The organism is Sphingopyxis sp. NJF-3 (assembly GCF_053514865.1).
This window is the reverse complement of sequence record NZ_CM130726.1, coordinates 3,894,129-3,949,535: the sequence shown is the minus strand read 5'-3', so window position 1 is coordinate 3,949,535 and position 55,407 is coordinate 3,894,129. Positions and strand designations below refer to the sequence as shown.

Genomic DNA, 55,407 nt, shown 5'->3' with positions numbered 1-55,407 from the left:
GACGCCCTGCCCCCCGTCGGCTTCGATCGCATCCGGCAGGAGATCGAGGCGACCTTCGAAGCGCCGCTCGAAAGCCTCTATGCCGAATTCGACCCCGAACCGGTGGGATCGGCCTCGATCGCGCAGGTTCACCGCGCGGTGACGGTCGACGGCCGCAAGGTCGCGGTGAAGGTCCGCCGCCCGGGCATCGACAAGCAGTTCGCGCGCGACATCGAAACCTATGAATGGGCGGCCGCGCATCTCGAGGCGCTGGGCGGCGAGGCGAGCCGGCTGCGTCCGCGGCAGGTGATCGCCAATTTCCGCCGCTGGACGCTGCGCGAACTCGACCTCCGGCGCGAAGCCGCATCGGCGTCCGAACTTGCCGACGCGATGACCGGCGTGCCGACCTATGACGTGCCCGCGATCGACTGGGACCGCACCGCGAGCCGCGTGATGACGCTGGGCTGGATCGACGGCATCAAGATCTCCCACCGCGACCAGCTGATCGCGGCGGGGCACGACATGAAGACGCTGGCGGCGAACCTCGTCCACGCCTTCCTGCGCCAGGCGATCGCCGAAGGTTTCTTCCACGCCGACATGCACCAGGGCAATTTGTTCGTGAAGGCCGACGGGACGATCGCCGCGGTCGATTTCGGGATCATGGGGCGGATCAACCGGCAGGCGCGCTACTGGCTCGCCGAGATCCTCTATGGGCTGACCACGGGCAATTACCGCCGCGTCGCCGAGATTCATTTCGAGGCGCAATATGTCCCCGACTATCACAGCGTCGAGGAGTTCGCGACGGCGCTGCGCGCGGTCGGCGAGCCGATGCGCGGCAAGCCGGTGAGCGAGCTCAGCGTCGGGCAGATGCTCGACGGGCTGTTCGCGATCACGCGCGATTTCGACATGCAGACCCAGCCGCACCTGCTGCTGCTCCAGAAGACGATGGTGATGGTCGAAGGGGTCGCGACGATGCTCGACCCGAAGATCAACATGTGGGACGTCTCCGGCCCCTTCGTCAGCGCATGGATCCGCGACGAGCTCGGTCCCGAGGCCGCGCTCGCCGACGGTATCCGCCAGCAGGGGAAGACGCTGGCGCTGATCCCCGACATCATCCGCCGCCTCGACGAGCAATTGCCCAGGAAAGGCGCTGCGCCCCCTGCACCGCCACTGCCCGACATTCCGCTGATGTGGGAACCGGGCGAGAAGCGCGTCTGGTGGCGCTATGCGCTGACCGTGCTGGTGGGCGCCGCGGCAGGCGCGGGGCTGCTGCACTGGCTGGGTTGAAGCGCGGCCGAAATGCGCATATCTTATGCGCAAGGAGAATGGCGATGAACCGTCCGGCGCGATTCGAAGGCCCCAAGAAGGCGACCAATGTGTCGTTGAGCGCCGAACTGGTCGAAGAGGCCAAGAAGCTCGGCATCAACGTCAGCGAAGCGTGCCAGACCGGGCTCGCCGCCGAGGTCAAGAAGGCACGCGAAACAGCTTGGCAAGAAGAGAATCGCGCCGCGATCGAAAGCTGGAACGACTACACGCGCAAGCATGGACTGCCGCTTGCCAAATACCGGCTGTTTTGATGCCGCAGTTCGACGTTTACAAAAGCCGCGACGGGAACGAATTGTTGCTCGATTGCCAGAGCGACCTGCTCGGCCATTTCGATACACGTCTCGTCGTGCCGTTGGTCCCGGCGCAAACCGCACAGAAATTGTCGCGCCTGCATCCGCTTTTCGAGATCGAAGGCGAGCCCCGCATCATGGCGACGCAATTGGCGTCGGCGGTCGACATGCGGGAATTGGGCACCCGCGTCGCGTCGCTGGCCGAGCGGCGCTATGACATATTGAACGCAGTCGACATGCTGCTGACGGGGGTTTGACGATGGCGGCGAAACGCATCCTGCTCATCATCGGCGGCGGCATCGCGGCCTACAAGAGCGTCGAACTCGTCCGGCTGCTCCGCAAGGCCGGCATGACCGTGCGCTGCGTGCTGACGCGCGCGGGGGAGCAGTTCGTGACCCCGCTGACGCTCGCGGCGCTTTCGGAGAACAAGGTCTACACCAGCCTCTTCGACCTCAAGGACGAGGTCGAGATGGGGCACATCCAGCTCTCCCGCGAGGCCGACCTGGTCGTTGTCGCGCCCGCGACCGCCGACCTGCTCGCGAAGATGGCGGGGGGCATCGCCGACGATCTGGCGACGACGCTGCTGCTCGCGACCGACAAGCCGGTGCTCGCGGCGCCCGCGATGAACGTGCGGATGTGGCTGCATGCCGCGACGCGGCGCAATGTCAGGGCGCTGCGCGGCGACGGGGTGACGGTGATGGAGCCCGACGAGGGCGAGATGGCGTGCGGCGAATATGGCCCGGGCCGTCTTCCCGAGCCCGAGGCGATCAAGCGGGCGATCGACGAGGCGCTTTCTTCTCCCCGCCTGCCGGAGGGGAACTTTAGCGGCCAGCCCGATTTCGCGCCCGCGAACCATCGCCCGCTTTACGGCCGCCGCATTCTGGTCACCGCGGGCCCGACGCACGAGCCGATCGACCCGGTGCGCTATATCGCCAACCGGTCGAGCGGAAAGCAGGGCTTCGCGATCGCCGCCGCCGCCGCCGAAGCCGGCGCCGAGGTGCTGCTGGTCGCGGGGCCGGTGCCGCTGCCCACCCCGCCCGGCGTGGTCCGCGTCGATGTCGAGACCGCGGTCGAGATGGCCACGGAGGTGCAGGCCGGGCTGCCCGTCGATGCGGCGATCATGGTCGCCGCAGTCGCCGACTGGCGCGCGGCGGACACGCAGGCACAGAAGATCAAGAAGGACGGCAGCGGCGCGGTCCCGCCGCTCGCGCTCACCGAGAATCCCGATATCCTCGCGGGGCTCGCGAAAAGCGCCGAGCGCCCGCCGCTGCTGATCGGCTTCGCCGCCGAGACCAACGACGTGATCGACCATGCGCGCGCGAAGCTCGCGCGGAAGGGCTGCGACTGGATCGTCGCCAACGATGTCTCCGCCGACCCGATGGGCGGCGAAACCAACCGCGTCCACATCGTCAGCCAGGACGGGGTGGACAGTTGGGACCGGCTGCCCAAACAGGCGGTCGCCCGCAAATTGATGGAAAAGATCGCCGATGAGCTCGACCTCCGTTCACCCCCTGATTCCGATTGAGATCCAGCTCCAGCGCCTGCCCAACGGCGGCGGCCTGCCGCTGCCCGCCTATGCATCGGACGGCGCGGCGGGGATGGACGTCGTCGCGGCCGAGACGCTGACGCTGCGCCCCGGCACGCGACACGCGGTCGCGACCGGCTTCGCGATGGCGATCCCGCCGGGGTATGAGGTGCAGGTGCGCCCGCGTTCGGGCCTTGCCCTCAAACATGGCATCACCTGCCTCAACACGCCGGGAACGATCGACAGCGACTATCGCGGCGAAGTGAAGGTGATCCTCGCCAATCTGTCGGACGATAATTTCGAGATCCGGCGCGGCGACCGCATCGCGCAGCTCGTTCCCGCACCGGTGCAGCGCGCGGCCTTCACCGAGGTCGCGGTGCTCGACGACACCGCGCGCGGCGCGGGCGGCTTCGGATCGACCGGCATCGCGAGCGCGGCGGTGGAGACCGAGGATGCCGCCCCCGAAGGCGTCGGATCGCTGGCGGCGATGAAGATGCGGCGGCCCTGAGCCTTGCTGTCGGACGCCGAGCTCGACCGCTATGCGCGCCAGATCATCCTGCCGCAGTTCGGCGGTGCGGGGCAGGCGAGGCTGAAGGCCGCGCATGTCGCGGTGATCGGCGCGGGCGGGATCGGCTGCCCGTCGATCGCCTATCTGGCGGCAGCGGGGATGGGTCGGTTGACGATCATCGACGATGACCTTGTCGAACTGTCGAACCTCCACCGCCAGCCGCTGTTCGCCGATGACGATATCGGCGCGTCGAAGGCCGAGGTCGCGGCGAAGGCGGCGCGGCGGATCAACCCGCATGTCGAGGCGGTTCCTCTGGTCGAACGATTGGACGAAACCAATGCCGAAACGCTGTTGGCGGGCGCGGACCTGATCCTCGATGGCTGCGACAATTTCGCAACCCGGCTCGCCGCGAATCGCGCCGCGGTCGCGCTCGAAATCCCGCTGCTCTCGGCCGCGATCGGGGCGTTCGAGGGGCAGGTCGCGCTTTACGAGGGATGGCGCGCGGGCAGCCCCTGCTACGCCTGCCTGGTCGGCGACGACCCGAACCGCGAAGGGATCAACTGCGCCGAGACCGGTGTGATGGGGGCGCTCCCGGGGATGATCGGCACCACGGCCGCGCTGGAGGCGGTGCGCGCGCTCAGCGGCTGGGGGCGGTCGCTCGTCGGCCGGCTCGCGATCATCGACATGCTCGAGCGGCGCTGGCGCGAAATCGGCGTGCCCGCGGACCCGGAGTGCCCGATATGCCGGGGCTGAGCCTGATCGTCGCGAGCGCGGACGGGTCGCGTCTTTACGCGGCGCTCGAAACCGCGATGGCCTCGGCGGCGCTCGGGCAGCCGGCGCGGCTCTTCCTTCAGGGCGAGGCGGTCGCCTTGCTGCGCGCGCCGGTCGGCTTCGCCGGCGACGCTGCGCGCGTCGCGGCGGGGCAGCCCGACCTCGCCCAGATGATCGCCGAAGCGGCGGCGATGGACGTCGCGATCATCGCCTGCCAGTCGGGCATGGCGCTCGCCGGCATGACCGCCGAAGAGACGGGACCGCAGGTGCGCGCCGGGGGGTTGGTCGGCTTTCTGGCGGAAGTCGGGGAAAGTGATCGGCTGATCGTCTATTAGGGATTCTTGCAGACGCTGATCGCAGCGGGATCGGGGCGTTTGCCGCTCGGCACGAAGCGCGCGAGATAGCCGCCCGCGGTCTGCTTGTCGTCATAGGACAGCAATTTATAGCCCACCGCCTGGAACTCGCAGACGAGCAGGCGGAAGGGCGTGCCGTGCTGCGCGATCGGGCGGTCGCCGTCGACGACGATCACCTGCCCGCCTTGGCGCAGCGCGGGGCGCAGCCGCCAGAGGAAAGCGTAGGGCTCGCCGATCTCGTGATACATATGGACCATGAAGACGCGGTCGAAGCTGTTCTCCGGCAGCCGCGGATCGTCGACCGCACCGAGTTTCAGCGAGACATTGTCGAGCCGTTCGCGCGCGACGCGATCGGCGAGCCGCTCGATCACCTCGGGCAATATGTCCTGCGCGAGCACACGCCCCCCCGCCCCGACGCGGCCCGCGAGGCGGACGGTGTAATAGCCGTCGCCCGCGCCGATGTCGGCGACGGTCATGCCGGGGCGGACATCGGCCGAGTCCATGACGTCGTCGGCCTCGTTGACGCGGTCGCGCGCCTCTTCGGTCGACCATTTGGTCGAGGTGATCGGGGCGACGGGGCGGTCGGCGGGCGGGAAGTCGCGCGCGGTCTCGACGCGGTCGTCATTATCCTTCCACGGAGCATCGCAACCGCCGAGCAGCGGAAGCAGCGCCAGTGCGGCGAACAGGGCCGCGCGGCGCCTCATCAGTCGATATCCTCCACCTCGACCTTTTCGCCGGTCACTTTCTGCGACAGCGCCGCCGCCATGAAGGGATCGAGCGCGCCGTCGAGGACGTCGCCGGGCGCGGTCGAGGTGACCCCGGTGCGCAGATCCTTCACCAGCTGATAGGGCTGGAGGACATAGGAACGGATCTGATGGCCCCAGCCAATCTCGGTCTTCGCCTGATATTCGCCCGAGGCTTCGGCCTCGCGCTTCTGGAGCTCGGCCTCGTACATCCGCGCCTTCAGCATCCCCATCGCGGTCGCGCGGTTCTTGTGCTGCGAACGGTCGTTCTGGCTGGCGACGACGATGCCGGTCGGGATGTGCGTGATGCGCACCGCCGAATCGGTGGTGTTGACGTGCTGGCCGCCGGCACCCGACGCGCGATAGGTATCGATCTTGAGGTCGCCCTCGTTGATGTCGATCTGGATATCGTCGTCGATCACCGGATAGACCCAGACCGACGAGAAGCTGGTGTGGCGGCGCGCCGAGCTGTCGTAGGGCGAGATGCGGACGAGGCGATGGACGCCGCTTTCGGTCTTGGCATAGCCATAGGCGCTTTCGCCCTTCACCAGCATCGTCGCCGACTTGATGCCCGCCTGCTCGCCCGCCTGATATTCGACGAGTTCGACCTTCATCCCGCGCTTTTCGGCCCAGCGCATATACATGCGCTGCAGCATCTCGGCCCAGTCCTGGCTTTCGGTGCCGCCCGCGCCGGCGTGGATTTCGATATAGGCGTCGTTGGCGTCGGCCTCGCCCGCAAGCAGCGCCTTGACCTTGTCCTCTTCGGCGCGCTGCGCGAGCGCCGCGAGGCTGGCGACGGCATCGTCGACCAGCGCCTCATCGCCCTCCATCTCGGCGAGCTCGATCAGCTCGACCGTGTCGTCGCGTTCCGTCTCGATCGCGCGCGTCGCGGTGATCGCCTCGTCGAGGCGGCGGCGTTCGCGCATGACCTCCTGCGCCGCCTTGGGGCTGTCCCACAGCGTCGGGTCCTCGACCTTCGCGTTGAGCTCGTCGAGCCGGCGCACCGCGCGGTCCCAGTCGAGGAAACGGCGCAGCAGCGCCAGCGCGGCGTTGATCGTGTCGATATGATCCTGCGCTTCGGCGCGCATGTCCTTGCTCCTGAATTCGGTGGGCACCGGCCATAGAGGCTCGGGCGCCCGTGGCAAGCCGTCAGATGATGCCGCCGCGATCGTCGAGGAAGTCGCTGTCGCTGCGGCGCCCGCCGCTCTGTTCGACCGGCGCGTCCTGCCGCGGGGCGGGTTTCGACGGCTTGATCTCTTCCTCGCGGATCGTCCGGCGGGGTTCGCTTTCGGGCTTGAACGCTTCCCAGATGATCGCCGCCTTGGGGTCGCTGCCCGGCCAGCTGCCATAGACGCGGCGGCCCGACTGGCGGTCAATGCGGACCATGCGGATGCCCTTCGGCGCGGTGAAGGGCACCGGCTGGCGATCGGCGAGCGCATCGAGGAAAAATTGCTTGAACACCGGCGCCGCGAGGCTGCCGCCCTGCGCATAGCCGCCCATGTTGCGCGGCTGGTCGAAGCCGAGATAGAGGCCCGCGACGACGTCGGGGGTGCCGCCCATGAACCAGACGTCCTTCGGCCCCGTCGTCGTCCCGGTCTTGCCGAACAGCGGCACGCCGAGGTCGCGCAGCCGCTGCGCGGTGCCGCGCTGGACGACGCCTTCGAGCATGTGGACGACCTGATAGGCGGTCATCGGGTCCATCAGCTGCTTGCCCGAGGGCGCGAAGCGCGGCATCGGCCGGCCGTCCCAGTCCTTCTGGTTGCAACCCTCGCACGGGCGCCAGTCGCGCGGGAAGATGACCTTGCCGCGGCGGTCCTGGACATAGTCGATCAGACGCGGCTTCAGCGCGCGGCCGTGATTGGCAAGCATCGCATAAGCGTTGACCAGCTTTTCGACCGTCGTCGTGCCGGCGCCGAGCGCGGTCGACAGATAGGGTTCGTGAGTGCCGATCCCCATCGTCTTGATCGTCTCGACGATCGGTTCCATCCCGACCTGGCTCGCGGTGCGGACGGTCATCAGGTTGCGCGACTGTTCGAGGCCCCAGCGCATCGTGTGCTGGCCCGACCCGCCCGCGCCGCCATAGTTGCGGAAGCATTTGTTGCCGAGGTTCGCGCCCTGATAGACGCAGAAGGGTCCGTCGACGATCATCGTCGCGGGGGTCATGCCGTTGTCGAGCGCGGTCGCATAGACGAAGGGCTTGATCGTCGATCCCGGCTGGCGTTCGGCCTGGGTCGCGCGGTTGAACGATGAGAGGCGGACGTCGAAGCCGCCCTGCATCGCATAGACGCGCCCCGAATGCGGGCTTTCGACGACCATGCCGCCCGATACTTCGGGAATGTTGCGCAGCGCATACACGCCGGGCGAGGTCGCCTTGACCGCGATCAGGTCGCCGGGCTTCATCGCGACGAAGGCGCTCGTCCCGCGCTTGCGATAGCCCATCTGCGCGGCGCTCGCGGGCAGCCGCCCGGTCGTTCCGTCCGAAAAGCCGATGCGCGCCTCGCCGCCCGTCTTGGAAAGCACCGCGGCGACGCGCCAATTGTCGTAGCTGATGCCGATGAAGCTCGAGGCGAGCCGGCTCTGCCATTTGTCGTCGGGCTCGATCGTCGCGATCGGTCCCGACCAGCCCTTGCCCGCATCGTAGCGAATCAGCCCGGCACGCAGCGCCTTCGCCGTCGCCTGCTGCATCTTGTCGTCATAGGCGGTGCGCACCCACAGGCCGCCGGCATAGACGCTGTGCGGCCCGTCCTCGGCGGTTTCGCCGAACTGGTCGATCAGCTGGCGCCGCACCTCTTCCATATAATAGCCGCCGACCTGCGCGACCGCACGGTTGCCGGTCTCGGTCAGGCCGAGCGGCATCGCCTGCGCGGCGTCGCGCTGCGCGGTGGTGATCCAGCCGTTGCGCGCCATTTCGCCGAGCACGAAGTTGCGCCGCGCCAGCGCCTTTTCGGCGTTGCGCGCGCGGCCATAGGTTTCGGGCGCCTTGGGCAGGATCGCCAGGAAAGCCATTTCGTGCAGCGCGAGCTGGTCGACGTCCTTGTCGAAATAGGCGCGGCTCGCCGCCTGGACGCCGAAGCTGCGCCGCCCGAGCGGAATTTCGTTCAAATAGAGTTCGAGGATCTGCTCCTTGGTCAGCGCCGCCTCGATGCGCTTGGCGAGGATCGCCTCGCGAATCTTGCGGGTGTAGCTGACCTCATTGGTCAGGAGCAGATTCTTCGCCACCTGCTGGGTGATCGTCGAGGCGCCGATCGGGCGGCCGTCGTTCTTGAGATTGGTCAGGATCGCGGTCGCGATGCCCGGATAGTCGATCCCGCCATGCTCGAAGAAGGTGCGATCCTCGGCAGCGAGAAAGGCGCGGACGAGCAGCTGGGGATATTCGCTATATTCGAGCTGGACGCGGCGCTCGCGCGCATAGCTGTGCACCGGCTTGCCCTCGCCGTCGCGCACCATCGTCGGCAGCGGCGGCTCATAGTCGCGAAGCTGGTCGACCGAGGGCAGGTTGCGCGCGAAAATGACCCAGATCAGGATGATCGCGAGCAGCCCCGCGAGCGCCAGCCAGCCGAGCCAGCGGAACCAGCGGCGCGTCCACATGTCGCGCAGCCAGGCCATCGCGGCGTTGCTGTCGCGGCGCAGACGGTAGCGGAAATGGGAAGAGGTGTCGGCGACCATAGGGTTCCGCCTCTAAAGCCTGCATGGCCGAAAGGGAAGCATGGTTGCGGCAGAGCGGGTTTACCCCCCTCCCGCTTGCGGGAGGGGTCGGGGGTGGGCAGCGACGGTGCGGTGTGCCTACCCCGCTGCGGCTAGGGTCACTGCCCCTCCCGCGAGCGGGAGGGGAATGTCGCGAGATCCAGCAACGCCCCTTTGAGCATCGCCGCGACGTCGGCGAGCGCGGCGTCGGGGGCAATGCGCGTTTCCTCGTAGAGCATCTCGTCGGCGGCGAAGCCGATCTCGACCGCGAGGCGCAGCCGGCGCCACAGCCGGTCGGGCGCGACGCCGGGCAGAAAGGGCGCGCAGGCATCGGTGAGACGATCGGTGACGCTGCGGTGCGATTCGAGGCGGACATGCGCGAGCGCCGGGGTCGCGTGAAGAGCGCGCAATATCCACACCGCGCCGGGCTCGGCGCGGGTCACCGCGGCGGTGTCGGCGAGCAGCGCGCCGATATGCCCCGCCATCGCCGCGATCCCGCCCGCCGCATGGCGCAGCACCCAGGCGTCGAGCACCGCGTTCTGGCGCGCCATCAGCCGCCGCCCGAGCGCTTCGAGCACCGCATATTTGTCCGCGAAATAGCGATAGAGCGCGGGCGGGCTGACCCCCGCGCGCGCCGCGATGAGGTTCGTCGAAATGCGCTCGATCCCGACCTCGGCGAGCAATTCGCCCGCGACGTCGAGCAGCCGCTCGCGCGTCGCCGCGGCGCGCGCCTGCTTCGGCGGCGGCTTCACCGCGCGCGGCCACGCGCGCTTACCGGCCAGATCTCGACCAGCGTATCGCCCGCGACGACATGATAATGGTCGTAGAGATTGACCGTCGGGTCGCAGTGCGGAACGGTGAGCGTCACCGGGTCGCCCGGCGCCAGCAGGGTGCCGATATCGGGCGCAATCAGCGCCGCATGCTCGTCGCCCATGAAGGCGAATAAGGCGGCTTCGGGCGCGCCGCGCCGCACGACCGCGACGCCGCCGTCGGTCGACAGCGACTTGAAGCCCGCGTCGATGGTGACCAGCCCCGAATGATTCGCGCTCACCACGCGCGCATCGACGCCAAGCGCGGTCTCGAACGGCCGGGTGCCGTCGCCGATGAGGTCGCAGTCGTTGTACTGCTTGTCCATGAAGACATAGGAGCCCGCCTGCAGTTCGGTGAAGACGCCGAGGTCGAGGTCGATGCGGTGGGTGCCGGTGCCCGATCCGGTGACGATGCCGGGCGCGAAGCCCGCGTCGGTCAGCGCGGCGATCACCGATGCCAGATAATCGGTGCGCTCGACGATCGCGGCGCGGCGTTCGGCATAATCCTCTATATGCTGCTGCGAGCCGCAATAGAACTGGACGCCGCGGTAGCGGAGCGCCGGCAGCCCGGCGATTGTCCGCGCGAGTTCGACCGCCTTTTCCGCCGAGGCGACGCCGGTGCGCGCGATGCCGGGGTCGATGTCGATGACGACGTCGAGCGCAGCGCCGGTCTTGGCGAGCGCGGCGGCGATGCGTTCGGCGATCGCCGGATGATCGACCACCGCCATCAGCCCCCCGCCGCGCGCCGCGAGCGCGACGAGGCGTTCGATCGCGCGTGGCGCGGCGACCGGCGAGGTGATCAGGATGCCCGATACGCCGCCCGCCGCCAGTACCTCGGCCTCGCCGATCTTCGCGCAGCAGACGCCGAGCGCGCCCGCGGCGAGCTGGCGCTTCGCGATGTCGACGCTCTTGTGCGTCTTGGCGTGGGGGCGGAGGCCGATCCCCCTCGCCGCGGCGAGCGCCGCCATCGCGGCGATATTGCGGTCGAGCGCCTCGACGTCGAGGACGAGCACCGGCGTGTTGAGGTCGGCGCGCGAGCCCTGGCGGCCGATCAGGTGCGCGTGCAGGGTCAAATCGTCGGTCATGAAAACAGCGCCTCCAGATGGGGATTGAGGAATTTGCCCGCCGGGTCGGCGGCGCGGCGCACCGCGCGGTAGCGCTCGGCCATAGGATAGAGCGCATCGACGTCGGCGCGGGTCAGCCTGTGGCGCTTCGCCCAGTGTGGCCGCCCGCCGTGGGCGCGAAAGATCGCTTCGGCGTCCGCGAAATGGCCGGCCCACGGCATCTTCGCATATTGGTGCATCGAGATGGCGGCGACCGGCCCCGCGTTCATCGGGCTCATCCAGATATCGTCCGCCGCGACGGTGCGATATTCAAAGGGAAAGGTGACCGGAAGCCGCTTCCTGCGGATCCGGCCGACGACCTCGTCGAGCGCGGCCAGTCCGGCGGCGCGCGGCAGCTCATATTCCATTTCCTCGAAGCGGATCGTGCGGTCCGAGGGGAAGATCGCATGCGCGGGGCCGCGGCGCCCGCCGTCGAAGCGCGTCCGCATCATCGCGCGCTGGAGGAAGGGGGTCAGAATGGGAAGCCTGGCGGCGATATCGAGGACGCGGCGGAACGCGGTTTCCTCCATGTCGGTGGTCGATGTCGGGGTATCGCAGGGATCGCAGGGCGTCAGCGTCTTCAGGATCACCGTGTCGGCGTGGGGGAAGAACCAGAACTCGACGTGGCGGTGCTGCGCCGCGAGCTCGTCGTAGCTTTCGCGCACTTCGGCCCAGCGCCGTTTCTCGATCCGTTCTGCGAGGTGGAAGGCGGGCACCACCGCGGCCTCGATCTCGGTCGCGATGCCGAACAGGCCGAGCGACAGGCGCTGCGCCTGGTACAGGTCGGGGTTGGTCGCGGCGTCGCACCAGCGCGCCTCGCCATCGGCCCCGACGAGCCGGAAACCGCGCGCGAAGGTCGCAAGGCTGCCGAGATCGGCGCCGGTCCCGTGGGTGCCCGTCGCCATCGCCCCGGCGAGCGATTGCGGATCGACGTCGCCCTGGTTGGCGAGCGCCAGCCCCTCGGCCCAGAGCGCCGCGGTGAGCCGCCTGATCGACCAGCCCGCGGGGATGCGCGCGGTCCGGCGGTCGGCGGCGATCACCATCTCGCCCGCCATCGCGTCGAGCGCGACGATCAGCTCGTCCGTTTCGCACAGCGGCATGAAGCTGTGACCCGCGCCGACGGCCCGGACCTTGTGCGCGGCGCGGACCAGCGCGGCCAGCTCGCCGTCGTCGCGCGGCCGCACGACCGCGGCGGCGGCGGTCACGCTTCCCGACCAGTTGCTCCAGCCCATGCTCTTCCCTCCGCTGCCGGAGGCCGGACGTTGCGAGGGAGAAGAAAGTTAGTCAAGACTATATTTAAAGGGAAGCCAGCTCAACCACCCAGCGTCGCCTTCAGGAACCATATCCGCTGCTGCGCCTCGTCGGCCCAGCCGTCGACGAGGCCGCTCGTCGCGATGTCGCCATCGGCCTCCGCGGCCGCCTTGGTTTCGCGGATCTGCGCGAGCAGCGCCTCGTTGTCGGCGGCGAGCCGGGCGATCATCGTGTCGGCATCGACGCCGGCCTTGTCATCATCCTTGATCGATTGGCGGCGGCCGATCTCGCCGATCGAGCGCAACGTCGGCGCGCCGTTCTTGCGCACGCGCTCGGCGATCAGGTCGGTCGTCGCCAGGATCTGCGCCGCCTGTTCGTCGAACAGCAGGTGCAGCTCGCGGAAGCGCGGGCCTTCGACGTGCCAGTGGTAATTCTTGGTCTTGAGATAGAGCGCGAAGCTGTCGGCGAGCAGCGCGTTGAGCGCATCGGCGACGGCGGGCTGGTTCTTCTTTTCGGGCATGAGGGGAAGCTCCTTTCGTTGCTCTCGATATAGGCCCTCCCCTTGCCCAACGCCCATGAGGGCTCTTGGTCGCGCTGATCGACAAAATCGATCAGACAAGTCTCTTTCCTACAGACCGAACGCCGTCATCGCCATGCGCAACCCCCAGAGCGCGAGCAGCGCGGCGCTCGCCCAGCGGACGATCCGCGCCGCGGGCCGCTCGGCGAGCGCGGGGCCGAAGGCGAGGAAGGGCAGCGCCGCGAAGATCCAGCCGGCGAGTCCGCCCGCCGCCGCCCACAGCCCCGCCCCGCTCGTCGCGGCGAGCGCGCCGATCAGGAAATGGCTGCGGTCGCCGAGCTGGACGAGCAGCAGCCGCGCGGCAAGCACCGGCGCCGGCGCGCCCATGGCCTGCTCGTCGGCCAGCGTCAGCCGCCCGCGCCACAACAGCGCCGCCGCCGCGGTGAGCAGCGCGAAGGCGACGAGCAGCGCGACGATCCCCTGCCCGATCATCCGGTTGGCGATCGATCCCGCGAGCGCCGCGACCAGCGCGTTGACGACGAAGCTGCCGAGCGCGATGCCGATCACCGTGCGCCGGTCGGAGCGTGCGTCGAGCAGACGCGACAGGAAGCCGCCGCTGCGCCCGTCGGCGTTGGCGAGCAGCACCGCCACCAGCGTCACCATGATCGCATCCATGAAACTCTCCCTATGGTTGCGAACCTACCCCAGACGCATCGCGACCGAGGCGAGCCACGCTTCGTGCGCGGCGGCGGGCAGCGGGCCCGGCGGGGTTCCGGCGGCATCGCTCATCGCGTCGAGATAGGTCAGGATCGCGGCGCGATAGCCGCCCGCGGCGACCGCCGATTCGAGCCGGCTCGCGAGCGTCTCGACCGCGGCGAGCCCGTGATCGCGGGCAAGGCAGCGGATCTCGTCGATGCCGCGGATGATCTGCGTCGGCGCGCCGTGCGGCAGCGCCGCGGCGAGCGCGCCGATCCGGTGCCGGATGTCGTGGGTCGGATCGTTGAAAGCCTGCATCGCACACTCCCTTGTCGAAGGAAGAGAATGCGCGCTTTTGGTTAAGGCGGGGTTTACCCCGGCCGCAGGTCCGAACCTAGCGATGCCCGCCGGGGCCGTCCTGCCCCAGCTTGCACAGATACATGTCGCGGTCGGCGGCGGCGAGGATGTCCGATTCGCTCATCTCGGGCTGCAGCATCGCGACGCCGAAACAGGCCGACAGCGAGATTTCGCGTCCGTCGTAGACTGCGGGGGTCGCGCTCAGCAGTCGCGACAGCCGTTCGACCTGCGCGCGCGCGCCGGCTTCGCTCGATTGGTCGAGGATGAGCCCGAATTCATCGCCGCCGATGCGCGCCGCGACGTCGACCGAGCGAATCGCGCCGAGCAGCCGGTTCGCGATCTCGAGCAGCGCGAAATCGCCCGCGGCATGGCCGAAGCTGTCGTTGATGAACTTCAGCTGGTTGACGTCGGCGAAGACGATCGCCGCGGTCTCGGCGCGGCGCTCGAAGCGCGCGATGCGCTGGTGGATCGCGGTCAGGAAATAGCGGCGGTTGAACAGCGGGGTCAGCGTGTCGCGTTCGGACACGCGTTCGAGCTCGGCAACGGCGATCTTCAGGATGCGGTTCTCGCGGCGCAGCGCATCGCGTTCGCGGCGCAGCTCGCGCAGCTGGTCCTCGACGGAGTCGACGGGTACGAAGCCGATCTGGTCGACCGCGATCCGCGCTCCCCCCATGCTGTCCATTCGATGTCCCCGATGCGTGCCCAAAGCGCCGCCGGCCGGATGCCGACGATCTCGTGTGGCCGACGACGATAGCCGCGACTCCATACCAATCGGTAAACGCGGGACGAATCGGATGGCGTTGCCCGACGGTTTCCGACCCGCTAGGGGGTGAGGCGGCGACGGAATCGCCGGGGCAGGAGGGTTTCGAATGGACGACACGGCGCCACGCGTCGGCGTGATCATGGGCAGCCAGTCGGACTGGCCGACCATGGCGCATGCGGTCCAGATCCTCGACCAGTTCGGCATCGCGCACGAGGTACGGATCGTCTCCGCCCACCGCACTCCCGACCGGCTGGTCGACTATGCGAAGGCGGCCGCGGGCCGCGGGCTTCAGGCGATCATCGCCGGCGCCGGCGGCGCCGCGCACCTGCCCGGCATGGTCGCGGCGATGACGCGCGTGCCGGTGCTCGGCGTTCCCGTCCAGTCGGCGGCCTTGAGCGGCATGGACAGCCTGCTGTCGATCGTCCAGATGCCCGGCGGCGTTCCGGTGGCGACCTTCGCGATCGGCAAGGCGGGCGCGACCAACGCCGGCCTTTTCGCCGCCGCGCTGCTCGCCAATGCCGACTCCGACCTCGCGCAAAGGCTCGACGCCTGGCGCGCCGCGCAGACCGAGGGCGTCGCCCCGATCCCCGTTCGCGAGGGCTGAACGCAGGTGCTGCCACCCGGTTCGACCATCGGCATATTGGGCGGCGGCCAGCTCGGCCGCATGCTCGCGCTCGCCGCGGCGCCGCTCGGCTACAAGGTGCATGTCTACGCCCCCGACCGCGAAAGCGTCGCGGCCGAGGTCGCCGCGCACCACACGCAGGCGGCGTGGGACGACGAGCCGCGCCTCGCCGCCTTCGCCGCCGCCTGCGACGCGGTGACGATCGAGTTCGAGAATGTCCCCGTCGACACGGTGCGCTTCCTGTCGGGTCATGTCGCGGTGCGCCCGGGCGCGGCGGCGCTCGAAATCGCGCAGGACCGCCTCGCCGAAAAGCGCTTCGTCGCCGGGCTCGGCGGCCGCACCGCGCCCTTCGCCGCGGTGCCCGACCGCGCCGCGCTCGACACGGCGCTGGCGGACATCGGCGCCCCCGCGATCCTCAAGACCGTGCGCATGGGCTATGACGGCAAGGGCCAGGCGCGCCTCAGGGGCCCCGCCGACGCCGATGCGGCGTGGGAGGCGATCGGCCGCCACCCCGCGATCCTCGAAGGCTTCGTGACCTTCGCGCACGAATTTTCGGTGATTCTCGCGCGCGGCATCGACGGCGAGACCCGCTTCTGGGATTCGCCGGTCAACGTCCACGAAGGCGGCATCCTCGCGACCTCGAGCCTGCCGCCGCCGCGCATGATCCTCGACCAGCAGGACGTGGCGCGCGCGCTGATGACCGGCATCGCCGACGCGCTCGACTATGTCGGCGTCCTCACCGGCGAATTCTTCGCGACCGACGACGGTCCGGTCTTCAACGAGATGGCGCCGCGCGTCCACAACAGCGGCCACTGGACGATTGAGGGCGCGGCGGCGAGCCAGTTCGCGAACCACATCCGCGCCGTCGCCGGCCTGCCGCTCGGCGACACCGGCACGCTCGCGCTGCCGGTCACGATGCGCAACCTGATCGGCCGCGCCATCGAGGGCGTTCCCGCGCTGCTCGCCGACGGCGCCGCCCGCGTCCATCATTATGGCAAGACCGACGTGCGCGAGGGCCGCAAGCTCGGCCACGCCACCTGGGTCGGAACCGCTCCCGAAGGGCCCTTATGAACCGTCCCGAGATCACGCTGATCCTCGCGCGCGCCGCCAATGGCGTGATCGGCGCCGATGGCAGGATGCCCTGGCACCTCCCCGCCGATCTCCGCCGCTTCAAGCAGCTCACCATGGGCCGCCCGATGATCATGGGGCGCAAGACCTTCGACAGCCTGCCCGCGGTGCTCGAAGGCCGCCGCCACATCGTCCTCACCCGCGACGCCGAATGGCACGACGAGCATGCCGAGGTCGCGCACAGCGCCCCCGAAGCGCTACGCCTCGCCAACGCGCCGCAGGTGATGGTGATCGGCGGCGCCGAAATCTACCGCCTCTTCCTGGGGCTCGCCGACCGCATCGAACTCACCGAGGTCGCGCTCGAACCCAAGGGCGACGCCGTCATCGCCGCTCCCGATCCCGCCGAGTGGCGCGAGGTCGCGCGCGAGGATCATCCCGCCGACGAGGCCGGACGCCCCGCCTATAGCTTCGTCACCTTTGCTCGCAGGGGCGGATCGGATCGAACGGCGTGAAACCACAATTCTTCCGTATCCCCGAGCGAAGACGAGGGGATATGCCGAGCGAAGTCGAGGCTGCGGCATCCGCGGGTTCTCGCTTCGCTCGAAGGGGCCCCTCGTCTTCGCTCGGGGATACGGTTCCTATGATGGGTCGCTGCCTTGGAGGAGAGACGAGATGCGCCGCTGGCTGATCGCTCTCCTCGCCCTGCTCCTCATCCTCGCCGCCGCCTTCTTCCTGTTCGCCCCCGGCATGGTCGAGCGCAGCATGAACAAGGTCGAGGGCGGCGCGCTGCCGCAGGTCAGCGAGCGCGCCCGCGCGCTCCACCGCGGCCTGACGATCGTCGACCTGCACAGCGACACCTTGATGTGGAAACGCGGTCTCCTGACCCGCTCGGGCCAGGGCCATGTCGACCTGCCCCGGCTCGAGGACGGCAACGTCGCGCTTCAGATCTTCTCGAGCGTCACCAAGACGCCGAAGAACCAGAATTACGACGCCAACAGCGCCGACGGCGACAATATCACCGGGCTCGTGATCGCGCAGCTCCAGCCGGTGCGGACGTGGAATTCGCTGCTCGAACGCTCGCTGTGGCACGCCGAAAAGCTGCACCACGCCGCCCGGGATTCGGACGGCCAGCTCCGCGCGATCGCGAACCCGGTCGATTTGGGCGCGCTGCTCGCGGCGCGGCGCGTCGGCAAGGCGGTGCCGGTCGGCGCGCTGCTCAGCATCGAGGGGCTGCAGGACCTCGAAGGCGACATCGCCAATCTCGACAAGCTCCACGCCGCGGGCTTCCGCATGGCGGGGCTCACCCATTTCTTCGATAATGACCTCGCGGGCTCGATGCACGGGCTGAAAAAGGGCGGGCTTACCCCGCTCGGCCGCCGCGTCGTCCGCGCGATGGAGGACAAGGGGATGATCGTCGATCTCGCCCACCTCAGCCATGCCGGGGTCGCCGAGGTGCTGAAGATGGCGCGCCGCCCGGTCGTCTCCAGCCACGGCGGGGTGCAGGCGACGTGCCGGGTCAACCGCAACCTCACCGACGCCGAGATCCGCGGGGTCGCCGCGACCGGCGGCCTTGTCGGCATCGGCTATTGGGACGCCGCGGTGTGCGACACCTCGCCCGCGGGAATCGCGAGGGCGATGAAGCATGTCCGCGACCTCGTCGGCATCGACCATGTCGCGCTCGGCAGCGACTATGACGGCGCCACCACCGTCCGCTTCGACACGTCGAAGCTGGTGCAGGTGACGCAGGCGCTGATCGACGCGGGCTTCACCGACGACGAAATCCGCGCCGCGATGGGCGGCAACGCGATCCGCGTCCTGCGCGCGGGGATCGTGCCGATGAGGGCGGCGCAAAAATGACGAACCTAAACTTCCCGCATCCCCGAGCGAAGACGAGGGGCATTTTCGAGCGAAGCGAGAACCGAGAGGCAAGCAGCCTCGACTTCGCTCGGCAGAGCCCCTCGTCTTCGCTCGGGGATGCGGACTTGGGTTTGTCTCCTCTTTCTGGAATCAGTCGATGATCCGCCTCGACGGCCACGACCGCATCGCCGAACCCTTGCGCGGCGGCGTCATCGCGCTCGGCAATTTCGACGGCTTCCATGCCGGGCATCAGGCGGTCGTCGGCCGCGCCGTCCACCACGCGCAGGACGATGCGCGCCCGTGCATCGTCGCGACCTTCGACCCGCATCCGGTGCGCTTCTTCAAGCCCGGCGCGCCGCCCTTCCGCCTCACCACGCTCGACCAAAGGCAGGAGCTGTTCGGCGCCGCGGGCGCCGACGCGATGCTCGTCCTCCCCTTCGACGCCGCCATGGCGGGCACGACCGCCGAGGATTTCATCACCGACATCCTCCTCGCCCGCTACGGCGCCGCGGGGGTCGTCACCGGCGCCGACTTCGTCTTCGGCAAGGGGCGCGGCGGCGATGTCGTGACCCTCGCCGACCACGCGCGCCGCCTCGGCTTCTTCACCGAAATGGTCGCCCCGGTCGACGAGGGCGGCGAGACCATCTCGTCGAGCCGCATCCGCGAGGCGCTCCAGGCCGGCGACTGCGCGACCGCGACGCGCCTCCTCACCCGCCCCTTCACCGTGCGCGGGACCGTCCAGCACGGCGACAAGAACGGCCGCCTTCTGGGCTTCCCGACCGCGAACATCGACATGGGCGCCTATCTCCGCCCGCGCTACGGCATCTACGCGGTGACCGGCCGCCTGCCCGACGGCCGGGTGCTGAAAGGCGCGGCGAACCTCGGCATCCGCCCCAGCTTCGATCCGCCCAAGGAGTTGCTCGAACCGCATTTCTTCGACTTCGCGGGCGATCTTTACGGGCAGGAGATCGACGTCGCCTTCCACGCCTTCATCCGCGGCGAGGCGAAATTCGACAGCATGGACGCACTGACCGCGCAGATCGCGGCGGATTGCGAGGCGGCAAGGCAATTATTGGCCGATCTATGATTTCTTCGTCACCCCGGACTTGATCCGGGGTCCATTGAACGCAGCGTCGAATGGATGCCGGATCGAGTCCGGCATGACGAAATCCGGGGGGATGACATGACCGACACGACGACCGACGACTGGGCGGCCGGCCTCGAAGGCCCGAAGAAGAAGCCGCTGACGCGCTGCGCGAAGATCCTGCTCTGGCTCTTCGGCCTCCTCGTCGCCTGGCTGACGCTCTCGAACGCGAGCTGGCTCGCTCCCGATCCCGCGGGCAAGCGCATCCTCATCGCGCATCGCGGCGTGTCGCAGCTCTTCGACCATGCGGGCGTCACCGACACGACCTGCACCGCGACGCGCATCTACCCGCCCGAGCATCCCTATATCGAGAACAGCTTGCGCTCGCTGCGCGCCGCGGTCGGGCGCGACGCGGGGATGATCAAGTTCGACGTCGCCGCGACGAAGGACGGCCGGCTCGCGGTCTTCCACGACTGGACGCTCGATTGCCGCACCGACGGCAAGGGGCCGATCCGCGACCGCACCATGGCCGAGCTGAAGGCGCTCGACATCGGCTATGGCTACACCGCCGACGGCGGCAGGACCTTCCCGCTGCGCGGCACGGGCGTCGGCCTGATGCCGAGCCTCGACGAGGTGCTCGCCGATCTCGGCCACCTGCCGATGGTGATCAACTTCAAGTCGCGCGACCCCGGCGAGGCCGGGCTCGCGCTCGCCGCCTTCGCGCGCGCCGGCATCGACCCGAACCAGCCGCGCTTCGGCTTCTTCGGCGACGCGCGCGCCCTCGCGCCCATTCGCGCGAAAGCACCGAAGGCGTGGGCGATGGACCCCGCGGGGGCGAAACGCTGTACCACCGACTATCTCAAGTTCGGCTGGTCGGGCTGGTTCCCCCAAAGCTGCGCCGGCGGCACCATCGTCGTGCCGCTCGACCGCCAATGGGCCTATTGGGGCTGGCCCAACCGCCTCCAGGCCCGCGCCGCCGAACACGGCACCCGCCTCCTCCTCATCGGTCCGCGCGACGACGCCCATGCCAGCATGGGCCTGTCGCAGGTCCAGCAGCTCACCCGCATCCCCGCGAGCTTCAAGGGCTATGTCTGGATCGACGACATCTACAACCTCGGCCCCGCCCTCCGCCCGCGGCAGAAATGATCGCGTCCATATCGGATGAAGTGCTCCCCGGCGAAAGCCGGGGTCCATTATAACCGCGCGGCGATGAAGCAAGGCTGGGTCTACATCCTCACCAACGGGCGCAACGGCACGCTCTACATCGGCGTCACCAGCAACATCGCCCAGCGCATCTGGCAACATCGCGAAGGGACGATCGAGGGCTTTACGAAAAGATACGGCCTCAAACGGCTCGTCTGGTACGGCTACTTCGAGAATCTCCACGACGCCCGCCGCCGCGAGGGGCAGATGAAGGGGTGGAAGCGCACGTGGAAGATCGAGTTAATCGAGACGATGAACCCCGATTGGCGCGATCTCTATTTCGACCTTTTGCGCTAGGCATCTGGACCCCGGCTTTCGCCGGGGCTCACCAAGCTCTACCGTGATCCCCGGCGAAAGCCGTGGTCGATGACGCCGCACAATCCCCATGCTGGCGAGACTTCAACTTCAACGTGACTATCCCACCCCATTTACGCTAAGCGCGCGCACCATGACCGACACTGTGCCCGCCAAAGAAGAGCGCGACTATCGCGACACCGTCTTCCTGCCCAAGACCGACTTCCCGATGAAGGCCGGCCTGCCGCAGAAGGAGCCGGCGATTCTCGCCAAATGGCTCGAGCAGAACCTCGAGGGGCAGATTCGCGAGAGCCGCAAGGACCGCGCGCAGTTCATCCTCCACGACGGCCCGCCCTACGCCAATGGCGACATGCACATCGGCCATGCGCTCAACCATATCCTCAAGGACATGGTCGTCCGCACCCAGACGCTGAAGGGCAAGGACGCGCCCTATGTGCCCGGCTGGGACTGCCACGGCCTGCCGATCGAGTGGAAGGTCGAGGAGCAGTATCGCAAGAAAAAGCTCAACAAGGACGAGGTGCCGGTCGAGGAATTTCGCGCCGAATGCCGCGCCTATGCCCAGCATTGGGTCGACGTCCAGCGCGAGCAGCTGAAGCGCCTCGGCATCGGCGGCGACTGGGACCATCCGTACCTCACGATGGATTTCGACGCCGAGGCGACGATCGTCCGCGAACTGATGAAATTCGCCGAATCGAACCAGCTCTACCGCGGCGCCAAGCCGGTGATGTGGTCGCCGGTCGAAAAGACCGCGCTCGCCGAGGCCGAGATCGAATATGAGGACATCACCTCGACCCAGATCGACGTGGCGTTCGAGATCGTGGAGAGCCCGATTCCGGAGCTGGTCGGCGCTTATGCGGTGATCTGGACGACGACGCCGTGGACGATACCGGTCAACCAGGCTTTGGCGTATGGACCGGATATCGAATACACTTTGTGCCGCACCGTCGAGGGTTATAAATTCCTTGTTGCGACGCCACTACGATACGCTTTGGGCTTACGCATCCGGTCGACCGCCGAGCGAGAAGGCCCGCGTCAAGACGGACTTGACGATGGCAACGGCGAAGAATTGCTGACCTTCAAAGGCTCCGACCTCGCCGGCACCATCGCCCGCCACCCGATGCACGCGCTCGGCGGCTTCTTCGCCCGCCCGCGCCCCTTCCTCGCGGGCGATTTCGTCACCACCGACAGCGGCACCGGCCTCGTCCATATGTCGCCCGACCACGGCGAGGATGATTTCGACCTGTGCAAGGCGAACGGCATCGACCCCGTCTTCGCGGTCGAGGGCGACGGCAAATATCGCGCCGACTGGGCGTGGCTCGGCGGGCAGGGCAGCGTCATCAACCCGAAATTCAACGCCCCCGACGGCCCGATCTGCACCGACCTGCGCGACGCTGGCGGCCTGCTCGCCGCGTCGGCCGACTATAAGCACAGCTATCCGCATAGCTGGCGCTCGAAGGCGAAGGTCATCTATCGCTGCACCCCGCAGTGGTTCGTGCCGATGGACAAGGTCGTCGACCATGACACCCCGCGCTGCGCCGCCGAGGCCGAGATCCGCGCGCATCAGGGCGACGGCGAGACGCTGCGCGAGACCGCGATGCGCGCGATCGACGAGACGCGCTTCGTGCCCGCCAAGGGCCGCAACCGCATCGGGTCGATGGTCGAAACGCGCCCCGACTGGGTGCTCAGCCGCCAGCGCGCGTGGGGCGTGCCGATCACGCTGTTCGTGAACCGCAAGACCGGCCACTATCTGAACGACGCGCAGGTCAACGACCGCATCGTCGCCGCGATCCGCGCGGGCGGGGTCGACGCGTGGAGCGACGCGCGCGCGCAGGAGTATCTGGGCAACGCCTATGACGCCGCCGATTACGAGCGCGTCGCCGACATTCTCGACGTCTGGTTCGATTCGGGCTCGACCCACGCCTTCGTGCTCGAAAGCGGCAAATGGCCGCAGCTCGTCCGCCGCGACGGTTCGACGCACCCCGCCGACCTCTATCTCGAAGGCAGCGACCAGCATCGCGGCTGGTTCCAGTCGTCGCTGCTGGAGTCCTGCGGCACCCGCGGCCGCGCGCCCTATAAGGCCGTCCTCACGCATGGCTTCACCATGGACGCCAAGGGCATGAAGATGTCCAAGTCGCTCGGCAACACGATCAGCCCGATCGACCTGATGCGCGATTATGGCGCCGACATCCTCCGCCTGTGGGCGCTGTCGGTCGACTTCACCGAAGACCACCGCATCGGCAAGGAAATCCTCGCCGGGGTCGCCGACCAGTATCGCAAGCTGCGCAACAGCTTCCGCTACCTGCTCGGCGCGCTCGACGGCTTCACCGAGGCCGAGCGCGTCACCGACGTCGCCGCGATGCCCGAACTCGAACGCTATATGCTGTCGCTCCTCGCCGACCTCGACGCGAAGCTGGCGGCGGCGGTCGACGATTTCGACTTCAACGCCTACACCCGCCTCCTCGCCGATTTCTGCAACGAGGACCTGTCGGCCTTCTATTTCGACATCCGCAAGGACCGGCTCTACTGCGACGTCAACCCGGCGACCGGCCATCAGACCGCCGAGCGCGCCGCCTACCGCACCGTGCTCGACACCCTCTTCCACGCCCTCGTCCGCTACGCGGCGCCGGTGCTGGTGTTCACCAGCGAAGAGGTGTGGAGCACGCGCTATCCCGACGCGGGCAGCGTCCATCTGCTGGAGTGGCCCGAGCTTCCCGCGCTCGCGGGTCCCACCCGCGAATTGCGGGAGAAGTGGGCGCAGATCCGCGCCACCCGCGCCCTCGTCACCGAGCGCATCGAGCCGCTGCGCCGCGAAAAGATCATCCGCTCCAGCCTCGAAGCCGAGGTCTGGCTGCCGGACGATCCCGGCGACGTCGATTTCGAAGAGATTTTCATCACCTCGACCGTCCACCGCGGCGACTGGGACGTGAAGCGCACCGAAAACCACAAATGCGGCCGCTGCTGGCGCCACCTGCCCGAAGTGACCGAGGACGGCGCCTTGTGCAATCGCTGCGAGACGGTATTGGACGGACAATGACCGGCAAACGTTCCCCGCACCTGCGCTTCGGCCTGATCGTCGCCGCACTCGCCTTCCTCGCCGACCAGATCAGCAAATGGGTGGTCATTGTCCCGCTGTCGCTCGAACCCAAGCGCGTGATGGAGATATTGCCCTTCTTCAACCTGACCTGGGCGGAGAATTGCGGCATCTCGCTGTCGATGTTCGCGCGCTGCGACGACAATCAGCGCTGGATCCTCGTCGCGGTCACCGCGCTCGTCGCGATCGCGGTCGCGGTGTGGATGACGCGCGAGAAGGCGCGCGGCGACGTGTTCGCGCTCGCGCTGATCCTGGGGGGCGCGCTCGGCAACATCCTCGACCGCATCCGCCACGGCTTCGTGGTCGACTTCGCCGACCTTCATTTCGGCACCTTCCGTCCCTTCCTCATTTTCAACGTCGCCGATGCGTGCATCACGATCGGCGTGCTTTTGCTGGTTGCGCGGGCGCTGCTCTTGCGCGAAAAGGCGCCAGCGGCGCCCGCTTCGTCCAGCGATGCGGCCGCCACCGACTAACGGGGCGCATCAGGAGAGTTTTTACGTGAACCGGACCACCGCTATCCTTGCTACCGCCCTTGCCGCGACGACACTGTCGGCCTGCGGGTCGAACAGCCTGTTCAGCCGCGACCGCCCCGACGAGTTCGCGGTGTCGCGCCAGGCGCCGCTCGTCGTGCCGCCCGACTTCTCGCTCGTCCCGCCCGCGCCCGGCGCGGCGCGCCCGGGCAATGATTCGACCGCCGAGCAGACGCTGCGCGCGCTCTTCGGCGGCGCCTCGCCGCGCAGCGCGACCGAGACGTCGATCATCGGCGCCGCCGACGGCGCGCGCGCCGACCCCGGCATCCGCAGCGAGGTCGGCAGCCCCGACACCCAGGTCGTCGACAAGGGCCTCGCCACCCGCGACATCATCGCCGCACCCGAAGGCGACGGCCGCGACGCCTCGGCGGCGATCCCGGGGACCTGAGCGCCCGGCAGATTTTCGCGCAGAGATACGGGAAAGGGCGGCTTCGGCCGCCCTTTTTCATGGACCGGCGTTCCGGCCGTATCCGTTGCCTCGTCATTGCGACCCCGGCGAAAGCCGGGGGAAAGCAATCTCCAGCCATCGTCCCGCCATGCCGATGGCTGGAGATTGCTTCGTCGCTACGCTCCTCGCAATGACACATAAGGGGCTACGGACGGTGCGGCTATGATCGCCAAACCAGTTCAGGGTGACGGAACAGGGAAATCGCCGGACCGGGAGCAACCGGCGGCGAACCACCAACCCCTCACGCCCGCGCGCCCGCTTCCTCCACGCCCGCGCTGTTGTGCCGCAGCGCCTTCAGCACCGTCTCGACGATCTGCGGCGCGTTGAGGCCCGCGGCCTCATATTGCGCTTCGGGCTTGTCCTGGTCCTGGAAGACGTCGGGCAGCCGCATCGTGCGCAGCTTCAGCCCCGCGTCGATCAGCCCCTCGTCGCTCGCCAGCGTCAGCACATGCGCGCCGAGGCCGCCGATGCTGCCCTCCTCGATCGTCACGCACACCTCATGGCCCGCGAGCGTCCTGCGGATCAGTTCCTCGTCGAGCGGCTTGGCGAAGCGCAGGTCGATCACGCTCGTCGACAGGCCCCTCGCTTCCAAAGTGTCGGCCGCCTTCAGCGCCTCGGCGAGCCGGGTGCCGAGCGACAGGATCGCGACCGTCTTGCCCTGCCGCACCACGCGGCCCTTGCCGATCTCGAGCTTCTCGGGAACCGCGGGCAGCGCCACGCCGGTGCCGCCCCCGCGCGGGTAGCGGAAGGCGATCGGCCCGTCGTCATGCTCGGCGGCGGTATAGGTCATGTGGACCAGCTCGGCCTCGTCGGCCGCGGCCATCACCACCATGTTCGGCAGCGTCGCAAGATAGGTGACGTCGAACGAGCCCGCGTGCGTCGAGCCGTCGGCGCCGACCAGCCCCGCGCGGTCGATCGCGAAGCGCACCGGCAGATTCTGGATCGCGACGTCGTGCACGACCTGGTCGTAGGCGCGCTGGAGGAAGGTCGAATAGATCGCCGCGAACGGCCGCATCCCCTGCGCCGCGAGCCCCGCGGCGAAGGTCACCGCATGCTGCTCGGCGATCCCGACGTCGAAGGTCCTTGTCGGATGCGCCTTTGCGAATTTGTCGACCCCGGTGCCCGACGGCATCGCGGCGGTGATCGCGACGATGCGCTTGTCGGTCTCGGCGAGCTTCGCGAGCGTCTCGCCGAACACATTCTGGTACGCGGGCGGTCCCGGCGGCGCCTTCGCCTGCTCGCCGGTGATCACGTCGAATTTCTGGACGCCGTGATATTTGTCGGCCGCGGCTTCCGCGGGCGCATAGCCCTTGCCCTTCGTCGTCACCGCGTGGATCAGCACCGGGCCATGGTCGCTGTCGCGGACATTTTCGAGCACCGGGATCAGATGGTCGAGATTATGCCCGTCGATCGGCCCGACATAATAAAAGCCCAGTTCCTCGAACAGGGTGCCGCCCATCGCCATGCCGCGCGCGAACTCGTCGGTCTTGCGCGCCGCCTTGTGCAGCGGCTCGGGCAGTTTCCGCGCGAAGCGCCGCGCGATCTCGCGCAGCTCGAGGAAGGGCCGCGACGACACCAGCCGCGCGAGATAGGCTGAAAGGCCGCCCACCGGCGGCGCGATCGACATGTCGTTGTCGTTCAGGATGACGACCAGCCGGTTGCCCGCCTGCTGCGCGTTGTTCATCGCCTCATAGGCCATGCCCGCCGACATCGACCCGTCGCCGATCACCGCGATCGCGCGGCCGGGTTCTTGCCTGAGCTTGTTCGCGACCGCGAAGCCCAGCGCGGCGCTGATCGAGGTCGACGAATGCGCCGCGCCGAACGGGTCGTACTCGCTCTCGCTGCGCTTGGTGAAGCCGCTGAGGCCGCCGCCCGTCCGCAAGGTACGGATACGGTCGCGGCGCCCGGTGATGATCTTGTGCGGATAGCATTGGTGCCCGACGTCCCACACCAGCTTGTCGCGCGGCGTGTCGAACACATAATGGATCGCGACGGTCAGCTCGACGACGCCCAGCCCCGACCCCAGATGCCCGCCCGTCGTCCCGACCGCGCTGATCATCTCGGCGCGCAGCTCGTCGGCGAAGGCGCGGAGCTGTTCGGGTTTCAGCTTGCGGAGGTCTGCGGGGACATCCACCGTGTCGAGCAGCGGCGTATGCGGAACGTCGGTCATGCCGCCGTCATAAAGCCAAGCCCCGATAGTGTCGAACGAAAAGCCTTCCTCTCCTTCGTCATGCTGAACTTGTTTCAGCATCCACGGCCGGGTCTCTCCTCCTAGGCCGCGCTGCATTTGGGGGCAGGCCATGGACCCTGAAACAAGTTCAGGGTGACGAATTATCGGGTGGCCGCCCTTCCCCCCGCTTCGCCGCGTCGACCTGCGCATAGAGCCCGCGCACCATCAGGTCGGTGAACACCAGCATCGCCCCGACCATCCCCAGGAACAGCGCCACCGCGATTGCGGGAAAGGGCCCGACCGCCTCGATCGCGCCGCGCCGCATCGCGACCGCGATCAGCGCCGCCGCGGCCATCAGCGCATAGCCGGCAAAACGCGGGACGCGGCTCATGCGGAACCGAATGCCGCGTGGCGGCATAGAAAGGCGAAGAGTCTGTATTGGTGCACGAAAGCCACGATGGCGCGAAAAGCATGCGCCTGCAAGACGCGGCCTTTGCATCGGCCGGGCGATCACTTACACCCCTGTTCAGAGGGGCAATAACATTAGGACCGCAATCGCCGATGGACACCCTCGCCTCCCGCCATGCCCGCCACCTCCGTCCCGCCACCCTCGCCGCCGCCGCGAGCCTGCTGGCCGCCGCTCCGGCACAAGCCGCCGACGAGACGCTCGATTATGACCTGACAGCCCTGGGCGACGCCGATGTCGCCCCCGGCCTGCCGGCCGCAGCGCCGGCGCCGGCGAGCCATTTCCAGGACAGCGAGGTCGACCAGGACATTTTGCTGCCCCCCGCGCGGCCGCAGGACGACGATCCCGACCGCAAATGGTCGCGCGACTATCTCGCCATCGCCGCGGGGGTCGTCACCGCGCCGAGCTACAACGGCTCGGACGAGCGCGTCGTGCTTCCCGGCTTCTATCTGCGCGGCCGGCTGTCGGGCTTTTCCTTCTCGACCCGGGGCACCAATTTGCAGGTCGACCTGATCCGCCAGCGGCGCGGCCAGCGCATCGACTGGAAATTCGGCCCGCTGATCAATCTCCGCAGCGACCGCACCGGGCGCATCAAGGACCCGCAGGTCGAGGCGCTCGGCGAGCGCAAGATGGCGGTCGAGGCGGGGATTTCGGCGGGGGTCACCTATTCGGGACTGATCACCAGCAAATATGACCAGCTCGGCGCCCGCATCGTCGTGCTCAAGGATATTTCGGGCCGCCACGGCAGCTGGGTCGCCTCGCCGACGATCGAATATGGCACCCCGATCTCGAAGCGCGCCTATGTCGGCCTGTCGGCGTCGGTGAACATCTATGGCAAGGGGTTCGGCGACTATTATTACGACATCGACCCGGCGGGCAGCGCCGCGAGCGGGCTGCCGGTCTACGACGGCGCCGGGCGCAAGGCGACCGCGGGCAAATATACGATCGGCGTCGCCGGCGCCTATGCCCTGTCGGGCGACCTGCGCAAAGGCTTCGTGCTGCTCGGCGGCGTCCAGTACGGCCGCATGACCAGCCGCTTCGCCGCCTCGCCGATCGTCCGCATCGCCGGCGACGCCGACCAGTGGATCGGCGGCGCCGGGGTCGCCTATCAATTCTAGGGCGGCCCGAAGCAGAACCGTCTTGCCGCGCGCGGCACGAACGGGGACAAGCGGCGGCGTTCCCGCAGGAGAGCCGCCGTGACCGCCCACAACGCCCCGACCTTCGCCCTCATCATGTTCCTGACCGGGGTCGGCATCCCGATCCTCGCCGCATTGAACGGCGGGCTCGGCGCGCGGCTCGGCAGCCCGATGGCGGCGTCGGTGATCCTCTTCGGCCTCGCGCTCCTCATCGCGCTCGCGGGCGCCGCCGCCACCGGTTCGCTCGGCGACGTGCGATTGTCGCCCGGGGTGCCGCCGCAATTCTACTTCGGCGGGCTGTTCGTCGCCTTCTACGTGATCGCGGTGACCTTCATCGCGCCGCGCTTCGGGGTCGGCAACGCGATCTTCTTCGTCCTCGTCGGCCAGCTCGTCAGCGCCGCCGCGATCGACCATTTCGGCCTCTTCGGCTCGCTGCGCCTTCCCATCGATGCCCGGCGCACCGCCGGCATCGCGCTGATGATCGCGGGCGTCTGGCTCGCGCGGCGGACCGGCTGAGCCCCCTTCCCCTTCGCGCGCCGCGCGCCTATAACCCTTCCATCCCCGGGGAGCCTGTGTGCAGAAACAGGTTGAGAGCGGAACAGCCCGCGACCCGTCGAACCTGATCCGGGTAATACCGGCGGAGGGAGGGTCGGTATTCCAAGCCCGGAATCCCCAACTCGCTCCGAAACCCTTGGAGCGACTGACATGGCCGACATCGATTCCCGCATAGAAGCTGCCGACACGATCGGCGTCACCACCGGGCCGATCCGCGGCAGCCGCAAGGTCCATGTCGCCTCGCCCACCGGCAGCGGCATCCGCGTCGCAATGCGCGAGATCGACCTCGACCCGCATAGCGGCGAACCCAGCGTCCGCGTCTACGACACGTCGGGCCCCTACACCGACCCGAACGCCCGCATCGATATCGGGCAGGGCCTCCCCGAACTGCGCGCCGCGTGGATCCGCGCCCGCGGCGACGTCGAGGAGGTGACCCAGCGCGAGGTCCGCCCCGAGGACAACGGCCAGCTCGGCCCCGACCGTTCGGGCGGCGTCCCCGCCTTCCCCAACGTCCGCAAGACCGTGCTGCGCGCGCGTGCCGGCGCCAACGTCAGCCAGATGCACTACGCCCGCCGCGGCATCATCACGCCCGAGATGGAATATGTCGCGACCCGCGAAAATCTCGGCCGCGAGCGCCTCGCCGAGTACATCCGCGACGGGCAGGACTGGGGCGCCAGCATCCCCGATTATGTCACCCCCGAATTCGTCCGCGAGGAAGTCGCACGCGGCCGCGCGATCATCCCCAGCAACATCAACCACCCCGAAAGCGAGCCGATGGCGATCGGCCGCAACTTCCTGGTCAAGATCAACGCCAATATCGGCAACAGCGCGGTCGCCAGCGACGTCGCGTCGGAGGTCGACAAGATGGTCTGGTCGATCCGCTGGGGCGCCGACACCGTCATGGACCTCAGCACCGGCCGCAACATCCACGACACGCGCGAATGGATCATCCGCAATTCGCCCGTACCGATCGGCACCGTCCCCATCTATCAGGCGCTCGAGAAAGTCGGCGGCATCGCCGAGGAACTGACGTGGGAGATTTTCCGCGACACGCTGATCGAGCAGGCCGAGCAGGGCGTCGACTATTTCACCATCCACGCGGGGGTTCGCCTGCCCTACGTCCCCCTCGCCGCGAAGCGCGTCACCGGCATCGTCAGCCGCGGCGGCAGCATCATGGCGAAATGGTGCCTCGCGCATCACAGGGAGAGCTTCCTCTACGAACGCTTCGACGAGATCACCGAGATCATGAAGGCCTATGACATCGCCTATTCCCTCGGCGACGGTCTCCGCCCCGGCAGCATCGCCGACGCGAACGACGAGGCGCAGTTCGCCGAGCTCTACACGCTCGGCGAGCTCACCAAGCGCGCGTGGGAGCAGGATGTGCAGGTGATGATCGAGGGCCCGGGCCACGTCCCGATGCACAAGATCAAGGAGAATATGGACAAGCAGCTCGCGGCGTGCGGCGAGGCGCCCTTCTACACGCTCGGGCCGCTGACCACCGACATCGCGCCCGGCTATGACCATATCACCAGCGGCATCGGCGCCGCGATGATCGGCTGGTACGGCACCGCGATGCTCTGCTACGTCACCCCCAAGGAGCATCTCGGCCTCCCCGACCGCGACGATGTGAAGGTCGGCGTCGTCACCTACAAGCTCGCCGCCCACGCCGCCGACCTCGCCAAGGGCCACCCCGCCGCCAAGGTCCGCGACGACGCGCTATCGAAAGCGCGCTTCGAATTCCGCTGGCGCGACCAGTTCAACCTGAGCCTCGACCCCGACACGGCCGAGCAATATCACGACCAGACCCTCCCGGCGGAAGGCGCCAAGACCGCCCATTTCTGCAGCATGTGCGGCCCCAAATTCTGCTCGATGAAGATCAGCCAGGAAGTGCGGGAATTTGCAAAGCTGCAAAATCAGGACAGCGCGGGCTTCATCGCGGCGGAGGAGGCCGAGAAGGGCATGGCGGAAATGAGTCAGGTCTATGAGGATACCGGCCGCGAGCTGTATATGGGCGCGGGTGGGCGTGAGCATGATTGAGCCCGCTTCCACGCCCACAATTTGCACCCAAAATGGTGCCTAGAGATTGAAACTTGCATCAAAGGAGTCTATCGTTCCCCTAATGTTCTAAGGGGTGCACAATGGAACCTCAGGCTTTCGGCGATGAACACACCCGGCGGAAGCTCGAAACCGTCGAAAAATACCTTGTTGCTTACACCACGGCTCTCAAAAAGCAGGGCTTTGAATTGTGGTATATAGATGCGTGTGCGGGATCGGGTGCATCGATCCCGCGCTCTGCTCTGGCGAACCCAACTAATCAAAATGGTCTGGGCTTGCTTGAAGCAGATGACTCCATCCTCGACGCTGACCAGATTATCGTGGGATCCGCCATTCGGGCGCTAGGAATAAATACGCCGTTCGACCGCTATCTTTTCAACGACGTAAAAAAATCGAACGTCGATGCCTTAAAAGCACAGGTCCAGGAGAATTTTTCTCATCTCGGAAACCGAGTTTCGATAACACAATTCGACGCAAACAAGATGCTTTGTGATATGTGTGACAGGATCAATTGGCGAAGCTCTAGAGCGGTCGTGTTTATTGATCCGTTTGGACTACAGATTCGATATTCGACTCTGCAAAGACTTGCGCAGACAAAAGCGATCGACCTTTGGTATCTCGTTCCTGTTTTCGCGATGTACAGACAAATCCGCGGCGACGGTGCAGTTCTGGAAGACGGCGGCAAGAGCGTCGACGAGGCGCTCGGCACCGATGCATGGCGCCACGTCGTAGCAATCGAAGAAAAAGGACAAATTGACCTCTTTGGCCAGCAACAGGTGATTTCCAAGCGAGCCGTCGATGTGGCTTGGTTTGAGAAAGTTGCAAAAGACCGTCTAAAGTTGGCATTCGACGACCGGGTTGTCGATCAGGTTTTGCCTCTTGGACGAAACGGCCTACACGAATTTTCGTTAATGTTCGCTTGGGCCAACCCCAGCGACAAAGCAAAACTTGCAGCAAAGCTGGCTCGGGCGGTACTCACATAATGGCCGGAAGTTCTGAAATTGAGTGGACAGACGTAACTTGGAATCCGGTCGCCGGATGCTCAATTGCATCGAGCGGTTGCAGCAACTGTTACGCCATGAGGATGGCTGCCCGCCTTCAAGCTATGGGGCATCCGAAATACAAAGGCACCACCCGAAAGAGCGGCGGGCGCTATGTCTGGACTGGTCGAGTGAATATCGACGAGGGTAGCCTTTATGCACCAGCTGAATGGAGAAAGCCGAAACGCATTTTCGTCAACTCCATGGCAGACCTCTTTCATCCGGACGTTCCTGATCATTTTATCAAGCGTGTATGGGACGTGATGTCAGCCTGCCCACAGCACCATTTTCAGATATTGACTAAGCGGCCAGATCGCATGGCAGATATGTTTGAGTCAGGGGCTCTCCAAGATATCGTCAATGTTTGGGTCGGCACGTCAGTAGAGAATGCCGAGGTTTCCGATCGCGTGGAGCAGTTGAAACGGATCAGGGGCTCCACCCTCTTCATCTCTTTCGAGCCATTGATCGGTCGAATTGCCGAGATCAATCTTCAAGGCATTCATTGGGCAATTGTCGGCGGTGAGTCCGGGCCTCGATCACGGCCAATGGAAGAAGAGTGGGTCGAGAGACTTTTCGATATATGTCGGCGCGACGACGTGGCTTTCTTCTTCAAGCAATGGGGTGGGCGAAACAAAAAGGCCGCAGGCCGCGAATTGCATGGCCGGACCTATGACGAATACCCATTGGAATTGGAGCCCTGAACTAGACTCAAATGTTATAGGGCTGGATCACCCCCACCCATGCGCGCCCGGAACCCCCTCTACGTCATGGCCAAGCCGCCGCCGGAGGTGCAGGCGCAGATCGCCGCGCTGCCGCGCAACGATCCCGGGCGCGGCCCCGACCTCCTCCATGTCACGCTCATCTCGCTCTACGACCTGCATTATGCGCCGCCCGAATGGCTGCCCGCGACCATCGCCGCGCTGGGCAGCTTCGTCGCACCGCCCTTTCCGCTCCGCTTCGACCGGATCGAGAACCGCAAGGCGGTGACGCTGCGCACGCGCGAGCCGCTGGCCGAGGCGCGGGCGTTCCAGAAGGCGCTGGTGACCCATCTGCTCGCCGCCAAGGCGCCGATAATGGACGGCACCACCCCCGAACCGCATATCACGATCAACTATCGCGGCGACCGGCTGAACGCGCAAAAGATGCCGCCGATCGGCTGGACGGTCGACGAGGTCGTCCTGACCGAAAGCATCGTCGGCAAGACCACCCATGTCGAGCACGGCCGCTGGCCGCTCCGCGGCAGCGCCGCCTGAGGGACGGTTGCCGACGGATCGGGAGTGCAGAGGACGGTCCTTATCATCGTCACCCCGGACTTGATCCGGGGTCCAGCTCAGCAACGGTGATAAGCTGGACCCCGGATCAAGTCCGGGGTGACGAGAAAGGACAGAAAAGACTCAGAAGCGCGCCGGGGCCTTTGCCCCCGACATTGCCAACCCCCACCCCCGCAGCCTATCCTCCCCCGCATGTCGCACGCCTCGAACATCGTCCATTGTTCCGGCCCGCACGATCCGCACGCGCTCGACGGCATTTCGCGGCGCCACCGCACCGGCGACCTCGACGTCATCTGCCCGGTCTGCGCGGGGTACGGCCAGTGGAACAGCCAGATCGACCTCGTCAGCCAGCGTTCGATCCGCGTGCCCTGCCCCAAATGCGACGGGCGCGGCTGGATCGAGACCGGGGCCGACATGGTCCCCTCGCACGACATCGCCCTGTCGCCCGACGGCCGGTCGATGTGGGTGGTGCGGCTCGACCCGTCCGACGATATCGAGTGACCGGTGCAGGAGCCCGATCGCGACCAAATGACCAAATCGGCGAATTCCTCTTCCTGAACTTGCCTTTTGGGTTCATCTTGCCGGATATCGACTACGAAGCCACCTGCCCTGCGCTTGTCGAAGCCGGTCCTGAGCGTCTGTTTTGCAGACTATCGAAGGGCGCCGCTCCTGCTTTTGACGCCGCAAGCAAGACGCTGCTTAGAGTGTTTTCAAGTCAGGTGGAATCACCTGACGACTCGGAAAACACGGTAAAACAAGAATCTAGAGTGCCGGTTTTGATTCCATCAAAACCGAACGCACTCCAGATGGGCTCAGGACGAACGGATCGGGTCAATCCTTCGCCTTTTTCGCCACCGGCGTTTCGATCGGCGGCTGGCCCTTCCGGCTCGCGGCATAGGCTTCGACCCCCTTCAGCACACGCAGCATGTTGCCGCTCGCGATCTTTTCGAGCTCGGCTTGCGTATAGCCGCGCCGCGCGAGTTCGGTGAACAGCGCCGGATAGCCCGCGACATCCTCCATCCCCACCGGCGCCGAATCCATACCGTCATAATCGCCGCCGAGCCCGATATGGTCGACGCCGATCGCCGCCTTGATATGGTCGATATGGTCGGCGACCTTCGCGATCTGCGTCCTGGGCACCGGATGCGCCGCATCCCACGCCTGCAGCGCCGCCGCGGCGCCCTTGGGATTGCCGAGATATTGTCCGTCGAGCCGCGCTTTTTCGGCGGCGCGGTCGAGCTCGCGCGCGCGCACTGCGGGGTCGAGGAAGCCGGGCAGGAAGACGATCATCACGATGCCGCCGTTCGCCTTGACCAGCGGCAGCACGTCGTCGGGGACGTTGCGCGGATGGTCGTTGACCCCGCGCGCGCCCGAATGGCTGAACATCACCGGCGCCTTCGACGCCGCGAGCGCGTCCTTCATCGTCGCCGGGCTCGTGTGGCTCAAATCGACGATCATCCCGATGCGGTTCATCTCGGCGACCACCTGACGGCCGAAATCGGTGAGCCCGTCATGCTCGGGCGCGTCGGTCGCGCTGTCGCCCCACGGCGTGTTCCGCCCGTGCGTCAGCGTCATGTAGCGCGCGCCGAGGGCGTACATCTGGCGCAGCACGGCGAGCGACGAGCCGATCGACTGCCCGCCCTCCATTCCCAGCATCCCGGCGACCTTGCCCGCCTTCATCGCCTTTTCGAGCTCGGCCGCATTGGCCGCGAGCATCATGTCCTGCGGATAGCGCGCGATCAGCCGCTTCGCGACGTCGATCTGCTCGATCGTCTGCCGCACCGCCTCGTCCTCGTCGTCGTTCGAAGGGACGTAGACCGACCAGAATTGCGCCCCGACATGCCCCTTGCGCAGCCGGGTGAGGTCGGTGTGCATCGCGATCCGCGGCGGATCGCGGTCGGGCTCGGCGGTGTCGGTCGTGTCGACGAAGTCGAAGCCATTGATGACATTGCCGAGCCGCCCGCGCAGCGCCCAGGGCACGTCGTTGTGCCCGTCGAACACCGGCGCGCGCTTGAGCGCGGCTTCGGCAACCGCCTCGGGCGACTGCTGCGCGGCGGCGGGGGTGGAGACAAGGGCGAGTGCGGCGAGGCCGGCGAGCAGGACGGTCTTTGTCATGGCGCGACCTTAAAGAAGATAAGCCGGAAATCGACCCCGTATATTTGGCACCAACCCCCAAGCTGAAGGCAAGGGCGGCGCTTCGAACCGGTCCAACTTGACGCTCACGTCAATCGCGCGCAGCATCGCGCCATGACCGCCTTCGACGACTGGCGCGCCCGTTCGCCCTATTATGACGAAACCCACGAAGCGCTGGCGCAGAGCGTCCGCCGCTTCGTCGTGCGCGAGATCGCGCCGCATATCGATCGCTGGGAGGCCGAAGGCGAGCTGCCGCGCGAGCTGCACAAAAAGGCCGCCGAAGCCGGCATCCTCGGCCTGCGCTATCCCGAACAATATGGCGGGCACAGCGAGGGCTTCGACAATTTCCACAGCCTCGTCGTCACCGAGGAACTCGCCGCGGTCGGCGCGGGGGGCCTCGGCGCGTCGCTGATGACGCACGGCATCGGCCTGCCGCCGATCCTCGCATTGGGCTCCGAGGAACTGAAGCAACGCGTCGCGCCGCCGGTGCTCGCGGGCGAAAGGATCATCGCGCTCGGCATCACCGAGGCGGGCGGCGGCAGCGACGTCGCCAACCTCAAGACGACCGCGGTGAGGGATGGCGACCATTATGTCGTGAACGGCGGCAAGATGTTCATCACCAGCGGCATGCGCGCCGACTGGCTGACCTGTGCGGTGCGTACCGGCGGGCCGGGCGCCGCGGGCATCTCGCTGCTGCTCATCGACATGGCGTCGCCCGGCGTCGAGCGGACGCGGCTCGACAAGATGGGCTGGCGCTGCAGCGACACCGCCGCGATCCACTTCGGCGACGTCCGCGTCCCCGCCACTAACCTCATCGGTCCCGAAAATGGCGGCTTCATCGGCATCATGCGCAATTTCAACAGCGAGCGGCTCGGCATGGCGATGGGCTGCTGCGCCTACGCCCGCGTCGCGATGGCCGAGGCGGCCGAATGGGCGCAGAACCGCGAAACCTTTGGGCGTCCGCTCGTCGGCCACCAGTCGATCCGCATCAAGCTCGCCGACATGGAGCGCCAGATCGAGGCGACCCAGGCGTGGGTCGACCTCGCCGCCTGGCAGGTGAAGGAGCACAAGGCCCGCCCCGCCGATTTCGCGATGCTGAAGGTACAGGCGACCCGTATGCTCGAATCGGTGGCCCGCGAAGCTGCGCAAATCCTCGGCGGCGCGTCCTATATCACGGGCAGCAAGGTCGAGCGCATCTACCGCGAGGTCCGCGTCAACGCGATCGGCGGCGGCAGCGAGGAAATCATGCTCGACCTCGCGGGACGGCAATTGTTCGGGGGGCGATGAGCGGTGCGACTCGGCCCAGCCCTGCGCGTCCTTGCGATGACCATTTTGTCCTTGTGCATGTCGGCATGCGCTCGGCCTGACCGGACGCCGCCTATCGATCGGGAAAAGCTGAAAATTTCGTTGGAGCGCACCGGCTGTTTCGGATCGTGCCCAGCGTATCTTGTCAGCATTGACGGGCATGGCAACGTCGTTTTTCAGAGCCGCGATCTGGACGATGGCGCTCCTGCAATCGACCAAATCGTCGACTTCGACAGGGGCATATTGTTTCCCGGACGTCACATCGACAAAATATCCGAAAAGGCGGTCGACGATCTGGTCGCACAGATCCGCAAGGCCCGATTTTTCGAACTCAAGGATGCCTATAACTACCCTGTCACCGACAACCCGACCTATTTCGTGACGATCGATACCGGCAATGGCAAGAAAACAATCGAGGATTATGTCGGCGAAAAGGCAGGGATGCCGACGTCGATCAAGGCGTTGGAAGACGCGATAGACAGGGCCGCAGGCACCGAACGTTGGGTTCGCGGAACCAAGTCGCTCCTGCCGTGGCTCGACAAGCAGGGCTTTGACTATCGCTCCGATCTGGCAAGTGCCGTTGCCGTATTCGGAGCACGTCGCGATGCCGAGGATGGCATGCTGACCGGCATGATTGATCGCGGACTGCCCTTGGACAAGGCGTTTCGTTATGGCGACCGCGACGACGGCATCGTCGGCGCGGAGCTTACCCATCAAGCGTTGGAGAGAGGCCGACCGGAAACGCTGGCACGGCTTGCCAAAATCGGGTGGCTTGAGCAGTTGGGCAGCGCGGAAGCCGGCCAAATTTTCGCCGACGGCGCCGCGGGCTGCTCACCGGCTCTTGTCGATATGGCCGCCCGGCTCAAAATCCCGCTCGACCTGCCGGGAACCGTGAAGCGACCCGATCCCGCGCCCGATCCATATCTGGCAAGCCTGAATGAGGATTTTGAGGAAAGCGGCCGAACCGCGCTCGCCGCGCTCTCGGACAGCTATGCCTGCGACTATGACGAAGACCGACGCGTCGAAACCGCCCGTCACTTGTTGCGCCACGGAGCCAATCCGAACCGCCCTGACACAAGAGGTGAAACCGCAATATTCGGAGTCGAGAATATCACGCTGCTCGATTTGCTTTACGCCAACAAAGCGGACGGAACGGTAAAAAACCGAAAGGGCCGCAGCGCGGTATTCAGTTCGTGGGCCGATGAAATCGTGCTCCGTCATTTGCAACATGGTGCAAGCGCCGCCGGCCGCGACGAGGATGGGAAGAGTTTGCGCGAATTGACGAAAGAACGGCGGATGCCGAAGGTCGCCCGATGGCTCGATGACCATGGCCAGTGAAACGCGCTGATTCGGGAGACAGTCTCAATGGACGAAATGACACGCAGCTGGCCCACCGAGGCCGAGACCCTCCTCGACGATCTCGTCGACCTTCGCCGCGCCATTCACCGCGAACCCGAACTCGGGCTACAGAACCCCAAGACGCTCGCGAAGATCAAGGAGGCGCTCGCCGGGCTGCCGCTCGAATTTCGCGAAGGGCCGTCGACCACCGGGCTGATCGCGATCCTGCGCGGGCCTGCCAACGGGCGCACCGTGCTGCTGCGCGGCGATATGGACGCGCTGCCGCTGGTCGAGGATACGGGGCTCGACTTCACCTCCGAAACCAGCGGCGCGATGCACGCCTGCGGGCACGACACCCATGTCGCGATGCTCGTCGGCGCGGCGAAGCTGCTGTGCGCGGCGCGCGACCGGCTGGCGGGCACGGTGATGTTCATGTTCCAGCCCGGCGAGGAGGGGCATCACGGCGCGCGCTTCATGCTGCAGGACGGGCTGATCGACCCGCTCCCCGACGCCGCCTTCGCGCTCCACATCATGCCCAACGCTCCACACGGCGTCTTCGCGGGACGCGCAGGGCCGCTGCTCGCCTCGTCGGATGTGCTGTCGATCACGGTCAAGGGCGCAGGCGGCCATGCCTCAATGCCGCAGGATGCGATCGATCCGATCCCCGTCGCCTGCGCGATCGTCACCGCGATCCAGACGATGGTGACGCGCCGCATCTCGGTCTTCGATCCCGCCGTCATCACCATCGCCAAGATCGCGGCGGGAACGACGAACAACATCATTCCCGAAACCGCCGAGATGCTCGGCACGATCCGCACCCTGTCGCCGCACCGCCGCGCGATGGTGGCGCAGGAGCTGAGGCGCCTCGCCCCCGCGATCGCCGAAGCGCACGGCTGCACCGCCGAGGTGCATATAGAGGAAGGCTTCCCCGTCACCATCTGCGACAGCCGCGCCGTCGCCTTCGGCCAATCGGTCGTCGAAGAAACCTTCGGCGAGGCCGCCTGGCTGACGATGGACAATCCGGTGATGGGCGCCGAGGATTTCTCCTACGTCCTCGAAAAGGTCCCCGGCGCGATGTTCTGGCTCGGCGCGAGCGAGGCGGGCAGCGACTGGCGCGCCTGCTGCGGCCTCCACTCGAACCGCATGGTCCTCGACGAAAGCGTCATGGCCCGCGGCGCGGCGCTGCACGCGGCGCTGGCGGAACGGTTCTTGAACGAGGGGTTTGCGTAGATACAATCTCACGCAAAGGCGCGAAGGCGCAAAGAAGACTACCAATTGCGCGCGTCCCGTGCCGCTGCAGGCTGCCTCCCGACTGGCGCTACGCGCGACAGGCAGGCGACATCGGTTTCAGGCCAACTCTTTGCGTCTTTGCGCGAAACAAATCCCTACACCAGCCTCAAGGCACCAGCACCGTATCGACCGCCTCCGCCGCCAGCTCGGGATAGTCGAGCGTATAGTGCAGCCCGCGACTTTCCTTGCGGTGGAGTGCGCTCTTGACGATCAGTTCGGCGCATTGGAGCAGGTTGCGCAGCTCGATCAGGTCGGTCGTGACGCGGAAATGGCCGTAATATTCGCCGACTTCGCCCGACAGCATGTTGATGCGATGTTGCGCGCGCTCGAGCCGCTTGGTGGTGCGGACGATGCCGACATAGTTCCACATGAAGCGGCGGATTTCGGTCCAGTTCTGCTTGATGACGACCTCTTCGTCCGAATCGGTGACGCGGCTTTCGTCCCACGGCCGGATCGCCGGCGGCGCGCCCAGCTCGTCCCAGTGGCGGGCGATATGCTTCGCCGCCGCCTCGCCGAAGACGAAGCATTCGAGCAGCGAGTTGGACGCGAGGCGGTTTGCGCCGTGCAGCCCGCTTTCGGTCACCTCGCCCGCGGCATAGAGCCCGGGAAGGTCGGTGCGCCCGTCGAGGTCGATCAGCACCCCGCCGCAGGTATAATGCTGGGCCGGCACCACCGGGATCGGCTGCTTCGTCATGTCGATGCCGAGCGTCAGCAGCTTTTCGTAGATGTTGGGGAAGTGCCCGGCGACGAAATCGGGGTCCTTGTCGCTGATGTCGAGGTGGACGTAATCGAGCCCGAAACGCTTGATCTGATCGTCGTTGGCGCGCGCGACGATGTCGCGCGGCGCGAGTTCGGCGCGCGGGTCGTAGTCGGGCATGTAGCGATGCCCGGTGACCGGATGCTTCAAGATACCGCCCTCGCCGCGCACCGCCTCGGTGATCAGGAAATTCTTGACCTCCAGATTGTAGAGGCAGGTCGGGTGGAACTGCATCATCTCCATGTTGGAGACGCGGCAGCCCGCGCGCCACGCCATCGCGATGCCATCGCCGGTCGCGCCCCTGGGGGCGGTCGAGAATTGATAGACGCGCCCCGCCCCGCCGCTCGCGAGGATCGTCGCGCGCCCGACATGCGCGTGGACCTTCCCCGTCGCCTCGTCGAGCGCATAGACGCCCCAGACGCGCCCCGACCCCGAATAGCGTTCCTCGTGCCGGCCGGTGATCAGGTCGATGCACGCCTGCCCCGGCAGCAGGGTGATGTTCGGATGCGCCTCGGCGGTCCGGAGCAGCGCCGCCTGCACCGCCCAGCCGGTGGCGTCGTCGACATGGACGATGCGGCGGTGCGAATGCCCGCCCTCGCGCGTCAGGTGGAGCGCGCCCTCCTCCTTGTTGAAGGCGACCCCCATCTCGATCAGCCGCTCGATCGCGTGCGGGGCGTTCTCGACCACGAACTCGACCGTCTCGCGCCGGTTGAGTCCCGCCCCCGCGACCATCGTGTCCTCGATATGATTCTCGAACGTGTCGCCCGCATCGAGCACCGCCGCGATCCCGCCCTGCGCCCAGGCGGTCGACCCCCCGGTCAGCTCGCCCTTCGCGAGCACGAGCACGCGGCAATGATCGGCGAGCGCGATCGCGGCGGTGAGGCCGGCCGCGCCGGAGCCGACGATGATGACGTCGTGGGAGGTTGTCTCTGTCATCCCGGTGGTCCTGTTTTCTTAAGGGGGCGAACGACTATGCCTCCGAAGCGCGCCTCATCGGCGCGACAGGCAATACCGTCGATAAAGCAAGTCTGCGACATATAGGGGCTGCCGTCCGCATAGCTTGCCGTGAGGTTTTCGATCAGATTCGGGGCACCGGGCGAAGCATTGTGATATTTTATCGCCCGACCTGCTTCATCGGCAATTCGCTGATAGCAATCGCCGCACACATAGTCCGGATAACGGGGGGCTTCCCTTACCGAAGCTCCGCAGATCGGACAGGCTTGCAATGCAGCTTCAGTCATTCGCCGCCCGCGTCAAATTCAGGAACACATCCTCCAGATCGGCCTCGCGGGTCGAGACGTCGACGATGCCGTGCCCCATCGCGTTCACCGCCGCGAGCACTTCACCCGCGTTCACCCGGTCCTTGTTGTAGCTGATCGCAAGGCCCCGCTCGCCCTCGCGCTCGACCTTGTCGAAGGCGGGATGCGACGGCAGCACGGTGACGTCGGCGTCGAGCGTCACCAGCACCACCTTCTCGCGCGCCATGTCGACCAGCTCGCGGGTCGGCTTGTTCGCGATCAGCCTGCCATGGTTGATGATCGCGATGCGGTCGCACAGCTCCTCGGCCTCTTCGAGATAATGCGTCGTCAGCACCACGGTGACGCCGCGATCGTTGAGCGACTGCACATATTCCCAAAGCTGCTGGCGAAGCTCGATGTCGACCCCCGCGGTCGGCTCGTCGAGGACGATGATCGGCGGCGAATGCACCATCGCCTTGGCGACGAGCAGGCGGCGCTTCATCCCCCCCGACAAGGTACGGGCATAGGCATCGCGCTTGTCGGCAAGATGCACCGCGGCGAGCAGGTCGTCCGAAATGCGCCGATCCCTGGGCACGCCATAGAGCCCGGCCTGATTCTCCAGCGTCTCGAAGGGCGTGAAAAAGGGATCGAAGACGATTTCCTGCGGCACGATGCCGATCGAATATTTGGCGTTGCGCGGGTCGGCGTCGATGTCGAAGCCCCAGATGCTCGCCGATCCGCTCGTCTTGTTGACCAGTCCCGCGAGGATGTTGATCAGCGTCGACTTGCCCGCGCCGTTCGGTCCCAGGAGCCCGAAAATCTCCCCGCGCGGCACGTCGAAGCTGACCTCGTCGAGCGCCTGCTTGCCGCCGGCGTAGATTTTGGAAACGGCGTCGATGCGGATGGCGGCTTCGGTCATGGCGGCTTCCATAGCGATGCCGGGGCGGGGGCGAAAGAGGCACGTCGCGGGGCCGCCGCCGCACAGCCGATTGCCGAGCCGCGAGACGCTTGCTATGGGCGCGGTCGATGACCCAGCCCGCACCCGAAACGATCCGCACGCCCAAGACCCGCATCGCCTGCGACGGCACCGGCGACGGCCTCGCCAACGCCGCGCTCGGCCATCCGCGCGTCTGGCTCGAGATCGACCCCGAGGACGGCTTCGTCGACTGCGGCTATTGCGACCGGCGCTTCATCCTCGTCGGCGGGATCGCCGACAAAAGCTGAGACTCGGTGGGATCGCCGACAAAGGTTGAGCATCGGCGAGTGTCGCCGACCCAAAGGTAAAGCCGCTCTTTACCAAACTCCTGCATCATCGGCTCATGTCCGGCTGGCATAGGCCTGTGCCAGACAGGAGCAGAATCGTGGGGATTCGAGAGACCAGCCGCCGCGGCGCGATGATGCGCCGCCTCATCGCCATTGCGGCCGCCACCGGCGCGCTCGCCGCGCCCGCGCAGGCGGCCGAGCAGAGCGGCACCGCGACCGCGGCGGTCGTCCGTCCGAACACGCTCGTCAAAACCGACGATCTCGACTTCGGCACGCTGATCAGCGGCGCCGCCGGCACGGTGACGATCGACCCGGTCACCGGCGCGCGCGCGACCAGCGGCGGCGTCACCCCCGTCGGCGGCGGCGCGCAGCGCGCGATATTCCAGGGGACCGGCGGCTGGCTGCTGCTGATCGTCAGCGGCAGCAATTCGGTGACGCTGACCCGCGCCGGCGGCGGCCCGTCGATGACCGCGACGCTGACCCGCGCCGTATCGACGAGCGGCGGCGGCATCACCTTGCTCGGCCCGGGCGCGACTTTGTTCCCGAGCGGGGTGCAGACCTATTATATCGGCGGCACGCTCACCGTACCGCCGAACCAGCCCACGGGCGATTACAGCGGCAGCTTCACGCTGACGGTCAACTATCTGTAGGGGCGGTTTTCGCCGCCATCATATCCGACGTGATCCCCGGCGAAAGCCGGGGTCAAGAGTGTCACCATGCAGCGCCGGCTCTCCAACGCCCTGGGCCCCGGCTTTCGCCGGGGATCACCAAGCACTGTCATCCACCGGAACGCACCCTTTCCATCCTCGTCATCCCGGACTTGATCCGGGAATGACGAAGGGGGGCAGGGTCCACTCTCCATCCAAAAGCGCTCCCCGGCATTATCCGCCAATCTCCCGCCGCAGCGATGCCCTTTGCGCGCGCCGCCCCGCATGCCTATATCCACCGCATGACAAGCCCCACCGATCCCCGCCGCTTCCTCTATCGCGCGGACGCGCTCGACCCCGATCTCGCGCAGAGCCTTGCGCGCGAGGCGCTCGCCAAGGCCGACGACGGTGAACTCTACCTGCAGTATCGCGCAACCGAGAGTTTCGGATTCGACGACGGGCGGCTCAAGACCGCCGACTATTCGACCGACGCGGGCTTCGGCCTGCGCGCCGTGTCGGGCGAGATGACGGGTTTCGCGCATGCGAGCGACATCAGCGCCGGCGCGATCCGCCGCGCCGCCGAGACGCTGGCGCTGCTCGACCCCGCGAAGCAGGCGCCCGCCGCCCCCCCGCCGCGCACCAACCGCCACCTCTATGACGAGGCGAACCCGCTCGACCTCATCCCCTTCGCGAAGAAGGTCGCGCTCTGTCAGCAGGTCGACGCCGCCGCGCGCGCGCGCGACCCGCGCGTCGCGCAGGTGTCGGTGACGCTGGCGGGAAGCTGGTCGGTGGTCGAGATCGTCCGCGCCGACGGTTTCCTCGCGACCGACGTGCGCCCGCTCGTCCGCCTCAACGTGTCGATCGTGGTCGAGGAGAATGGCCGGCGCGAAAGCGGCTATTTCGGCCTCGGCGGCCGCTATATGTACGACCATCTCTTCGAGGAAGCGCAGTGGAACCGCGCGATCGACGAGGCGCTGACGCAGGCGCTGGTCAACCTGCGCGCGGTCGACGCCCCCGCGGGCGAGTTCACCGTGCTGCTCGGCCCCGGCTGGCCCGGCGTGCTGCTCCACGAAGCGGTCGGCCACGGGCTCGAGGGCGATTTCAACCGCAAGGGCACCAGTGCCTTTTCGGGGCGAATCGGCGAACGCGTCGCGGCGCCGGGCGTCACCGTGATCGACGACGGCAGCATCGCCAGCCCGGTGGGCGGCGGGCGCCGCGGCTCGCTCAGCATCGACGACGAGGGCACCCCGACGCAGGAGAATATCCTGATCGAGGACGGCATCCTCAAGGGCTATATGCAGGACCGGCTCAACGCCCGGCTGATGGGCGTCGCGCCGACCGGCAACGGCCGCCGCGAGAGCTTCGCCCACGCGCCGATGCCGCGGATGACCAACACCTTCATGCGCGGCGGCAACGACGATCCCGCCGAGCTGCTCGGCCGCGTCCGGAACGGCATCTTCGCCAAGAGCTTCGGCGGCGGGCAGGTCGACATCGTCTCGGGCAAGTTCGTCTTCTCCTGCACCGAAGCCTACAAGATCGAGAACGGCAAGCTCGGCACACCGATCAAGGGCGCCACCCTGATCGGCGACGGCCCGAGCGTGCTCACCAAGGTCACCGGCATCGGGGACGACATGGCGCTCGACGAGGGCATCGGCGTCTGCGGCAAGGGCGGCCAGAGCGTCCCCGCCGGCGTCGGCCAGCCGACCCTGCTGGTCAGCGGGCTGACCGTGGGCGGCACGGCCTAGCCGATGAGCGACGGGTGAGAGCGGGGCGGCCGGCCGCCGCGTTCGGCATGAGGGAGCGAAAGGGGGGAAATGGCTGGGAACGACGGGGTCGATGCGCGGAAGCGGCGGGGGCTCGCCGCACGGCTGGGCGTCTCGGCGCTCAACATTCTCGGTCCTGGCCTGGGCCTGCTCCGCATCGGCGAACGCCGGATGGCGTGGATCGCGCTGGCATGCGCCTTCGCAATGCCCCTCCTTCTGGCGATCTGGTACCGGTTCGGCCCGCCGCTGAGCTTCGGCGCCTTCGCCGCGATCCTGATCATCGCGCTCGCCTACTGGCTCGTGGTCGGCCTGGGATCGATCATCGCGACCTTTCGCCGCGCGCGCGCCATCGCCGATCCGTTGCCCGCTGCCTCGCGCTGGTACGTCCTCGCGGTGATCGCCGTCGCGCTGTTCGTCTGGTCACAATGGCTGGTGGACGATGCGCGGCGGCACTATCGCAATTTCAATATACCTTCCGAGTCCATGCGGCCTACCCTGCTCCCCGGCGACAGGTTCGTCGCCCGGATCGGTGCCTCCGGCACGATCCGCCGCGGCGACATGCTGATAGTCGAAAAGGGCAAGACGGAGTTCGTCAAGCGGGTGATCGCGCTGCCCGGAGAAACCGTATCGCTGGCCCGCGGGGTGGTGCGTATCGACGGCAGGCCGCTCGCCGTCCGCAGCGAAGGGGCCACGCCCTCCGGATGCCGCATGTCCGGCAATGGCGCCGTGCTGCGCGAATATCCGCGCGCCGGCTCGTCGGGCTATCTGACGCTCGACTGCGGTGATTTCGCCCAGGACGATTTCGCCCCCATCCGGATTCCGCCCGGCCATTATTTCCTGCTCGGCGACAATCGCGACCTATCCGCCGATAGCCGGTTCGGCGATGCCGGGTTCGGCCTTGGCCTTGTGCCGCAGCGCGCCATCGTCGGCCGACCGTTGTTCCTGTTCTGGAGTGGCGACCGCAGCCGGATTGGCGAAACCCTTCGCTGACCCGCCCTGTGACCCGCCTCACTTGGCGCGCGCGTCGCGCCAGCGTATAGGCGCTTGAACGACAAGAACAGATTCGGGCCGCATCGTCCGCCGGGGGTTCTCCCGGCTATGGGAGGACATTTATGCGTTCGATTCTGCACCTGCTTTCCGTCACCGCTCTCGCCACTGCGCTCGCCGCCGTTCCCGGCTCGGCACAAAAAACGACCGGCCCCAAGGAACGCTATGAAATGGATGTCGCGACCATGTCGGGCTTCGCCGCGATGGGCGGCGGCAAGGGTGGCATGAGCGGGGCGATGAGCATGATGTTCGGGGGCGGCCCCGACAAGGCGGTCGCGCACCAGCTCCTGCTCCGCCTCGGCTCCGACCAAGCGCCCGGCGCGCCGCCGCCAAAGGGCGACCATTATTTCGAGCCGCAGGCCCGGCTCGGCAAATCGGTGCCGCTGATCAGTCCCGAGCGCCGCGAGGGAAGCTATACGACGGAATTCGAGCGCCCGAAGGGCCGCCTGCTCCTCTATTGGGGCTGCGGCGCGAAGGCGGGACCGGGGCAACCGGTCGTCATCGACTTCGCCAAGGTCGCGGCGGGGCAGGTGCCGCCCGGCCTCTTCTCGACCGCCGTGCCGGTGGCCCGCGAGGTGTCGGCCGCGAACAGCCGCTCCTACATGGACTGGCCGAACGGCAAGGGCGGCAAGCCGCCGTCGAAAGACAGTTCACTGCTCGGCGCGCATCGCGTCGCGAGCAATGTCGGCTCCGACATCAACTTCACCCTCGCGCAGGATTATATGGACCCGCTCCAGGCCTCGACCGCGGCGCAGGGCGACGGGTCGGTGATGATCCGCTGGAACCCGGTCCAGAACGCGACCGGTTATGTCGCCTGGACGATCGGGGGCATGGACCGCGGCGGCAGCGGCGACATGGTGTGGTGGACGAGCAGCGCGTCGCGCGAGTTCGGCGGCGGCCTCTGGGACTGGCTGCCGCCCGTGACCGTCGCGAAGCTGATCCCGCAAAAGATCGTGATGCCGCCGAGCCAGACGAGCTGCCAGATTCCGGCCGAGGTCAAGAAGGCCTCGGGCGAGATGATGATCGGCAATCTCAACGCCTTCGGGCCCGAGGCGAACTTCGCCTACCCGCCCAAGCCCGCGGGCAAGGTCGCGTGGAATATCGACTGGACCGCGAAGGTGCGCTTCCGCTCGCACACGATGCTGATGGTCGGTGCCGATTTCGGCGGCATGGGCGCGATGGGCGGCGGCGAGGGCAGCGCGCCTGCCGAAAAGCCCAAGAAAAAGAAGTGCAAGGGCCCGCTCGGCATCCCGCTCCCCGATGGGGCGTGCTGAGGGGGCTCACGACCCGCTCGTCTGCGGAACAGTTGCACCCCCTCCTCTTCAGAGGAGGGGCTTTACGTGCATTCCGTCACCACGAAATCAGTCAGCGACCGTTCACGCGCTTCCTGCTATGACCGGTTTCAGGGTGAGACCTGAATGAACTGGAGTCGAACCATGCGTCCGCTGATTGCCACCATCCTCTCCGCCGCGATCCTCGCGGCTGCGCCCGCTGCCGCCAAGGAAAAGCCGACGGGCGAGGAAAAGCTCGCCAAGATCCTCGAAGGCCGCGTCGCCGGCGAGCCGCAGGACTGCATCACCCTGTCGTCCGCGACCAGCTCGCAGGTCGTCGACGACACCGCGATCGTCTATCGCATCGGCAGCACCCTCTGGGTCAATCGCCCACGCGGCGGCGCCGAATCGCTCGACGGCGACGACAATATCCTCGTCACCAAATTGACCGGCACGCGGCTGTGTTCGATCGACACGATCGAACTCCACGACCGCAACAGCCATATGTATGCGGGCTTCGTCTCGCTCGGCGAATTCGTCCCCTATCGCAAGATCGACACGGCCGCGAAATAATCCGTGACCGGGGAGCAGACCGAAGCGGCCGCGCCGCCCGCCGACTGGGCGGCGCGCCTCCTCGCCTTCTGGTTCGACGGCCGCGGCATGGACGACTGGTATGGCGGCGGCCCCGATTTCGACGCCGCGGTGCGCGATCTCGCCGCCGACTGGCGCGAAGCGCTGCGCGCGCTGCCCCCCGAAGCCTTCCTGACCGATCCCGACACCGCGCTCGCCGCGGCGATCCTGTTCGACCAGGTGCCGCGCAACATATATCGCGGCAGCGCCGAGGCCTTCGCGACCGACAGCCTCGCCCGCGCGATCGCGCGCGGCATCGTCGAAACGGGCTGGGACCGGGACTGGCCCGACGAACGCCGCCAGTTCGCCTATCTTCCCCTCCAGCACAGCGAGGACAGGGACGACCAGCGCGAATCGCTGCGCCTGTTCCACCAGCTCGCGGACCCCGCCTTTCACGATTATGCGCAGAAGCATTTCGACATGATCGACCGCTTCGGCCGCTTCCCGCATCGCAACGCCGCGCTCGGCCGCGCGACGCGCCCCGAAGAGGAAGCCGCGATCGCCGAGGGCAGCCGGTGGTGAAGGCGAGCCGGGTCGATATCGTCACCGTCGCGGGGCTCGGCTTCTTGCTGATGCCGCTGCTGACGATGTGGCACGAGGTCGGCGGCCACGCCGCCGCCTGCGCGCTGCAGGGCGGCCGGGTGACCGAGATCGGCGCCTTTTATGCCGATTGCGACGGGCTCGCCGGCCTGCAGCGCCGGATCGTCGCGCTCGCCGGGGTCGGGGTGAACACGCTGCTCGCGCTCGCCGCCCATGCGCTGTGGCGCCGAGCGCGCGGCGATTTCGCGCGGCTGCTGCTCTGGCTGATCTGGGTCAGCGAGGGCTTCGTCGCGGCGGGCTATTTCCTCTTCTCGGGCGCGAGCGGGGTCGGCGATCTCGGCCCCGGCGTCGACGGCGGCATCGGCCCGCTCGCCTATCCCGCCCTGTGGCGGATCGGCGAATTCCTGCTCGGCCTCTGCGCCTATATCTGGCTCGTCCGCGCCGCGATCCGCAGCCTTACCGCGATGCTGGGCGATTCGCCGGCGACCGGGCCGACCCGCCGCGCCATCGCGCACGTCTATTATCTCGTCGCCGGCGTCGCCGCGGTGCTCACCGGGCTGCTCAACCCGGTCGGCCTCTTCATCACGCTGATGTCGGCCGCCGCCTCGTCCTTCGGCGGGCTCGCCGGCTTCATCTCGATCGGCTTCGCGGTGCCCGGGGGCACGGCCGAGACCGGTTTCGCGGTCGAGCGAAGCTGGCCGCTGTTCGCCGCGGGCGTCGTCGTCGCGCTCGCCTTCGCGCTGATCCTCGGCCCCTCGATCCGTTTCGGCGCGTGACAAGCCCGCCCGCGGCCCGCTAGATCGCCTCATGGCCGAATTCACCGACGCGCTGACCGACAAACATGTCGCCTTCATCGAGCGCCAGCCGATGTTCTTCGTCGCGACCGCGGCAGCGGACGGGCGGATCAACCTATCGCCCAAGGGCTATGCCGGCAGCTTCCGCATCCTGTCCGAATCGCGGGTCGCCTGGCTCGACCTCGGCGGATCGGGCAACGAGACCCATGCGCATCTCGCCGCTGACGGCCGCATCACGCTGATGTTCTGCGCCTTCGACCGCCCGGCGTGGATTTTGCGCATCTATGGCCGTGGGCGCCCGGTGCTGCCGCAGGACGCCGACTGGGATGCCGTCGCGGCGCCCTTCACTCTGCTGCCCGGCACGCGCCAGATCTTCGTCATCGACGTCGAGAGCGTCCAGACGAGCTGCGGCTGGGGCGTGCCGATGATGGAATTGCAGCACGAGCGCGACACGCTGCAGAAATATCATCGCCAGGCCGACCCCGCCGAGTGGCTGGAGAAATTCGAGAATCGCACCAAAAGCATCGACGGCCTGCCGACGCGCGCCACCGACCGCTATATCGCGGGCGACGCCTGATGCCGCTGGTCGAACTCGTCCGCCTGCCGAATGGCGTCGAGGCCGAGCTGCTGCGCGGGCGGCTCGAATCGGCGGGCGTCCCCGCGGTCTGTTTCGACGCGGGCATGAACATCGCCGACAGCGTCGGGCTGATGATCCCGGTGCGCGTCATGGTGCTCGACGAGGATCTCGCCGAAGCGCAGGCGTTGATGGAAGAGTTCGGCGTGGGTTGAATATCCCTCGTCATTGCGAGGAGCGGAGCGACGAAGCAATCCAGGCTTGCGTAAACCGCTCTGGATTGCTTCGCTTCCGCTCGCAATGACGGGCATGTGAGGCAACCCAAATCCCTCCCGCTCGTCCTTTACACTGGAATAGCCGAAGGACAGCCCTTTCTCCCCATGATCAAGGTCGCCTCCTACAATATGCGCAAGGGCATCGGACTCGACCGCCGCCGCGATCCCGCGCGGGTGCTGTCGGTCCTGCGCGAGCTCGATGCCGACGTCGTCGCCCTGCAGGAGGCCGACCGCCGCTTCGGAACGCGCGCAAGCGCGATCCCGCCGCACATGTTCGAGGAGCATAGCGACTATGTGCCGGTCGATCTGCTCGATGGCCGCCCCTATGCGATCGGCTGGCACGGCAACGCGCTGCTCGTCCGCAAGGGGATCGACGTCGAGGAAAGCCACGCGCTGCACCTGCCGACGCTCGAACCGCGCGGCGCGGTCGCGGCGACGCTCCGCATCGGCGGCGCGCGGCTGCGCGTCGTCGGCATGCACCTCGATATTTCGGGGCTGCGCCGCCGTCAGCAGGCGCGCGCCATCCTGAACCACGTCTCCGGGGGCGAGGCGCTGCCGACGATCCTGATGGGCGACTGCAACGAATGGCGCAATCGCGGCGGCTGCCTCGCCGATTTCGGCGAGCACCACCGGCTCGTCGACACCGGCCACAGCTTCCACAGCCGCCGCCCGGTCGCGAAGCTCGACCGCATCTTCGCCTCGCCCGACCTTCAGGCGGTCGAGGCCGGCGTACACCAGAGCGCGCTCGCGGCGCGGGCGTCGGACCATCTGCCGATCTGGGCGCGGTTCGAGAGCGTGGGCCAAGACGGACGCCGGGGAGCATCGTTCGTTACTCACGCGTCACCCCGGACTTGATCCGGTGACGCTCAGCAACCTCGACTAGCGGGACCCCGGATCAAGTCCGGGGTGACGAAGCGGCTTTAGCGCTGCCCAAAATTTAGGCACAACCGCGCTGCCGCTGCCCATTCCGCGAATGTTTCGAACATCGCAGTCCGCAAAACCATCAGAAAATATCGCCTTTTCCCGCCCCAGCGCAATCTGGCACGGCTGTTGCACCGCAACATGGTGCCATTAGCAAAAGGGGGCATCATGAAGCTGATCCTGGCTATCATCAAACCGTTCAAGCTCGACGAGGTGCGCGAAGCGCTGACCGGGCTGGGCATCGCCGGCATGACTGTGACCGAGGTCAAGGGCTTCGGCCGGCAAAAGGGACAGACCGAAATCTACCGCGGCGCCGAATATGCGACCAACATGGTGCCGAAGGTGAAGATCGAACTCGTCTGCGACGACGCGCTCACGCCGCGGGTCGTCGAAACACTCCAGCAAAGCGCCGGGACCGGGTCGATCGGCGACGGCAAGATCTTCGTTCTCGACGTGGGTCAGGCCGTGCGCATCCGCACCGGCGAGACCGGCGAGGCGGCTCTCTAATGAAGGGGGAAAATATGACGTTCGCAAACAAGATGGCGGCGAGCGCCGGGGCCGCCGGGCTCGCGCTGTTCGCCGCGCTGCCCGCCTGGGCGCAGGAAGCCGCCGCCGAAGCCGCGCCGGTGGTCGACAAGGGCGACACCGCCTGGATGATGACCGCGACCGTGCTCGTCCTCGCGATGATCCTGCCCGGCCTCGCGCTTTTCTACGGCGGCCTCACCCGCACCAAGAACATGCTGTCGACGATGACGCAGATCGGCGCCGCGGCGTGCCTCGCGATGATCGTCTGGGTCTGTTACGGCTATGGCCTCGCCTTCGGGCCCGAGGGCAATGCCGTCATCGCCTGGGGCAAGTTCTTCCTGTCGGGCGTCACCCCCGACAGCCTCGCTGACACCTTCTCCGACGGCTTCAAGCTGCCCGAATATGTGTTCATCAGCTTCCAGATGACCTTCGCCGCGATCACCCTCGCGCTGGTCCTCGGCGCGACGGTCGAACGCATGAAGTTCGCCGCGGTGATGGTCTTCGGCCTCGTCTGGCTGACGATCGTCTATTTCCCGATCGCGCACATGGTGTGGGCGGCGGGCGGCTTCCTGTTCAAGGGCGGCATGTTCGGCAGTTCGCTGCCGGCGGCGCTCGATTTCGCGGGCGGCACCGTGGTGCACATCAACGCGGGCGTCTCGGCGCTCGTCGCCGCGATCATCCTCGGCAAGCGCATCGGCTATCAGAAGGAAATCATGGCGCCGCACGCGCTGACGCTGACGATGGTCGGCACCGGGCTCCTGTGGGTGGGCTGGTTCGGCTTCAACGCCGGCTCGGCGCTCGAGGCCAATGGCTCGGCGGCGCTCGCGATGATCAACACTTTCGTCGCCACCGCTTCGGCGGGCCTCGCCTGGATGCTCGCCGAAAAGGTCGGCGGCCACAAGCCCTCGGCGCTCGGCTTCTGCTCGGGCATCATCGCGGGGCTGGTCGCCGTCACCCCCGCGGCGGGCAATTCGGGGCCGTTCGGCGCCATCCTGCTCGGCGCGGTCGCCTCGGTCGTCTGCTTCTACATGGTCACCGTGCTCAAGCCGAAGCTCGGCTATGACGACTCGCTCGACGCCTTCGGCATCCACGGCATCGGCGGCATCGTCGGCGCGATCGGCACCGGCATCGTCTATGCGCCGAGCCTCGGCGGCCCCGGCGGCGAGGATTTCGCGATGGGCCCACAGGTCATGACGCAAATCGTCGCGGTTCTGGTCGCCATCGTCTGGGCCGCCGTCGGCACCGCCATCGCCATCTACGCCGCCAAGGCGCTCACCGGGCTGCGCGTCTCGGCAGAGGTCGAACGCGAAGGCCTCGACCTCGGCGAGCATGGCGAGCGGGCCTATAATTACTGACGAGACAGGACACCCGCCGCCGGCTCTCCTCTTGCAAGGGCGGCGGGGTCCACCGGGGTTCCTCCTGCGAACCACTGAAAGGCCGGGACCGACCAGTCCCGGCCTCTTTTTGCGCATTTTGTGCACGCCGCCGCCTGCACAAAAACCGGGCAGCACTGCCCCCAATTTAGGCCTTTCCAAGGTGACATTAATGTGGCATTCATTGGGTCAACAGTTTCAGGAGGGGAGAGCCTGAAAGGCTGGGCCGGGACGCAAGTCCCGGCCCTCTTTTTTTGTCCGCGCCGCGGTGCGCGGGCGGAATCCCCGGAAATCCGTGCCTTTCCTTGAGGATAGCGCGCCACCGAATCACCGCGGCGCCGAATCGAATCGCCCCTTCCGGCGACGCAGAAAATTCCGTCCGCCGGGGAACCTTTGCCTCTTCCAGCGCGTTTCATGGACCTACTGGATCGAAAGAAAAGGTAGAATTTGGTTCGCGTCTTCGGACGCAACCTAGGGAAGCCCCGCCGCAGAAATGCGACGGGGCTTACTCGTTCACGCAGCTACCGCAGCGCCGCCTTCACGAAATCCGCCGCGCGCTCGCCGATCATGATGCTCGGCGCATTGGTGTTGCCGCTGACCAGCCGCGGCATGACGCTCGCGTCGGCGACCCACAGCCCCTCGACGCCGCTCAGCTTGAGCGCCGGGTCGACCACCGCGTCGGCGTCGCTGCCCATCCGGCACGTCCCGACCGGGTGATAGACGGTGTCGGCGCGGCTGCGGATCAGCGCATCGAGCGCGGCGTCGTCGGCGAGGTCGACCGGATGGCGGTCGACGCCGCCATAGTCCGACAGCGGCGGCGCGCCGACGATCCGGTGCATCATTCGCACGCCCGCCCTCAGGGTCGCCATGTCGCGATCGTCGGTCAGGAAGCCGGGGTCGATCCGCGGCGCCGCGGCGGCATCGCCCGACGTCAATGTCACGCTGCCGCGGCTCTCGGGCCGCAGCACGCAGGCGTGGCACGAAAAGCCGTGCCCCTTGACCTTGGTCCGGCCATGATCCTCGAGCATCGCGGGGACGAAATGATACTGGATGTCGGGCGCGGGCAGGTCGGGCCGCGATGCCCAGAAACCGCCCGCCTCGGCGAAGCAGGTCGTCATGATGCCGGTGCGCTTGGTGCGATGCTCGAAGATCGCCTTCACCATCCGCCACGTCCCGCCCAGGCTGTCGCCGAAGGGCTCGGTCGAACGCGTCTCCCAGCTCGACACATAGTCGATATGGTCCTGCAGGTTCGCGCCGACCCCGGCGCGGTCGGCGACCACCCCGATGCCATGTTCGGCGAGATGCGCGGCCGGCCCGATCCCCGACAGCATCAATATCTGCGGGCTGCCGAACGCCCCCGCCGACAGGATCACGCCTCCGGCCGCGCGCAACGTCTCGCGCCCCTTGCCGCGCCGGATCACCACCCCGGTCGCGCGCCCGTCCTCGACCAGGATCTTCTCGACCAGCGCGCCGGTGCGGATCGCGAAATTGGCGCGCCCGCGCAGCGGCTCGACATAGGCGCGCGCCGCTGACCAGCGCTCGCCCGCCTTCTGCGTCACCTGATAGAGGCCGAAGCCTTCCTGGCTCGCCCCGTTGAAGTCGGGGGTGCGCGGCAGTTGCAGCGCCGCGGCGCTTTCGACGAAGCGCCGGCTCGTCACATTGGGCCAGCGCTGGTCCATGACGTTCAGCGGCCCATTGGCGCCGTGGAAATCGTCGCCGCCGCGCTCATTGCCCTCGCTGCGCTTGAAGTAAGGCAGCACATCGGCATAGCTCCAGCCGGTCGCACCCAGTTCGGCCCATTGATCGTAATCGAAGGCGTTGCCGCGGATATAGACCATCGCGTTGATCGCGCTCGACCCGCCGAGCCCGCGCCCGCGCGGCTGATAGCCGATGCGCCCGCCGAGCCCCGTCTGCGGCACCGTATCATATTGATAGTTGGATGCCTTGGGGATGAAGGGCATGAAGCCCGGCGTCTTCACCCGGATACTGTCGTTCGACCCGCCCGCCTCGACCAGACACACCCGCCGCGCCCCGTCCTCGGCCAGCCGTCCCGCCGCCGCGCTCCCCGCGCTGCCGCCGCCGATGACGATGATGTCGAACTGATCCATGAAGCCGCTCCCCTGCCACCCGGTCGGTG

Annotated in this window: 56 protein-coding genes, 1 pseudogene and 1 riboswitch (1 of these 58 cut by a window edge); of the genes and pseudogenes, 40 read left to right on the top strand and 17 right to left on the bottom strand. The window is 67.3% G+C overall.

All coding sequences use genetic code 11. The features are described from left to right. From ubiB to ACOTSS_RS19010, 7 genes and pseudogenes are all read left to right on the top strand, one after another. Positions 1-1,266 carry the 3' portion of a 2-polyprenylphenol 6-hydroxylase gene (gene ubiB / locus ACOTSS_RS19040; protein ID WP_448689519.1) on the top strand. Its footprint begins 279 nt before the window's first position, so 1,266 of the gene's 1,545 nt are visible here — the last part of the coding sequence; its start codon lies beyond the left edge, outside the window; its stop codon occupies positions 1,264-1,266. Positions 1,267-1,310: 44 nt separating this feature from the next. Next, positions 1,311-1,556 (top strand): type II toxin-antitoxin system CcdA family antitoxin, encoded by a 246-nt coding sequence (locus ACOTSS_RS19035; protein ID WP_448689518.1) that lies wholly within the window; start codon positions 1,311-1,313, stop codon positions 1,554-1,556. Then, complete coding sequence (locus ACOTSS_RS19030; protein ID WP_448689517.1) at positions 1,556-1,852, top strand: CcdB family protein; 297 nt, start codon at positions 1,556-1,558, stop codon at positions 1,850-1,852. The genes ACOTSS_RS19035 and ACOTSS_RS19030 overlap by 1 nt, the downstream gene beginning before the upstream one ends. Positions 1,853-1,854: 2 nt before the next feature. Continuing rightward, on the top strand, positions 1,855-3,120 hold the full coding sequence (gene coaBC / locus ACOTSS_RS19025) for a bifunctional phosphopantothenoylcysteine decarboxylase/phosphopantothenate--cysteine ligase CoaBC (protein ID WP_448689516.1): 1,266 nt from the start codon (positions 1,855-1,857) through the stop codon (positions 3,118-3,120). Beyond that, positions 3,083-3,544: pseudogene (gene dut, locus ACOTSS_RS19020) on the top strand (dUTP diphosphatase); the annotation flags it as partial. The gene coaBC and the pseudogene dut, both read left to right, overlap by 38 nt. Positions 3,545-3,631: 87 nt before the next feature. Then, on the top strand, positions 3,632-4,381 hold the full coding sequence (locus tag ACOTSS_RS19015) for a HesA/MoeB/ThiF family protein (RefSeq protein ID WP_448689515.1): 750 nt from the start codon (positions 3,632-3,634) through the stop codon (positions 4,379-4,381). Next, positions 4,369-4,734 (top strand): DsrE family protein, encoded by a 366-nt coding sequence (locus ACOTSS_RS19010; protein ID WP_448689514.1) that lies wholly within the window; start codon positions 4,369-4,371, stop codon positions 4,732-4,734. Before ACOTSS_RS19015 ends, ACOTSS_RS19010 begins: the two co-directional genes overlap by 13 nt. Here the strand turns inward: ACOTSS_RS19010 and ACOTSS_RS19005 are convergent. From ACOTSS_RS19005 to ACOTSS_RS18960, 10 genes are all read right to left on the bottom strand, one after another. Then, the gene (locus ACOTSS_RS19005) at positions 4,731-5,456 is read right to left on the bottom strand and encodes a class I SAM-dependent methyltransferase (RefSeq protein WP_448689513.1); all 726 of its coding nucleotides are present in this window, start codon (positions 5,454-5,456) and stop codon (positions 4,731-4,733) included. The two genes, ACOTSS_RS19010 and ACOTSS_RS19005, sit on opposite strands and share 4 nt — an antisense overlap. Continuing rightward, a complete protein-coding gene (gene prfB / locus ACOTSS_RS19000; RefSeq protein WP_448689512.1) occupies positions 5,456-6,583 on the bottom strand; it encodes a peptide chain release factor 2 in 1,128 nt (375 codons plus the stop codon). Before prfB ends, ACOTSS_RS19005 begins: the two co-directional genes overlap by 1 nt. Positions 6,584-6,644: 61 nt before the next feature. After that, positions 6,645-9,161, bottom strand: coding sequence for a penicillin-binding protein 1A (locus ACOTSS_RS18995; RefSeq protein WP_448689511.1), 2,517 nt, complete (start codon positions 9,159-9,161; stop codon positions 6,645-6,647). A gap of 137 nt (positions 9,162-9,298) precedes the next feature. Continuing rightward, positions 9,299-9,931, bottom strand: coding sequence for a TetR/AcrR family transcriptional regulator (locus ACOTSS_RS18990; RefSeq protein WP_448689510.1), 633 nt, complete (start codon positions 9,929-9,931; stop codon positions 9,299-9,301). Then, positions 9,928-11,073, bottom strand: coding sequence for a DSD1 family PLP-dependent enzyme (locus tag ACOTSS_RS18985; RefSeq protein ID WP_448689509.1), 1,146 nt, complete (start codon positions 11,071-11,073; stop codon positions 9,928-9,930). The genes ACOTSS_RS18990 and ACOTSS_RS18985 overlap by 4 nt, the downstream gene beginning before the upstream one ends. Then, positions 11,070-12,323, bottom strand: coding sequence for a D-arabinono-1,4-lactone oxidase (locus ACOTSS_RS18980; protein ID WP_448689508.1), 1,254 nt, complete (start codon positions 12,321-12,323; stop codon positions 11,070-11,072). Before ACOTSS_RS18980 ends, ACOTSS_RS18985 begins: the two co-directional genes overlap by 4 nt. An 80-nt stretch (positions 12,324-12,403) precedes the next feature. Then, positions 12,404-12,862 carry a Dps family protein gene (locus ACOTSS_RS18975; protein ID WP_448689507.1) on the bottom strand — a complete coding sequence of 153 codons (459 nt, stop codon included), beginning with the start codon at positions 12,860-12,862 and terminating at the stop codon, positions 12,404-12,406. Positions 12,863-12,970: 108 nt separating this feature from the next. Further along, on the bottom strand, positions 12,971-13,534 hold the full coding sequence (locus ACOTSS_RS18970; RefSeq protein WP_448689506.1) for a hypothetical protein: 564 nt from the start codon (positions 13,532-13,534) through the stop codon (positions 12,971-12,973). Between the two features lie 24 nt (positions 13,535-13,558). Continuing rightward, positions 13,559-13,873, bottom strand: coding sequence for a hypothetical protein (locus tag ACOTSS_RS18965; protein WP_448689505.1), 315 nt, complete (start codon positions 13,871-13,873; stop codon positions 13,559-13,561). A gap of 76 nt (positions 13,874-13,949) precedes the next feature. Then, on the bottom strand, positions 13,950-14,594 hold the full coding sequence (locus ACOTSS_RS18960; RefSeq protein ID WP_448689504.1) for a GGDEF domain-containing protein: 645 nt from the start codon (positions 14,592-14,594) through the stop codon (positions 13,950-13,952). A gap of 187 nt (positions 14,595-14,781) precedes the next feature. Here ACOTSS_RS18960 and purE point away from each other — a divergent pair, with 187 nt between their 5' ends. The 10 genes from purE (at position 14,782) to ACOTSS_RS18910 (ending at position 24,833) form a co-directional block, all read left to right on the top strand. Continuing rightward, entirely contained in the window at positions 14,782-15,279 is a 498-nt protein-coding gene (gene purE / locus ACOTSS_RS18955) for a 5-(carboxyamino)imidazole ribonucleotide mutase (protein ID WP_448689503.1), read from the top strand. Between the two features lie 60 nt (positions 15,280-15,339). Further along, positions 15,340-16,368: a 5-(carboxyamino)imidazole ribonucleotide synthase gene (locus tag ACOTSS_RS18950; protein WP_448691379.1), complete on the top strand. Its 1,029-nt coding sequence runs from the start codon at positions 15,340-15,342 to the stop codon at positions 16,366-16,368. Continuing rightward, the gene (locus ACOTSS_RS18945; RefSeq protein WP_448689502.1) at positions 16,365-16,877 is read left to right on the top strand and encodes a dihydrofolate reductase; all 513 of its coding nucleotides are present in this window, start codon (positions 16,365-16,367) and stop codon (positions 16,875-16,877) included. The genes ACOTSS_RS18950 and ACOTSS_RS18945 overlap by 4 nt, the downstream gene beginning before the upstream one ends. Before the next feature lie 160 nt (positions 16,878-17,037). Next, positions 17,038-18,222 (top strand): dipeptidase, encoded by a 1,185-nt coding sequence (locus ACOTSS_RS18940; protein ID WP_448689501.1) that lies wholly within the window; start codon positions 17,038-17,040, stop codon positions 18,220-18,222. A gap of 157 nt (positions 18,223-18,379) precedes the next feature. Then, positions 18,380-19,309, top strand: a complete 930-nt coding sequence (locus ACOTSS_RS18935) for a bifunctional riboflavin kinase/FAD synthetase (RefSeq protein ID WP_448689500.1) — start codon at positions 18,380-18,382, stop codon at positions 19,307-19,309. Between the two features lie 96 nt (positions 19,310-19,405). Beyond that, entirely contained in the window at positions 19,406-20,452 is a 1,047-nt protein-coding gene (locus tag ACOTSS_RS18930; RefSeq protein WP_448689499.1) for a glycerophosphodiester phosphodiesterase family protein, read from the top strand. Positions 20,453-20,515: 63 nt separating this feature from the next. Next, positions 20,516-20,806 carry a GIY-YIG nuclease family protein gene (locus ACOTSS_RS18925; RefSeq protein WP_448689498.1) on the top strand — a complete coding sequence of 97 codons (291 nt, stop codon included), beginning with the start codon at positions 20,516-20,518 and terminating at the stop codon, positions 20,804-20,806. 151 nt (positions 20,807-20,957) lie between these two features. Further along, positions 20,958-23,858, top strand: coding sequence for an isoleucine--tRNA ligase (ileS, locus tag ACOTSS_RS18920; RefSeq protein ID WP_448689497.1), 2,901 nt, complete (start codon positions 20,958-20,960; stop codon positions 23,856-23,858). Continuing rightward, positions 23,855-24,388: a signal peptidase II gene (lspA, locus tag ACOTSS_RS18915; protein WP_095386734.1), complete on the top strand. Its 534-nt coding sequence runs from the start codon at positions 23,855-23,857 to the stop codon at positions 24,386-24,388. Before ileS ends, lspA begins: the two co-directional genes overlap by 4 nt. 25 nt (positions 24,389-24,413) lie before the next feature. Continuing rightward, positions 24,414-24,833: a DUF3035 domain-containing protein gene (locus tag ACOTSS_RS18910; protein WP_448689496.1), complete on the top strand. Its 420-nt coding sequence runs from the start codon at positions 24,414-24,416 to the stop codon at positions 24,831-24,833. Between the two features lie 301 nt (positions 24,834-25,134). Here ACOTSS_RS18910 and dxs read toward each other — a convergent pair whose 3' ends face one another. Together dxs and ACOTSS_RS18900 are read right to left on the bottom strand one after the other, a co-directional pair. Next, positions 25,135-27,063: a 1-deoxy-D-xylulose-5-phosphate synthase gene (dxs, locus tag ACOTSS_RS18905; RefSeq protein ID WP_448691378.1), complete on the bottom strand. Its 1,929-nt coding sequence runs from the start codon at positions 27,061-27,063 to the stop codon at positions 25,135-25,137. Between the two features lie 148 nt (positions 27,064-27,211). Further along, positions 27,212-27,454, bottom strand: a complete 243-nt coding sequence (locus ACOTSS_RS18900) for a hypothetical protein (RefSeq protein ID WP_448689495.1) — start codon at positions 27,452-27,454, stop codon at positions 27,212-27,214. Between the two features lie 170 nt (positions 27,455-27,624). On the opposite strand from ACOTSS_RS18900, the gene ACOTSS_RS18895 reads away from it, so the two are divergent. The 7 genes from ACOTSS_RS18895 (at position 27,625) to ACOTSS_RS18865 (ending at position 34,087) form a co-directional block, all read left to right on the top strand. Beyond that, entirely contained in the window at positions 27,625-28,647 is a 1,023-nt protein-coding gene (locus tag ACOTSS_RS18895) for a MipA/OmpV family protein (RefSeq protein ID WP_448689494.1), read from the top strand. Positions 28,648-28,725: 78 nt separating this feature from the next. After that, a complete protein-coding gene (locus tag ACOTSS_RS18890) occupies positions 28,726-29,181 on the top strand; it encodes a DMT family transporter (RefSeq protein ID WP_448689493.1) in 456 nt (151 codons plus the stop codon). A gap of 36 nt (positions 29,182-29,217) precedes the next feature. After that, positions 29,218-29,328: riboswitch (TPP riboswitch) on the top strand. 42 nt (positions 29,329-29,370) lie between these two features. Continuing rightward, positions 29,371-31,257, top strand: a complete 1,887-nt coding sequence (gene thiC / locus ACOTSS_RS18885) for a phosphomethylpyrimidine synthase ThiC (protein ID WP_448689492.1) — start codon at positions 29,371-29,373, stop codon at positions 31,255-31,257. A 101-nt stretch (positions 31,258-31,358) separates the two neighbouring features. Next, on the top strand, positions 31,359-32,258 hold the full coding sequence (gene tcmP, locus ACOTSS_RS18880; RefSeq protein WP_448689491.1) for a three-Cys-motif partner protein TcmP: 900 nt from the start codon (positions 31,359-31,361) through the stop codon (positions 32,256-32,258). Further along, positions 32,258-33,016, top strand: a complete 759-nt coding sequence (locus ACOTSS_RS18875) for a DUF5131 family protein (protein ID WP_448689490.1) — start codon at positions 32,258-32,260, stop codon at positions 33,014-33,016. The genes tcmP and ACOTSS_RS18875 overlap by 1 nt, the downstream gene beginning before the upstream one ends. A gap of 39 nt (positions 33,017-33,055) precedes the next feature. Further along, positions 33,056-33,568, top strand: a complete 513-nt coding sequence (locus ACOTSS_RS18870) for a 2'-5' RNA ligase family protein (protein ID WP_448689489.1) — start codon at positions 33,056-33,058, stop codon at positions 33,566-33,568. A 210-nt stretch (positions 33,569-33,778) separates the two neighbouring features. After that, a complete protein-coding gene (locus ACOTSS_RS18865) occupies positions 33,779-34,087 on the top strand; it encodes a hypothetical protein (protein WP_448689488.1) in 309 nt (102 codons plus the stop codon). 330 nt (positions 34,088-34,417) lie between these two features. Here the strand turns inward: ACOTSS_RS18865 and ACOTSS_RS18860 are convergent, their stop codons facing one another. Beyond that, a complete protein-coding gene (locus tag ACOTSS_RS18860; RefSeq protein ID WP_448689487.1) occupies positions 34,418-35,701 on the bottom strand; it encodes a dipeptidase in 1,284 nt (427 codons plus the stop codon). A gap of 132 nt (positions 35,702-35,833) precedes the next feature. Between ACOTSS_RS18860 and ACOTSS_RS18855 the strand changes: the two genes are divergently transcribed. The 3 genes from ACOTSS_RS18855 to ACOTSS_RS18845 are packed head-to-tail and all read left to right on the top strand — an operon-like array spanning position 35,834 to position 39,592. After that, a complete protein-coding gene (locus ACOTSS_RS18855) occupies positions 35,834-37,006 on the top strand; it encodes an acyl-CoA dehydrogenase family protein (RefSeq protein ID WP_448689486.1) in 1,173 nt (390 codons plus the stop codon). 36 nt (positions 37,007-37,042) lie between these two features. Then, entirely contained in the window at positions 37,043-38,362 is a 1,320-nt protein-coding gene (locus ACOTSS_RS18850; RefSeq protein ID WP_448689485.1) for a DUF6438 domain-containing protein, read from the top strand. 27 nt (positions 38,363-38,389) lie between these two features. Next, positions 38,390-39,592, top strand: a complete 1,203-nt coding sequence (locus tag ACOTSS_RS18845) for a M20 metallopeptidase family protein (protein WP_448689484.1) — start codon at positions 38,390-38,392, stop codon at positions 39,590-39,592. Between the two features lie 166 nt (positions 39,593-39,758). Here the strand turns inward: ACOTSS_RS18845 and nadB are convergent, their stop codons facing one another. Genes nadB through ACOTSS_RS18830 form a run of 3 tightly spaced genes read right to left on the bottom strand, consistent with a single transcriptional unit; the run spans position 39,759 to position 42,566 of the window. Further along, a complete protein-coding gene (nadB, locus tag ACOTSS_RS18840) occupies positions 39,759-41,345 on the bottom strand; it encodes an L-aspartate oxidase (protein ID WP_448689483.1) in 1,587 nt (528 codons plus the stop codon). Continuing rightward, positions 41,342-41,650 carry a hypothetical protein gene (locus tag ACOTSS_RS18835; RefSeq protein WP_448689482.1) on the bottom strand — a complete coding sequence of 103 codons (309 nt, stop codon included), beginning with the start codon at positions 41,648-41,650 and terminating at the stop codon, positions 41,342-41,344. The genes nadB and ACOTSS_RS18835 overlap by 4 nt, the downstream gene beginning before the upstream one ends. Beyond that, positions 41,643-42,566, bottom strand: a complete 924-nt coding sequence (locus ACOTSS_RS18830; RefSeq protein WP_448689481.1) for an ABC transporter ATP-binding protein — start codon at positions 42,564-42,566, stop codon at positions 41,643-41,645. Before ACOTSS_RS18830 ends, ACOTSS_RS18835 begins: the two co-directional genes overlap by 8 nt. Positions 42,567-42,673: 107 nt before the next feature. Between ACOTSS_RS18830 and ACOTSS_RS18825 the strand changes: the two genes are divergently transcribed. The 13 genes from ACOTSS_RS18825 to ACOTSS_RS18765 all read left to right on the top strand — a co-directional run bounded on the left by ACOTSS_RS18825 (position 42,674) and on the right by ACOTSS_RS18765 (position 53,252). After that, positions 42,674-42,871 carry a zinc-finger domain-containing protein gene (locus ACOTSS_RS18825; RefSeq protein ID WP_448689480.1) on the top strand — a complete coding sequence of 66 codons (198 nt, stop codon included), beginning with the start codon at positions 42,674-42,676 and terminating at the stop codon, positions 42,869-42,871. Positions 42,872-43,008: 137 nt separating this feature from the next. Then, a complete protein-coding gene (locus ACOTSS_RS18820) occupies positions 43,009-43,560 on the top strand; it encodes a DUF4402 domain-containing protein (RefSeq protein ID WP_448689479.1) in 552 nt (183 codons plus the stop codon). Positions 43,561-43,859: 299 nt separating this feature from the next. Beyond that, the gene (tldD, locus tag ACOTSS_RS18815; RefSeq protein WP_448689478.1) at positions 43,860-45,302 is read left to right on the top strand and encodes a metalloprotease TldD; all 1,443 of its coding nucleotides are present in this window, start codon (positions 43,860-43,862) and stop codon (positions 45,300-45,302) included. Between the two features lie 189 nt (positions 45,303-45,491). Further along, positions 45,492-46,310, top strand: coding sequence for a signal peptidase I (gene lepB, locus ACOTSS_RS18810; RefSeq protein ID WP_448689477.1), 819 nt, complete (start codon positions 45,492-45,494; stop codon positions 46,308-46,310). A gap of 122 nt (positions 46,311-46,432) precedes the next feature. Beyond that, positions 46,433-47,641, top strand: coding sequence for a hypothetical protein (locus ACOTSS_RS18805; RefSeq protein WP_448689476.1), 1,209 nt, complete (start codon positions 46,433-46,435; stop codon positions 47,639-47,641). A gap of 162 nt (positions 47,642-47,803) precedes the next feature. Beyond that, entirely contained in the window at positions 47,804-48,211 is a 408-nt protein-coding gene (locus tag ACOTSS_RS18800; RefSeq protein WP_448689475.1) for a hypothetical protein, read from the top strand. A gap of 3 nt (positions 48,212-48,214) precedes the next feature. Continuing rightward, positions 48,215-48,790: a DUF924 family protein gene (locus ACOTSS_RS18795; protein WP_448689474.1), complete on the top strand. Its 576-nt coding sequence runs from the start codon at positions 48,215-48,217 to the stop codon at positions 48,788-48,790. Further along, a complete protein-coding gene (locus tag ACOTSS_RS18790) occupies positions 48,787-49,584 on the top strand; it encodes a hypothetical protein (RefSeq protein WP_448689473.1) in 798 nt (265 codons plus the stop codon). Before ACOTSS_RS18795 ends, ACOTSS_RS18790 begins: the two co-directional genes overlap by 4 nt. A 31-nt stretch (positions 49,585-49,615) precedes the next feature. Beyond that, complete coding sequence (locus ACOTSS_RS18785) at positions 49,616-50,179, top strand: pyridoxamine 5'-phosphate oxidase family protein (RefSeq protein WP_448689472.1); 564 nt, start codon at positions 49,616-49,618, stop codon at positions 50,177-50,179. Beyond that, positions 50,179-50,391 (top strand): putative signal transducing protein, encoded by a 213-nt coding sequence (locus ACOTSS_RS18780; protein ID WP_448689471.1) that lies wholly within the window; start codon positions 50,179-50,181, stop codon positions 50,389-50,391. The genes ACOTSS_RS18785 and ACOTSS_RS18780 overlap by 1 nt, the downstream gene beginning before the upstream one ends. Positions 50,392-50,556: 165 nt before the next feature. Continuing rightward, positions 50,557-51,306 carry an endonuclease/exonuclease/phosphatase family protein gene (locus tag ACOTSS_RS18775; RefSeq protein WP_448689470.1) on the top strand — a complete coding sequence of 250 codons (750 nt, stop codon included), beginning with the start codon at positions 50,557-50,559 and terminating at the stop codon, positions 51,304-51,306. Positions 51,307-51,540: 234 nt separating this feature from the next. Continuing rightward, positions 51,541-51,879, top strand: coding sequence for a P-II family nitrogen regulator (locus ACOTSS_RS18770; RefSeq protein WP_095386758.1), 339 nt, complete (start codon positions 51,541-51,543; stop codon positions 51,877-51,879). Between the two features lie 14 nt (positions 51,880-51,893). After that, positions 51,894-53,252 carry an ammonium transporter gene (locus ACOTSS_RS18765; RefSeq protein ID WP_448689469.1) on the top strand — a complete coding sequence of 453 codons (1,359 nt, stop codon included), beginning with the start codon at positions 51,894-51,896 and terminating at the stop codon, positions 53,250-53,252. A gap of 539 nt (positions 53,253-53,791) precedes the next feature. On the opposite strand, the gene ACOTSS_RS18760 is transcribed toward ACOTSS_RS18765, so the two are convergent. After that, positions 53,792-55,378 (bottom strand): GMC family oxidoreductase, encoded by a 1,587-nt coding sequence (locus ACOTSS_RS18760; protein ID WP_448689468.1) that lies wholly within the window; start codon positions 55,376-55,378, stop codon positions 53,792-53,794. Positions 55,379-55,407: the final 29 nt, after the last annotated feature.

Bases quoted from the DNA above. Each gene is read 5' to 3' on its own strand.
- ACOTSS_RS18940 (WP_448689501.1), top strand. From the start codon at position 17,038: ATGCGCCGCTGGCTGATCGCTCTCCTCGCCCTGCTCCTCATCCTCGCC.
- ACOTSS_RS18780 (WP_448689471.1), top strand. From the start codon at position 50,179: ATGCCGCTGGTCGAACTCGTCCGCCTGCCGAATGGCGTCGAGGCCGAG.
- ACOTSS_RS18865 (WP_448689488.1), top strand. From the start codon at position 33,779: ATGTCGCACGCCTCGAACATCGTCCATTGTTCCGGCCCGCACGATCCG.
- ACOTSS_RS18870 (WP_448689489.1), top strand. From the start codon at position 33,056: ATGCGCGCCCGGAACCCCCTCTACGTCATGGCCAAGCCGCCGCCGGAG.
- ACOTSS_RS18860 (WP_448689487.1), bottom strand. From the start codon at position 35,701: ATGACAAAGACCGTCCTGCTCGCCGGCCTCGCCGCACTCGCCCTTGTC.
- ACOTSS_RS19030 (WP_448689517.1), top strand. From the start codon at position 1,556: ATGCCGCAGTTCGACGTTTACAAAAGCCGCGACGGGAACGAATTGTTG.
- ACOTSS_RS18970 (WP_448689506.1), bottom strand. From the start codon at position 13,534: ATGGATGCGATCATGGTGACGCTGGTGGCGGTGCTGCTCGCCAACGCC.
- ACOTSS_RS18980 (WP_448689508.1), bottom strand. From the start codon at position 12,323: ATGGGCTGGAGCAACTGGTCGGGAAGCGTGACCGCCGCCGCCGCGGTC.
- ACOTSS_RS18805 (WP_448689476.1), top strand. From the start codon at position 46,433: ATGCGTTCGATTCTGCACCTGCTTTCCGTCACCGCTCTCGCCACTGCG.
- ACOTSS_RS18960 (WP_448689504.1), bottom strand. From the start codon at position 14,594: ATGGACAGCATGGGGGGAGCGCGGATCGCGGTCGACCAGATCGGCTTC.
- ACOTSS_RS18770 (WP_095386758.1), top strand. From the start codon at position 51,541: ATGAAGCTGATCCTGGCTATCATCAAACCGTTCAAGCTCGACGAGGTG.
- lepB (WP_448689477.1), top strand. From the start codon at position 45,492: ATGGCGTGGATCGCGCTGGCATGCGCCTTCGCAATGCCCCTCCTTCTG.
- lspA (WP_095386734.1), top strand. From the start codon at position 23,855: ATGACCGGCAAACGTTCCCCGCACCTGCGCTTCGGCCTGATCGTCGCC.
- ACOTSS_RS18825 (WP_448689480.1), top strand. From the start codon at position 42,674: ATGACCCAGCCCGCACCCGAAACGATCCGCACGCCCAAGACCCGCATC.
- thiC (WP_448689492.1), top strand. From the start codon at position 29,371: ATGGCCGACATCGATTCCCGCATAGAAGCTGCCGACACGATCGGCGTC.
- tldD (WP_448689478.1), top strand. From the start codon at position 43,860: ATGACAAGCCCCACCGATCCCCGCCGCTTCCTCTATCGCGCGGACGCG.
- ACOTSS_RS18950 (WP_448691379.1), top strand. From the start codon at position 15,340: ATGCTCGCGCTCGCCGCGGCGCCGCTCGGCTACAAGGTGCATGTCTAC.
- ACOTSS_RS19035 (WP_448689518.1), top strand. From the start codon at position 1,311: ATGAACCGTCCGGCGCGATTCGAAGGCCCCAAGAAGGCGACCAATGTG.
- ACOTSS_RS18975 (WP_448689507.1), bottom strand. From the start codon at position 12,862: ATGCCCGAAAAGAAGAACCAGCCCGCCGTCGCCGATGCGCTCAACGCG.
- ACOTSS_RS18830 (WP_448689481.1), bottom strand. From the start codon at position 42,566: ATGACCGAAGCCGCCATCCGCATCGACGCCGTTTCCAAAATCTACGCC.
- ACOTSS_RS18985 (WP_448689509.1), bottom strand. From the start codon at position 11,073: ATGACCGACGATTTGACCCTGCACGCGCACCTGATCGGCCGCCAGGGC.
- ACOTSS_RS18855 (WP_448689486.1), top strand. From the start codon at position 35,834: ATGACCGCCTTCGACGACTGGCGCGCCCGTTCGCCCTATTATGACGAA.
- ACOTSS_RS18760 (WP_448689468.1), bottom strand. From the start codon at position 55,378: ATGGATCAGTTCGACATCATCGTCATCGGCGGCGGCAGCGCGGGGAGC.
- ACOTSS_RS18945 (WP_448689502.1), top strand. From the start codon at position 16,365: ATGAACCGTCCCGAGATCACGCTGATCCTCGCGCGCGCCGCCAATGGC.
- ACOTSS_RS18965 (WP_448689505.1), bottom strand. From the start codon at position 13,873: ATGCAGGCTTTCAACGATCCGACCCACGACATCCGGCACCGGATCGGC.
- nadB (WP_448689483.1), bottom strand. From the start codon at position 41,345: ATGACAGAGACAACCTCCCACGACGTCATCATCGTCGGCTCCGGCGCG.
- ACOTSS_RS18995 (WP_448689511.1), bottom strand. From the start codon at position 9,161: ATGGTCGCCGACACCTCTTCCCATTTCCGCTACCGTCTGCGCCGCGAC.
- ACOTSS_RS18775 (WP_448689470.1), top strand. From the start codon at position 50,557: ATGATCAAGGTCGCCTCCTACAATATGCGCAAGGGCATCGGACTCGAC.
- dxs (WP_448691378.1), bottom strand. From the start codon at position 27,063: ATGACCGACGTTCCGCATACGCCGCTGCTCGACACGGTGGATGTCCCC.
- ACOTSS_RS18930 (WP_448689499.1), top strand. From the start codon at position 19,406: ATGACCGACACGACGACCGACGACTGGGCGGCCGGCCTCGAAGGCCCG.
- ACOTSS_RS18935 (WP_448689500.1), top strand. From the start codon at position 18,380: ATGATCCGCCTCGACGGCCACGACCGCATCGCCGAACCCTTGCGCGGC.
- ACOTSS_RS18765 (WP_448689469.1), top strand. From the start codon at position 51,894: ATGACGTTCGCAAACAAGATGGCGGCGAGCGCCGGGGCCGCCGGGCTC.
- ACOTSS_RS18845 (WP_448689484.1), top strand. From the start codon at position 38,390: ATGGACGAAATGACACGCAGCTGGCCCACCGAGGCCGAGACCCTCCTC.
- prfB (WP_448689512.1), bottom strand. From the start codon at position 6,583: ATGCGCGCCGAAGCGCAGGATCATATCGACACGATCAACGCCGCGCTG.
- ACOTSS_RS18895 (WP_448689494.1), top strand. From the start codon at position 27,625: ATGGACACCCTCGCCTCCCGCCATGCCCGCCACCTCCGTCCCGCCACC.
- ACOTSS_RS19010 (WP_448689514.1), top strand. From the start codon at position 4,369: ATGCCGGGGCTGAGCCTGATCGTCGCGAGCGCGGACGGGTCGCGTCTT.
- ACOTSS_RS18900 (WP_448689495.1), bottom strand. From the start codon at position 27,454: ATGAGCCGCGTCCCGCGTTTTGCCGGCTATGCGCTGATGGCCGCGGCG.
- ACOTSS_RS18925 (WP_448689498.1), top strand. From the start codon at position 20,516: ATGAAGCAAGGCTGGGTCTACATCCTCACCAACGGGCGCAACGGCACG.
- ACOTSS_RS19005 (WP_448689513.1), bottom strand. From the start codon at position 5,456: ATGAGGCGCCGCGCGGCCCTGTTCGCCGCACTGGCGCTGCTTCCGCTG.
- ACOTSS_RS18835 (WP_448689482.1), bottom strand. From the start codon at position 41,650: ATGACTGAAGCTGCATTGCAAGCCTGTCCGATCTGCGGAGCTTCGGTA.
- tcmP (WP_448689491.1), top strand. From the start codon at position 31,359: ATGGAACCTCAGGCTTTCGGCGATGAACACACCCGGCGGAAGCTCGAA.
- ACOTSS_RS18800 (WP_448689475.1), top strand. From the start codon at position 47,804: ATGCGTCCGCTGATTGCCACCATCCTCTCCGCCGCGATCCTCGCGGCT.
- ileS (WP_448689497.1), top strand. From the start codon at position 20,958: ATGACCGACACTGTGCCCGCCAAAGAAGAGCGCGACTATCGCGACACC.
- coaBC (WP_448689516.1), top strand. From the start codon at position 1,855: ATGGCGGCGAAACGCATCCTGCTCATCATCGGCGGCGGCATCGCGGCC.
- ACOTSS_RS18875 (WP_448689490.1), top strand. From the start codon at position 32,258: ATGGCCGGAAGTTCTGAAATTGAGTGGACAGACGTAACTTGGAATCCG.
- ACOTSS_RS18785 (WP_448689472.1), top strand. From the start codon at position 49,616: ATGGCCGAATTCACCGACGCGCTGACCGACAAACATGTCGCCTTCATC.
- ACOTSS_RS18850 (WP_448689485.1), top strand. From the start codon at position 37,043: ATGACCATTTTGTCCTTGTGCATGTCGGCATGCGCTCGGCCTGACCGG.
- purE (WP_448689503.1), top strand. From the start codon at position 14,782: ATGGACGACACGGCGCCACGCGTCGGCGTGATCATGGGCAGCCAGTCG.